Annotated in this window: 54 protein-coding genes and 3 pseudogenes (1 of these 57 running past the window's edge); 32 read left to right on the top strand and 25 right to left on the bottom strand. The window is 27.5% G+C overall.

The window, feature by feature from the left end; translation table 11 throughout:
- The 4 genes from L8X30_RS01615 to gltS all read left to right on the top strand — a co-directional run.
- Positions 1-243, top strand: partial view of an efflux RND transporter periplasmic adaptor subunit gene (locus tag L8X30_RS01615; protein ID WP_263678662.1) — the 3' portion only. 891 nt of this gene lie to the left of the window's left edge; the window shows 243 of its 1,134 coding nt (coding positions 892-1,134); the start codon falls outside the window, past its left edge; it ends in the stop codon at positions 241-243.
- On the top strand, positions 240-2,171 hold the full coding sequence (locus tag L8X30_RS01610) for an ABC transporter permease (RefSeq protein WP_263678661.1): 1,932 nt from the start codon (positions 240-242) through the stop codon (positions 2,169-2,171). Before L8X30_RS01615 ends, L8X30_RS01610 begins: the two co-directional genes overlap by 4 nt.
- A gap of 1 nt (position 2,172) precedes the next feature.
- The gene (locus L8X30_RS01605) at positions 2,173-3,513 is read left to right on the top strand and encodes a TolC family protein (protein WP_263678660.1); all 1,341 of its coding nucleotides are present in this window, start codon (positions 2,173-2,175) and stop codon (positions 3,511-3,513) included.
- A gap of 115 nt (positions 3,514-3,628) precedes the next feature.
- Positions 3,629-4,837, top strand: a complete 1,209-nt coding sequence (gene gltS / locus L8X30_RS01600) for a sodium/glutamate symporter (protein WP_263663209.1) — start codon at positions 3,629-3,631, stop codon at positions 4,835-4,837.
- 23 nt (positions 4,838-4,860) lie between these two features.
- Here gltS and nth read toward each other — a convergent pair whose 3' ends face one another.
- Positions 4,861-5,487 (bottom strand): endonuclease III, encoded by a 627-nt coding sequence (gene nth, locus L8X30_RS01595; protein WP_039618455.1) that lies wholly within the window; start codon positions 5,485-5,487, stop codon positions 4,861-4,863.
- A gap of 79 nt (positions 5,488-5,566) precedes the next feature.
- Here nth and L8X30_RS01590 point away from each other — a divergent pair, with 79 nt between their 5' ends.
- From L8X30_RS01590 to L8X30_RS01570, 5 genes are all read left to right on the top strand, one after another.
- On the top strand, positions 5,567-6,382 hold the full coding sequence (locus L8X30_RS01590) for a peptidylprolyl isomerase (protein WP_263663212.1): 816 nt from the start codon (positions 5,567-5,569) through the stop codon (positions 6,380-6,382).
- Positions 6,382-7,446, top strand: coding sequence for a class II fructose-bisphosphate aldolase (gene fbaA, locus L8X30_RS01585; RefSeq protein WP_257404066.1), 1,065 nt, complete (start codon positions 6,382-6,384; stop codon positions 7,444-7,446). Before L8X30_RS01590 ends, fbaA begins: the two co-directional genes overlap by 1 nt.
- A gap of 75 nt (positions 7,447-7,521) precedes the next feature.
- Positions 7,522-8,853: a MotA/TolQ/ExbB proton channel family protein gene (locus tag L8X30_RS01580; RefSeq protein WP_039626332.1), complete on the top strand. Its 1,332-nt coding sequence runs from the start codon at positions 7,522-7,524 to the stop codon at positions 8,851-8,853.
- Entirely contained in the window at positions 8,840-9,790 is a 951-nt protein-coding gene (locus L8X30_RS01575) for an OmpA family protein (RefSeq protein WP_263678659.1), read from the top strand. Before L8X30_RS01580 ends, L8X30_RS01575 begins: the two co-directional genes overlap by 14 nt.
- The gene (locus L8X30_RS01570; RefSeq protein WP_263678658.1) at positions 9,777-10,661 is read left to right on the top strand and encodes a 1-aminocyclopropane-1-carboxylate deaminase/D-cysteine desulfhydrase; all 885 of its coding nucleotides are present in this window, start codon (positions 9,777-9,779) and stop codon (positions 10,659-10,661) included. The genes L8X30_RS01575 and L8X30_RS01570 overlap by 14 nt, the downstream gene beginning before the upstream one ends.
- Here L8X30_RS01570 and L8X30_RS01565 read toward each other — a convergent pair.
- The gene (locus tag L8X30_RS01565) at positions 10,632-11,996 is read right to left on the bottom strand and encodes a sodium-dependent transporter (RefSeq protein ID WP_214126899.1); all 1,365 of its coding nucleotides are present in this window, start codon (positions 11,994-11,996) and stop codon (positions 10,632-10,634) included. The two genes, L8X30_RS01570 and L8X30_RS01565, sit on opposite strands and share 30 nt — an antisense overlap.
- Before the next feature lie 102 nt (positions 11,997-12,098).
- On the opposite strand from L8X30_RS01565, the gene L8X30_RS01560 reads away from it, so the two are divergent.
- Positions 12,099-13,274 (top strand): NAD(P)/FAD-dependent oxidoreductase, encoded by a 1,176-nt coding sequence (locus tag L8X30_RS01560; protein WP_263678656.1) that lies wholly within the window; start codon positions 12,099-12,101, stop codon positions 13,272-13,274.
- Here L8X30_RS01560 and L8X30_RS01555 read toward each other — a convergent pair.
- The gene (locus L8X30_RS01555) at positions 13,267-13,920 is read right to left on the bottom strand and encodes an MOSC domain-containing protein (RefSeq protein ID WP_263663220.1); all 654 of its coding nucleotides are present in this window, start codon (positions 13,918-13,920) and stop codon (positions 13,267-13,269) included. The genes L8X30_RS01560 and L8X30_RS01555 overlap by 8 nt on opposite strands.
- Positions 13,920-15,611, bottom strand: a complete 1,692-nt coding sequence (dsbD, locus tag L8X30_RS01550; protein WP_263678654.1) for a protein-disulfide reductase DsbD — start codon at positions 15,609-15,611, stop codon at positions 13,920-13,922. Before dsbD ends, L8X30_RS01555 begins: the two co-directional genes overlap by 1 nt.
- A gap of 248 nt (positions 15,612-15,859) precedes the next feature.
- Here dsbD and L8X30_RS01545 point away from each other — a divergent pair, with 248 nt between their 5' ends.
- Positions 15,860-16,576, top strand: coding sequence for an amino acid ABC transporter permease (locus L8X30_RS01545; RefSeq protein ID WP_263724880.1), 717 nt, complete (start codon positions 15,860-15,862; stop codon positions 16,574-16,576).
- On the opposite strand, the gene L8X30_RS01540 is transcribed toward L8X30_RS01545, so the two are convergent.
- Genes L8X30_RS01540 through L8X30_RS01520 form a run of 5 tightly spaced genes read right to left on the bottom strand, consistent with a single transcriptional unit; the run spans position 16,573 to position 21,105 of the window.
- Complete coding sequence (locus tag L8X30_RS01540) at positions 16,573-17,337, bottom strand: transporter substrate-binding domain-containing protein (RefSeq protein WP_263678651.1); 765 nt, start codon at positions 17,335-17,337, stop codon at positions 16,573-16,575. The genes L8X30_RS01545 and L8X30_RS01540 overlap by 4 nt on opposite strands.
- On the bottom strand, positions 17,334-18,059 hold the full coding sequence (kdsB, locus tag L8X30_RS01535) for a 3-deoxy-manno-octulosonate cytidylyltransferase (RefSeq protein ID WP_263678650.1): 726 nt from the start codon (positions 18,057-18,059) through the stop codon (positions 17,334-17,336). The genes L8X30_RS01540 and kdsB overlap by 4 nt, the downstream gene beginning before the upstream one ends.
- Positions 18,056-19,465 carry a threonine synthase gene (thrC, locus tag L8X30_RS01530; RefSeq protein ID WP_263678648.1) on the bottom strand — a complete coding sequence of 470 codons (1,410 nt, stop codon included), beginning with the start codon at positions 19,463-19,465 and terminating at the stop codon, positions 18,056-18,058. Before thrC ends, kdsB begins: the two co-directional genes overlap by 4 nt.
- Complete coding sequence (locus L8X30_RS01525) at positions 19,440-20,378, bottom strand: tetraacyldisaccharide 4'-kinase (RefSeq protein WP_263678646.1); 939 nt, start codon at positions 20,376-20,378, stop codon at positions 19,440-19,442. The genes thrC and L8X30_RS01525 overlap by 26 nt, the downstream gene beginning before the upstream one ends.
- Positions 20,365-21,105 (bottom strand): NAD+ synthase, encoded by a 741-nt coding sequence (locus tag L8X30_RS01520; protein ID WP_263678643.1) that lies wholly within the window; start codon positions 21,103-21,105, stop codon positions 20,365-20,367. The genes L8X30_RS01525 and L8X30_RS01520 overlap by 14 nt, the downstream gene beginning before the upstream one ends.
- Positions 21,106-21,166: 61 nt before the next feature.
- Here L8X30_RS01520 and L8X30_RS01515 point away from each other — a divergent pair, with 61 nt between their 5' ends.
- The 6 genes from L8X30_RS01515 to L8X30_RS01490 are packed head-to-tail and all read left to right on the top strand — an operon-like array spanning position 21,167 to position 25,411.
- The gene (locus L8X30_RS01515) at positions 21,167-21,766 is read left to right on the top strand and encodes an MBL fold metallo-hydrolase (RefSeq protein WP_263678642.1); all 600 of its coding nucleotides are present in this window, start codon (positions 21,167-21,169) and stop codon (positions 21,764-21,766) included.
- Positions 21,766-22,047 carry a hypothetical protein gene (locus tag L8X30_RS01510; RefSeq protein ID WP_263678641.1) on the top strand — a complete coding sequence of 94 codons (282 nt, stop codon included), beginning with the start codon at positions 21,766-21,768 and terminating at the stop codon, positions 22,045-22,047. The genes L8X30_RS01515 and L8X30_RS01510 overlap by 1 nt, the downstream gene beginning before the upstream one ends.
- A gap of 56 nt (positions 22,048-22,103) precedes the next feature.
- A complete protein-coding gene (locus L8X30_RS01505; RefSeq protein ID WP_263678639.1) occupies positions 22,104-23,081 on the top strand; it encodes an agmatine deiminase family protein in 978 nt (325 codons plus the stop codon).
- Complete coding sequence (locus L8X30_RS01500) at positions 23,078-23,992, top strand: cation diffusion facilitator family transporter (protein WP_263678637.1); 915 nt, start codon at positions 23,078-23,080, stop codon at positions 23,990-23,992. The genes L8X30_RS01505 and L8X30_RS01500 overlap by 4 nt, the downstream gene beginning before the upstream one ends.
- Positions 23,961-24,833 carry an N-carbamoylputrescine amidohydrolase gene (locus L8X30_RS01495; RefSeq protein WP_263678636.1) on the top strand — a complete coding sequence of 291 codons (873 nt, stop codon included), beginning with the start codon at positions 23,961-23,963 and terminating at the stop codon, positions 24,831-24,833. The genes L8X30_RS01500 and L8X30_RS01495 overlap by 32 nt, the downstream gene beginning before the upstream one ends.
- 11 nt (positions 24,834-24,844) lie before the next feature.
- Positions 24,845-25,411, top strand: coding sequence for a DJ-1 family glyoxalase III (locus tag L8X30_RS01490; RefSeq protein ID WP_263678634.1), 567 nt, complete (start codon positions 24,845-24,847; stop codon positions 25,409-25,411).
- Between the two features lie 23 nt (positions 25,412-25,434).
- On the opposite strand, the gene L8X30_RS01485 is transcribed toward L8X30_RS01490, so the two are convergent.
- Entirely contained in the window at positions 25,435-25,674 is a 240-nt protein-coding gene (locus L8X30_RS01485; RefSeq protein WP_257396702.1) for a SelT/SelW/SelH family (seleno)protein, read from the bottom strand.
- A gap of 103 nt (positions 25,675-25,777) precedes the next feature.
- On the opposite strand from L8X30_RS01485, the gene dnaE reads away from it, so the two are divergent.
- A complete protein-coding gene (gene dnaE, locus L8X30_RS01480; protein ID WP_263678632.1) occupies positions 25,778-29,371 on the top strand; it encodes a DNA polymerase III subunit alpha in 3,594 nt (1,197 codons plus the stop codon).
- A gap of 102 nt (positions 29,372-29,473) precedes the next feature.
- On the opposite strand, the gene L8X30_RS01475 is transcribed toward dnaE, so the two are convergent.
- From L8X30_RS01475 to L8X30_RS01460, 4 genes are all read right to left on the bottom strand, one after another.
- Positions 29,474-29,638 (bottom strand): HNH endonuclease family protein, encoded by a 165-nt coding sequence (locus L8X30_RS01475; RefSeq protein ID WP_263678631.1) that lies wholly within the window; start codon positions 29,636-29,638, stop codon positions 29,474-29,476.
- A 66-nt stretch (positions 29,639-29,704) separates the two neighbouring features.
- On the bottom strand, positions 29,705-29,860 hold the full coding sequence (locus tag L8X30_RS01470; protein ID WP_263659131.1) for a hypothetical protein: 156 nt from the start codon (positions 29,858-29,860) through the stop codon (positions 29,705-29,707).
- A gap of 83 nt (positions 29,861-29,943) precedes the next feature.
- Entirely contained in the window at positions 29,944-30,147 is a 204-nt protein-coding gene (locus tag L8X30_RS01465) for a hypothetical protein (RefSeq protein WP_263678630.1), read from the bottom strand.
- Positions 30,144-30,692, bottom strand: a complete 549-nt coding sequence (locus L8X30_RS01460) for a hypothetical protein (protein WP_263678629.1) — start codon at positions 30,690-30,692, stop codon at positions 30,144-30,146. Before L8X30_RS01460 ends, L8X30_RS01465 begins: the two co-directional genes overlap by 4 nt.
- 108 nt (positions 30,693-30,800) lie before the next feature.
- On the opposite strand from L8X30_RS01460, the pseudogene L8X30_RS01455 reads away from it, so the two are divergent.
- Positions 30,801-31,227 (top strand): annotated as a pseudogene (locus L8X30_RS01455) (PD-(D/E)XK nuclease family protein); the annotation flags it as partial.
- An 87-nt stretch (positions 31,228-31,314) separates the two neighbouring features.
- On the opposite strand, the gene L8X30_RS01450 reads toward L8X30_RS01455, so the two are convergent.
- Positions 31,315-32,235, bottom strand: a complete 921-nt coding sequence (locus L8X30_RS01450; RefSeq protein WP_263678626.1) for a helix-turn-helix transcriptional regulator — start codon at positions 32,233-32,235, stop codon at positions 31,315-31,317.
- Positions 32,236-32,775: 540 nt separating this feature from the next.
- Between L8X30_RS01450 and L8X30_RS01445 the strand changes: the two genes are divergently transcribed.
- The 3 genes and pseudogenes from L8X30_RS01445 (at position 32,776) to L8X30_RS01435 (ending at position 36,907) form a co-directional block, all read left to right on the top strand.
- A complete protein-coding gene (locus tag L8X30_RS01445) occupies positions 32,776-33,117 on the top strand; it encodes a hypothetical protein (RefSeq protein ID WP_263678624.1) in 342 nt (113 codons plus the stop codon).
- A 542-nt stretch (positions 33,118-33,659) separates the two neighbouring features.
- Positions 33,660-33,971: pseudogene (gene traN, locus L8X30_RS01440) on the top strand (conjugal transfer protein TraN); the annotation flags it as partial.
- Positions 33,972-34,246: 275 nt separating this feature from the next.
- Positions 34,247-36,907: a conjugal transfer protein TraG N-terminal domain-containing protein gene (locus tag L8X30_RS01435; protein WP_263678623.1), complete on the top strand. Its 2,661-nt coding sequence runs from the start codon at positions 34,247-34,249 to the stop codon at positions 36,905-36,907.
- Positions 36,908-36,933: 26 nt separating this feature from the next.
- On the opposite strand, the gene L8X30_RS01430 is transcribed toward L8X30_RS01435, so the two are convergent.
- From L8X30_RS01430 to L8X30_RS01420, 3 genes are all read right to left on the bottom strand, one after another.
- Positions 36,934-37,884 (bottom strand): hypothetical protein, encoded by a 951-nt coding sequence (locus L8X30_RS01430; protein ID WP_263678621.1) that lies wholly within the window; start codon positions 37,882-37,884, stop codon positions 36,934-36,936.
- A gap of 580 nt (positions 37,885-38,464) precedes the next feature.
- Positions 38,465-38,746, bottom strand: coding sequence for a type II toxin-antitoxin system YafQ family toxin (locus tag L8X30_RS01425; protein WP_263678619.1), 282 nt, complete (start codon positions 38,744-38,746; stop codon positions 38,465-38,467).
- On the bottom strand, positions 38,733-38,960 hold the full coding sequence (locus L8X30_RS01420) for a hypothetical protein (RefSeq protein ID WP_263678617.1): 228 nt from the start codon (positions 38,958-38,960) through the stop codon (positions 38,733-38,735). Before L8X30_RS01420 ends, L8X30_RS01425 begins: the two co-directional genes overlap by 14 nt.
- Positions 38,961-39,139: 179 nt before the next feature.
- Between L8X30_RS01420 and relB the strand changes: the two genes are divergently transcribed.
- Genes relB through L8X30_RS01405 form a run of 3 tightly spaced genes read left to right on the top strand, consistent with a single transcriptional unit; the run spans position 39,140 to position 40,014 of the window.
- Positions 39,140-39,358 (top strand): type II toxin-antitoxin system RelB family antitoxin, encoded by a 219-nt coding sequence (gene relB / locus L8X30_RS01415; protein WP_263678615.1) that lies wholly within the window; start codon positions 39,140-39,142, stop codon positions 39,356-39,358.
- Entirely contained in the window at positions 39,351-39,626 is a 276-nt protein-coding gene (locus tag L8X30_RS01410; protein WP_263678613.1) for a type II toxin-antitoxin system RelE family toxin, read from the top strand. Before relB ends, L8X30_RS01410 begins: the two co-directional genes overlap by 8 nt.
- Before the next feature lie 58 nt (positions 39,627-39,684).
- The gene (locus tag L8X30_RS01405) at positions 39,685-40,014 is read left to right on the top strand and encodes a hypothetical protein (protein ID WP_039628373.1); all 330 of its coding nucleotides are present in this window, start codon (positions 39,685-39,687) and stop codon (positions 40,012-40,014) included.
- Positions 40,015-40,467: 453 nt separating this feature from the next.
- Here L8X30_RS01405 and L8X30_RS01400 read toward each other — a convergent pair whose 3' ends face one another.
- The 3 genes from L8X30_RS01400 to L8X30_RS01390 all read right to left on the bottom strand — a co-directional run bounded on the left by L8X30_RS01400 (position 40,468) and on the right by L8X30_RS01390 (position 41,442).
- Entirely contained in the window at positions 40,468-40,968 is a 501-nt protein-coding gene (locus tag L8X30_RS01400) for a hypothetical protein (protein ID WP_263678612.1), read from the bottom strand.
- A 200-nt stretch (positions 40,969-41,168) separates the two neighbouring features.
- Positions 41,169-41,300, bottom strand: coding sequence for a hypothetical protein (locus tag L8X30_RS01395; protein ID WP_263678611.1), 132 nt, complete (start codon positions 41,298-41,300; stop codon positions 41,169-41,171).
- Positions 41,260-41,442: a recombinase RecT gene (locus tag L8X30_RS01390; protein ID WP_263678817.1), complete on the bottom strand. Its 183-nt coding sequence runs from the start codon at positions 41,440-41,442 to the stop codon at positions 41,260-41,262. The genes L8X30_RS01395 and L8X30_RS01390 overlap by 41 nt, the downstream gene beginning before the upstream one ends.
- 881 nt (positions 41,443-42,323) lie before the next feature.
- Here L8X30_RS01390 and L8X30_RS01385 point away from each other — a divergent pair.
- Positions 42,324-42,527, top strand: coding sequence for a hypothetical protein (locus tag L8X30_RS01385; protein WP_263678610.1), 204 nt, complete (start codon positions 42,324-42,326; stop codon positions 42,525-42,527).
- 83 nt (positions 42,528-42,610) lie between these two features.
- Here L8X30_RS01385 and L8X30_RS01380 read toward each other — a convergent pair whose 3' ends face one another.
- Together L8X30_RS01380 and L8X30_RS01375 are read right to left on the bottom strand one after the other, a co-directional pair.
- On the bottom strand, positions 42,611-43,210 hold the full coding sequence (locus tag L8X30_RS01380; protein ID WP_263664961.1) for an RloB domain-containing protein: 600 nt from the start codon (positions 43,208-43,210) through the stop codon (positions 42,611-42,613).
- The gene (locus L8X30_RS01375; RefSeq protein ID WP_263678608.1) at positions 43,203-44,345 is read right to left on the bottom strand and encodes an AAA family ATPase; all 1,143 of its coding nucleotides are present in this window, start codon (positions 44,343-44,345) and stop codon (positions 43,203-43,205) included. The genes L8X30_RS01380 and L8X30_RS01375 overlap by 8 nt, the downstream gene beginning before the upstream one ends.
- 556 nt (positions 44,346-44,901) lie before the next feature.
- Here L8X30_RS01375 and L8X30_RS01370 point away from each other — a divergent pair.
- The 5 genes and pseudogenes from L8X30_RS01370 (at position 44,902) to L8X30_RS01350 (ending at position 53,419) form a co-directional block, all read left to right on the top strand.
- Positions 44,902-49,675, top strand: a pseudogene (locus L8X30_RS01370) (type ISP restriction/modification enzyme).
- Between the two features lie 28 nt (positions 49,676-49,703).
- Positions 49,704-51,011: an antiviral reverse transcriptase Drt3a gene (gene drt3a / locus L8X30_RS01365; protein WP_263678607.1), complete on the top strand. Its 1,308-nt coding sequence runs from the start codon at positions 49,704-49,706 to the stop codon at positions 51,009-51,011.
- A 41-nt stretch (positions 51,012-51,052) separates the two neighbouring features.
- Positions 51,053-51,658: a hypothetical protein gene (locus tag L8X30_RS01360; RefSeq protein WP_263678606.1), complete on the top strand. Its 606-nt coding sequence runs from the start codon at positions 51,053-51,055 to the stop codon at positions 51,656-51,658.
- Positions 51,589-52,965 carry an RNA-directed DNA polymerase gene (locus L8X30_RS01355; protein ID WP_263678605.1) on the top strand — a complete coding sequence of 459 codons (1,377 nt, stop codon included), beginning with the start codon at positions 51,589-51,591 and terminating at the stop codon, positions 52,963-52,965. The genes L8X30_RS01360 and L8X30_RS01355 overlap by 70 nt, the downstream gene beginning before the upstream one ends.
- 115 nt (positions 52,966-53,080) lie before the next feature.
- Positions 53,081-53,419 (top strand): hypothetical protein, encoded by a 339-nt coding sequence (locus L8X30_RS01350; RefSeq protein ID WP_263678604.1) that lies wholly within the window; start codon positions 53,081-53,083, stop codon positions 53,417-53,419.
- 333 nt (positions 53,420-53,752) lie between these two features.
- Here L8X30_RS01350 and L8X30_RS01345 read toward each other — a convergent pair whose 3' ends face one another.
- Positions 53,753-54,244, bottom strand: a complete 492-nt coding sequence (locus L8X30_RS01345) for a hypothetical protein (RefSeq protein ID WP_263678603.1) — start codon at positions 54,242-54,244, stop codon at positions 53,753-53,755.
- A 1,587-nt stretch (positions 54,245-55,831) separates the two neighbouring features.
- Positions 55,832-56,053, bottom strand: a complete 222-nt coding sequence (locus tag L8X30_RS01340; RefSeq protein WP_167931678.1) for a helix-turn-helix domain-containing protein — start codon at positions 56,051-56,053, stop codon at positions 55,832-55,834.
- A gap of 780 nt (positions 56,054-56,833) precedes the next feature.
- Here L8X30_RS01340 and L8X30_RS01335 point away from each other — a divergent pair.
- On the top strand, positions 56,834-57,671 hold an 838-nt coding region (locus L8X30_RS01335; RefSeq protein WP_263678602.1), incomplete at its 3' end, for an inverse autotransporter beta domain-containing protein.

Raw genomic sequence — 57,671 nt, 5'->3', positions numbered from 1 at the left:
TTTTTACGCATAGGTATGAGTACAGAAAATGAAATAGCCATTAAAACAGAAAATAATACTTTAGTTATACCAACTTTGGCTATAAAAAGTGATGCAAGTGGTTATTATGTAGAAATTTTAAAAGCAAATAATATAAGCGTGAAGACACCTGTTAAATTAGGTATTAAAGATAGTTTAAATACTCAAATTTTAGATGGTATTAATGAGGGTGATTTAGTTATCATAGGTAAAAATAAAAAATGATACGCTTAGAAAATATACAAAAAAAGATTAATAATACAACTATTTTAGAAAATATTAATCTTTATATTCAAAAAGGGGAATTTGTAGCCATTATAGGACAATCAGGTAGTGGAAAAACCTCTCTTTTAAATATTATAGGCACACTTGATGAACCAAGTAGTGGAAAATATTTTTTAGATGCATATGAAGTTACAAATTTAAGCAAGGATGAAAAAGCAAGGATTAGACGTGAAAAAATAGGTTTTATTTTCCAAAGATATAATTTGCTTAGTCTTTTAAATGCTAAAGATAATGTAGCCTTACCTGCTGTTTATGCAGGAAAAAACAAACAAGAAAGATCGCAAAAGGCTAAGGAATTACTTTCTTTTTTAGAGCTTGATCATAAAGAATTATCAAAGCCAAATGAACTAAGTGGTGGGCAACAGCAAAGAGTTTCTATAGCAAGAGCTTTGATGAATGGTGGTGAGCTTATTTTAGCAGATGAGCCAACGGGTGCGCTTGATTCTAAAAGCGGTAAGATAGTTTTAGAAATTTTAAATAAACTAAATAAGCAAGGACACACCGTAGTTTTAGTCACTCATGATAGAGAAATAGCTGCTAGAGCAAAAAGAGTTATAGAAATTAAAGATGGTAAGATTATAAGTGATAATGGTACAAAAAAAGCAGACGAAATAAAAGCTAAGTTAATGCCAAAAGAGAAAAAAAGCTTTAATTTGCTTAAAAATCAGCTTTTTGAAAGTTTAAAAATGTCCATAACTTCCATTGTAGCACACAAGCTACGCTCTTTGCTTACTATGCTTGGTATTATCATAGGCATAGCTTCAGTAGTTTGCGTGGTTGCTTTAGGACTTGGAGCCCAACAAAATATACTTGCTTCTATTAGCTCTATTGGAACTAATACTATAGAAGTTGTTTCAGGACGAGGCTTGGGAGATATTCGATCAGGTAGAACAAGGCTAAATTTAAGTGATTTAAAAACCTTAAGTTCTTTGCCTTATTTAGAAGCAGTAGAAGCAGATGTGGGTAAAGTAGGGGTTGTAACTTATAAGAATAATTCTTTGCAAGCTAGAATTTATGGAGTAGGGCCAAATCATCTAAGGCTTAGAGGTTTTGTGATGGTAGATGGTAGGTTTATTAATAATGAAGATATAAAAGATAATACCAATATTTGCATTATAGATGAAAATGCTTTGAGAATTTTATTTGATAATATCAGCGCTAAAGATGTTTTAGGTAAAAGTGTGATTTTTAACAAACAGCCTTTAACTATAGTTGGTGTTTTAAAAAAAGAAAGAGACAATAAAGGCTTTAGAGCTGATGAAAATACCATTAAAATTTACACTCCTTATTCTACTTTGATGAATAAAATCACAGGGGATAAACAAATAAGAGCTATAGTAACTAAGGTAAAAGATGAGGTAAATCCTGCTTTAGCTGAAGAGGCTATGGTAAAAATTTTAGAGATTAAACGCGGAAAAAAAGATTTTTTCACTATAAATTCTGACGCGATTAAAAATGCTATTGAGGAAAATACTGCTACTTTGACTTTACTTATTTCTTCTATTGCGGTGGTATCTTTGATAGTAGGTGGTATTGGTGTGATGAATATCATGCTTGTTTCAGTAAGTGAGCGTACAAGGGAAATTGGAGTTAGAATGGCTATTGGAGCTAGAAAAGAAGATATTTTGATGCAGTTTTTAATTGAAGCTGTGTTGATTTGTTCTTTAGGAGCTATTTTTGGAGTAATGCTTTCTTTTATTATCATTGAAGTATTTAATTCTTTAAATTTTGGTTTTACGATGATACTTTCATTAAATTCAGTATTTTTAGGGCTTTTAAGTTCGGTTTTAATCGGAGTGGTTTTTGGATTTTTTCCGGCAAAAAATGCAGCAAATTTAAATCCTATTAGTGCTTTATCAAAGGAATGAGATGAGAATATTTTTATTATTTTTTATAGCCTTTTTTTTAAATGCTTGCGTAGGAGTAAAATTAGAACAAGTATCTCAAGAACAAATAAAAAAAGAATATTTTGAAGATTTTAATGCAAGCAAGGCTTGGTGGGAAAAATATAATAATCAAGATTTAAATAATATCTTAAAAGCTATTATTGACAATAACAAAGATCTAAATGTAGCAAGAGTTAATTTTTTAAGCACTTTAGCTAGATATAAGCTTTTAAATTTAGATCTTTATCCTACTTTGAGTGGAAATTTAGGTGCAAACATAAGAAAAAATTTAAACAATGGCGCAGAAATGCATAGTTTCTCAAATGGCATTATGTTAAATTATGAGCTTGATATATATGGAAAAATTTCAGATCAAGTTGCTAGTTCTGAATTTTTAGCAAAAGCAAGCGAATATGAGTTACGCTCTTTAGAACTTGATACGATTAATTTAGCGATTAATAGCATTTTTGAATTGATTTATTTTAATGATGTAGATCACTTGCTCAACAATCATTTAAAAAATCTTGAGCAAATGCTAGAAATTTATACTACTAAATTTGATTATGGTAAGGTTGAATATATTGATCTTTTAAATATCAAAAAGTCTTTATTAAACACTAAACAAAACATCATTACAAATTTGCAAAATAAAGACTTAACACTTAAAAATATAAAAGATTTGTTAGGTAAAGATGATGGATTTTTGATTAATAAAATACTAAATTATACTCTTGAAGATTTTTCTTTGCAAAAAATTAATTTTGATATAGAGTTAAAAATGCTTGCTTATAGACCACAAGTTCAAGCAAAACTAAATCAACTTATGGCTTCTTATAAGGATTATGCAAGTGTGCAAAAAAGTATTTTGCCTAGTATAAAAATATTGGGAAATTTAGATGGGAGTGATAAGAATATTGAAGAGAGTTTTAAATTTTTAATCTTAGGAGGAAATGTTGTTATTGACTTACCATTTTTGGACTTTTATAGAGTAAGACAAAATGTAAAAATTTCTGAATTTGCATACCAAGCACGCTTATATGAGTATAAAGATGTATTACAAAGAGCTATTCATGAGTTTAAACTTTGTTATGAAAACGATAAATACTACAATGATTTGTTAAATTTAGTAAAAGATATCAATGCCAATCAAGCAAAAATTACACAATTATATTTTGAAAAATATGAATTAGGGCGTAATGAGCTAAAAGATTATCTTGATGCGGATGCTTTGCTTATTAATTCACTTCAAGAGCTTAGTAGAGCGAAACTGTCTTTACTTAAAAATATTAATTTGTATCATAATATAGTATTGATTTCAGAGTAAAATAGACTTAAAAATGTTTCATTTTGTAATATCTTAGTAAAGAGTAGTGTTTATTTGCGTTGTTTTTAAAGTCATTTAGATTACAATTGATAAGTAAATCAAACAAAGGAGAGGTATGAAATTTGATTTTTATGCAACGCTAGTTACTATGGTTATAGTATTGCTTTTGGGCGTTTTTGTCATTAAAAGGGTAAAATTTCTTCGTGATTATAATATCCCTGAGCCAGTTGTTGGTGGTGGAATAGCTGCGATTATTCTTTTAATCTTACATAGTTCTTTTTCACTAGACATTAAATTTGATGAATCTATGAAAGATCCGTTAATGCTTGCATTCTTTTCAAGTATTGGTTTGTTAGCTGATTTTGCTTCATTAAAAAAAGGTGGTAGAAAATTAGCAGTTTTTTTAGTTGTAGTTGTAGCTTTACTATTTGCGCAAAATATAGTTGGTATAGGTGTAGCAACTGCCATGGGACAAAATCCACTTATGGGGCTTATAGCAGGTTCTGTTACAATGAGTGGTGGTCATGGTACAGGTGCAGCTTGGGCGGCTGAATTTATTAAAGAACCTTATTTGTATTCTAGTGCAACTACTGTTGCTATTGCTTGTGCGACTTTTGGACTTATTTCAGGTGGTATCATAGGTGGGCCTGTTGCGAGATATTTGGTTAATAAACACAAATTAGTAGTTCCAAAACAAAATGATGATAAAGATGCGATTTTAAATTTCCAATCTCCAGAAAAAGAAAGATTGATCACTCCATCTTCTTTTATAGAGTCTTTAGCATTGATTGCTTTATGTTTATTAATAGGTAATGCTTTATCTACTTATATCAAAGCAAATACAGGTTTTACTTTACCAACTTTTGTGTATTGTCTTTTTGTGGGTGTTGTTTTAAGAAATGTTTTATCAGCTACAAAAATTCACCATGTATTTGATAGAGAGGTATCAGTTTTAGGTAATGTAAGCTTGTCATTATTCTTAGCTTTAGCGTTAATGACTATTAATCTTTGGGATCTAGTAACCCTTGCACTACCGATGCTAGTAATTTTAGTAGTACAAGTTGCTATGATGGCTGCTTTTGCTATATTTGTAACCTTTAGAATATGTGGAAAAGACTATGATGCAGCAGTTTTAGCAGCAGGACATTGTGGTTTTGGTTTAGGTGCTACTCCAACAGCTATGGTAAATATGCAAACTGTAACAAATCACTATGGTATGAGCCATATGGCATTTATTATTGTGCCTTTAGTAGGTGCATTTTTCATAGATATAGTAAATGCTTTAGTGATTAATGCTTTCTTATATCTACCATTCTTTCATTAAAATCATCTAGCACTAATTTAGTGCTAGATTAACTTTTTATCTTTGCTCTTACATAAATGATTTAAAAAACACTCTTTACATAAGGGATTTTTGGCTTTACATGTATAACGTCCAAAAAGCACCATAGCTTGATGAAGATAGTTTAGATTATCTTTAAAAATTTTAGTTAAATCTTTTTCAGTTTCTTCAGGGGTTTTGGCTTTGCTAAGATTAAGTCTGTGTGAAACTCTAAATACATGAGTATCTACAGCCATGCAATTAGCCCCGCACCATTCTATCATTACTACATGTGCAGTTTTTTGTCCTACTCCTGCTAGAGTTTTTAAATCTTGCTCATTCATAGGAATTTCACCATTAAATTGCTCGCAAACTGCTTGAGCCATTTTGATTAAATTTTGTGCTTTATTATTATAAAATGAGCAAGAATTAATCAAAAGCTTCAAAGATGATAAGTTTGCCTTAGCTAAATCTTGTACGCTAGGATAAGCTTCAAATAAAGCCGGTGTGATGAGATTAACCCTTTTATCAGTACATTGAGCTGAAAGCATAACACAAACTATAAGTTCATAAGCATTACTAAAAACTAATTCTGTTTTTGCTTGGCCAAAATGCTCTAAAAATAATTTTTTAATTTCTAAATTTCTTTTCATAAACTTATTGTATGTTAATCGGCTTTAAATAAAGTTTAGATATAATAAAATCAACAAAACTATTTCAAAAGGAAAAACAATGAAAAAAATTTCTTTAGTTGCTGCGGCTTTGTTAACAGGCTTAAGTTTAAATGCTGCGGTGGTTGCAACCCTTGATGGAAACAATATCAGCGATACAGAAGTGAATGAATTTTTTGCTCCTATGCTAAGAGGTGCTAAAATCACTGATTTGCCAGCTGAACAAAAAAAAGCAATTATTGATCAATATATCGTTCAACAACTTGTATTAAAAGACGCTAAAGCTCAAAAAATAGAAAATGATCCTTCATATAAAGAAGAATTAGAGCGTGCTAAAGAAGCTATTTTAGTAAATATCTACCAAAAGAAAATTTTTGATTCAATTAAAAATAATGATGCTAAAGCTAAAAAATTCTATGAAGCAAATAAAGATAAATTCACTAAACCAGCTCAAGTGAAAGCTAAGCATATTTTGGTAACTAGTGAAAAAGAAGCTAAAGATATTATTGCCGAGCTTAGTAAGCTAAGTGGAAAAGCTTTAAATGATAAATTTGCTCAACTTGCAAAAGAAAAATCAATCGACAAAGGTTCTTCAGCTCAAGGTGGTGATCTTGGTTGGTTTGCTGAATCAACTATGGTAAAACCATTTGCTGATGCAGCTTTTTCTATGAAAAAAGGTACTATTTCTAAAACACCTGTAAAGAGTGATTTTGGATATCATGTTATCTTAAAAGAAGATGCTAGAGCAAAAAGTACTATGAGCTATAATGAAGTAAAAGCAGGTATTGAAAGCAATATCAAAATGGAAGAATTTAAAGAACTTATGAATAAAAAAGCTCAAGAACTTCTTCAAAAAGCAAAAGTGGAATACAAATAATGGGCGTATTAGATCTTGTTAAACCAGGTGTTTTAAGTGGTGATGATCTAAATATCGTATATAATCATGCAAAAAAAGAAGGATTTGCTATCCCTGCGGTAAATGTTGTGGGGACAAATTCTATCAATGCGGTTTTAGAAAGTGCTAAAAAAGTTAATTCGCCTGTGATTATTCAGTTTTCAAATGGAGGAGCTAAATTTGTAGCAGGGAAAGCTTGCCCAAAAGCTGATGTACTTGGTGCTATAAGTGGTGCCAGACATGTACATTTAATGGCAAAAGCTTATGGAGTTCCGGTGATTTTACACACAGATCATGCTGCTAGAAAATTACTTCCTTGGATCGATGCTTTGATTGAAGCAAATATTGAGTTTAAAAAAGAAACAGGCAAGCCTTTGTTTAGTTCCCATATGATTGATTTAAGTGAAGAGGATTTAGAAAGCAATCTAAACACTTGTGAAAATTATTTAAAACAAATGTCTGAACTTGGAATTTCTTTAGAGCTTGAGCTAGGATGTACGGGTGGTGAAGAAGATGGAGTGGATAATACTAATATCGATAATGCAAAATTATACACCCAGCCTGAAGATGTAGCACTAGCTTATGAGAGACTTTCTAAAATTAGTGATAGATTTTCAATTGCAGCTAGCTTTGGTAATGTACATGGAGTATATAAACCAGGAAATGTGATTTTAAGACCTGAAATTCTTAAAAATTCTCAAAATTATGTAAAAGAAAAATTCAATCTTGGTGAAGAAAAACCAATCAATTTTGTTTTCCATGGTGGCAGTGGTAGTGATATAGAAGATATCAAAGCTGCACTTAGCTATGGTGTGATTAAGATGAATATTGATACAGATACTCAATGGGCTTTTTGGGATGGTGTTAGAGAGTATGAACTTAAAAATAAAGCTTATTTGCAAGGACAAATTGGCAATCCAGATGGAGATGATAAGCCAAATAAAAAATACTATGATCCAAGAGTATGGCTTAGAGCGGGCGAAGAGAGCATGATCAAACGCTTAGAGTGTGCTTTTAGTGATTTAAATTGTATCGATAGAAACTAAGAGTTTTATAACTCTTAGTTGATTTTCCTGTGAAGATTTCAAATTTTTAGAGCAAAATTAACAAAGGTTTATAAAATGGAAGTTAAAACAACTGACGATTTTTCTGATCTTGTATTGCCTGAGGGAAAAGGCAGTACTGGAATTGTTGCTTATTTAAAGATTATATTTATCCCTGCTATATTGTATATTTTAGTACTTTTAGGATATTTTGGAAAGATTGATTTTAAAGTAGAATTACATAGTGTTGTAATGATAGGGATTATCTTTTTGGTAGCTTTGATCTTTGCTAGACATAGTGCTGATTATGCTTCAAGTATTTTTGAGCAACAAAAAGATGAATTTAAGCTTATATTAAAACGCTATATTATGAAGCATTTTTTAGTTATAGGTAAAGAAACAAAGTCAAACGCTAGTTTTGATGATTTTGCTTATGCTTATGTGAAAGATTTGAGAAATGAAAATTTTGCTTCTGTAGGTGCAGCTATTTTTCCTATGCTCGGTATTTTGGGGACTTTTATAAGTATAGCAATGTCTATGCCAAATTTTAATTCAAGTGACACAGCAGGTTTAGAACAAGAAATTTCAGTTTTATTAAATGGAGTAGGAACAGCCTTTTATGTATCAATTTATGGAATTTTCTTAGCACTTTGGTGGATATTTTTTGAAAAATACGGCAGCAGTAAATTTCAAAAACTTCTTAATCGTCAAAAAAATGCAACAAGCGATTTTTTCTGGTCTAAAGAAGAAATTGATAGAAAATATCTTCAAGAAAGTTTGCAACATTTTGAAAAAATAGGCACGATTTTTGAGCATGTGAGCAATGAGGAATTTTTTAAAGAATTAGATAATACAATAGATAGAAAATTTAAAGTTTTTCAAGAGCTTGTAAATGCTGAGGAAAAAGCTGTAAGATTAAGCAGTGAGCATGTAAAACAAACTATGAGTGATTTGTCTAAAACCCAAAGAGAACAAAAAGATATAGTTAAAACTTACAGCGAGATTGCAAATGCGGTAAATATGCTAAATTCAAACATAAAAGATTTAACTTTAAGAATTTCAGAGCAATACAACAGACTTTTGGATGTGAGTTCTGATAAGATTGTGCATTTGGATAAAAGCGTGAGTGCTTTAGATGAAAAGGTGAATAATTTTTCAAATAATATTGAAAAATATCAAAATCTTATGCTTGATAATCAAACTAAACTTTTCGAGGGCTTTAGGGCAAGTATTATAGAAGGTATGCACACTTTTAAAGAAGCTTATGAAGATGAAAAAAATATTGATGAAAAAATTTCACTAATGCAAGAATTTAAAGAAGAAAGCAAAGAATTAGATGAGCAAACCACACAAGTTATTGCAAAGCTTGAAAATCAAAAAGAAGATGAAAAAATAGATGATAAAAAATAATTCTAACAATGAAGAAAATAATTTTTGGATAGCTTATGCAGATTTAATGGCGGGCTTGCTTTTTATATTTATTTTGCTTATTGGAGCTATAGTTGTTAAGTATGTTTTAACTCAAAGTGATTTGCAAATCATAAAAGAAAATCTGCAAAAACAAGAAGAGCGCTTAAGAGAGAACAAAGAAGAATTAAACCAAAAAGAAGATATTTTAAAAAATCTTAGCCAAAAATTAAATAATACTTCAAGCACGCTTGATAATATCAACAAACAAAAACAGGCTTTAGAGGCTAATATTACTAAACTTAATCAAGATTTAAATTCGAGTTTAGATGAAAAAGATCAGCAAATTTTTGCTTTGCTTGAGAGATTAAACAAAAAAGATGAAGAAATCAAAGAATTAGAGCGTAATTTTGATGAGGCAAAAAGTAAAATCAAAGAACTAGGTTTAATCAAAGAAAATACCATTAAAAATCTTCAAGCAAAATTTGATACTAATATTACTTTAGATTCTAATACAGGGGCGATAGTTTTACCTTCTGAAGTGCTTTTTGATACAAATTCTTTTACGCTAAAAGCACATGCAAAAGAAAATTTGAAAGCGATTTTAACGCAGTATTTTGACAATATTTTAAAAGATGAAAATATCTTAAATAGCATAGAAAATATAGTCATAGAAGGTCATACAGACAGCGCAGGTTCTTATATATATAATCTTGATTTATCGCAAAAAAGAGCTTATGCTGTGATGAGTTTTATACACTCATTTTACAAAGATCCAAGATTGCAAAAACTTTTAATGGCAAGTGGTAGGTCTTATTCTGATGTAATTATGAAAGATGGTAAAGAAGATAAAGAAGCAAGCCGTAGAATAGAGATTAAGTTTAATATCAATACAAATAATGCTTTAGAAAAGGTTGAAAAATACCTTGAAAGCAAGTAGAATTGATGTTTTAAAATACAAAGATTTTGAATTTTTACTCAAAAGAGATGATTTATTAGGTTATATCAATGGAAATAAGGCTAGAAAACTAGCCTTTTTTGAAAAAAACAAACATTTATTTAAAAAAGGACAAAGATTTATTTCTTTTGGCTCCTCTCAAAGTAATGCTTTGGTTGCTTTAGCTAAGTTTTGTTACGAAAATGATTTTTTGCTCATTTTTGTTTGTGAAAAAATAAGTTCTTTTTTAAAAGAAAGTCCCCATGGAAATTTAGAATTTGCATTAAAACACAATGTGGAGTTGATAGAAAATACAAACTATCCTACAAGAAGATTACAAGCTTTAGCCTTAAAAAAAGATGATGATGTTTTTATAGAAGAGGGTGTGGCTATAAAAGAAGCTGAATTTGGATACCAACAACTGGCTTTAGAGCTTAGTGAACAGTTGAATGAAAATGTAAGTATTTTTCTACCTTCAGGTACAGGAACTTCTGCGGCTTTTTTGGCTAAGCATAGCAAATTTAAAGTTTTTACATGTGCTTGTGTAGGTGATAGTGCGTATTTAAAAGAGCAAATTTTAAGCTTAGAGCTAAATTATGATTTTAATAATTTAACCATACTAAATCCACCTAAAAAATATCATTTTGCTAAGCCTTATTTGGAATTTTATGATCTTTATCAAGATTTAAAAAAAGAATGTGGAGTGGAGTTTGATTTGCTTTATGATATGGTGGGTTTTAAAACTTTATTAACTCATAAAGAGCAATTTGGTGGAAAAATCTTATATATCCATCAAGGAGGCCTTGAAGGAAATATAAGCATGTTAAAGCGTTATGAGTATAAATTAAAAAATTCCAAAATAAAAAATCACTAAGATAATCAAAGGTATGATAAACTTAACATAGTAATACCATAGTTTAAAAATACTTCCTTTTAGGGTATTTTGATTAGAAAGTTCATAAATTGCATCTTTTTTAAGTACCCAACCTACATAAATACAACAAAAAAATGCAGTTAAAACAAAGAATATATTTCCACTAATAAAATCAAAGCTATCAAAAATATTTTTTCCTTTGATGATGGTAATATCTCTTAAAGGACCATAAGTAAGTATGCATGGTAAATTTCCCAAGACAAAAATGCTTCCAAGTGTTAGATTGATAGCAGTATTTTTAGCTAGTTTAAATTTTTCTTCCAAAACACTGATGATTACTTGATAAATTGGCAAGCTTGTAGTAAGTGCAGCGATGATTAAAAGTAAAAAGAAAAACACGCAAATTATACTTCCAAAAGGTATATGTGAAAACGCAACAGGTAAGGTTTTAAAAACTAAAGATGGCCCACTATCAGGGGTTAAACCTACACTAAATAAAGCAGGGAAAATCATAAAACCAGCAAGCACTGCTATGAGGGTATTTAAAATTCCTGTATAAACAGAAGTTTTGATTAAATTCTCATTTTTCTTAAGGTGAGATGATAAGGTTATCATTACGCCAAAACCCAAAGATAGGGCAAAAAATACTTGCCCTAAAACATCTATAAACAATTTAGGAGTGATTTTGGAAAGATCAGGAGTAAGGTAAAATTTCACACCCTCGCTTGCTCCTTCAAGAGTTAAATTGCGCGCAACAACAACCAAAAGACAGATAAATAAAAATGGCATAAGGTATTTTACTGACTTTTCTATACCATCAATCACACCTTTTTTTAAGATAATCCAGTTAATTATCACAAATATAGTAGTAAAAATTCCTATTAATAAAGGATTGTTTTCTATGGTAGAGCTATAAAATTCGCTTGTATATTGAGCATTAATGGGACTTGAAAGGTTAAAATCGCCTATGATGATTTTAAAAATATAAGCCAAAACCCATCCGCCTATTACCATATAATAAGCCATGATTCCAAAACTACCTAAAAGTCCCATGTAGCCAACACCTTGCCAAGAATTGGATATTTTAACCCCATCACTTGTTTTTCCGCCAAAAGCATCGACTGAATTTAGCATTCTACGTCTTCCTATAACATTTTCAACCAAAATCACAGGAATTCCTATAAAAATCATAGCTATACAAAAGGCTAAAACATAAGCACCGCCTCCATTTTCACCTACTAAGTATGGAAAACGCCAAGTGGCTCCAAAACCAATAGTCGCTCCTGCTACTGTAAGGATATAAGTTAGCGTATTACTCCAAGTTTGTCTTTGCATGCTTTTTCCTTGCTAAATTTAAATAAAAAATATTTTAAGATAAAAAATAATACCATTATGCCAAATTTTTATTTATTTTTTTATCAAATTAAAGGAAAATCCATGCAAAAAAAGAAAATTTTGTTTTTAGGTGCAGGATATGCTACTTTATCGGCTATAAAAGCCTTACCTGATGAGTTTTTTGAAAAAGTACAAGTGGGTTTGATTAATAACAATTCTTATCATTATCATACTATTTTACTACACAAAATAGCTTCAAATGAAGATATTTATAGTTCAAAATATGATCTTTTGCCTTTGTTAAATCCAAAAATTAACTTTATCCAAGATGAAGTTTTAAAAATTTCTAAAGACAAAGTTTATACTAAAAATAATGAATTTGACTTTGATATTTTAGTATGTGGGCTTGGTTTTGCTAAAGAAACTTTTGGTATTAAAGGTATGCAAGAATATGCTTTGAGTATAGATAATTATGAAAATGCTTTAAAAATTAATGAAATAATATATGAGAAAATAAAAAATTATAAAACCACTCAAAATGAAGATGATTTAAAAATCACAGTTTGTGGTGGGGGCTTAAGCGGGGTTGAATTTGTAGCTTCTTTAGCTAAAGAGCTTAAAATCTTTTGTCAAAAAGAGCAAATTGCTTATGAGAAATTAGAGCTTTCTATTATCGAAGCTATGGATCAAATTTTACCTATGTTTGATAAAAGTTTGGCTTTAAAAGCAAGGCAAAGGTTAGAGACACTTGGTGTGAAAGTATATGAAAAATCTAAAATCATAGAATGTGAAAAAAATGGCATAAGACTTGATGGGGGAGAATTTGTTAAAGCTAATACTATCATTTGGACTGCAGGGGTTAGGGGTAATAGCGTTATAGAAAATAGCTCAGATTTTCCAAGTGCAAGATCGCGTATAGAAGTAGATGCTTTTATGCATCCTTTAAATGTTGAAAATGCGTCAAGATACTTTTTTATAGGCGATAATAGTTTATTTAAAAATCCTAAAACTAATATCCCCTATCCTCCAACAGCCCAGCTTGCATTAAGAGAAGGAGCTTATGTAGCCAAAGCTTTAATGGCTATGATTGATGAGAAAGAATTTAAGCAAGAATTTTCTTTTATAAGTGGGAATACCGTTTGTTCAATCGGAAATGATTATGCAGTTGGCACAGTTTTGCATAAGCCAATTAGTGGTCTTTTGGCAATAAAACTTAAAATTTTTATAGAAAAACTATGGCAATATCAGCTTATAGGGATAAAAGGATTTTTTAAATAAACATATAAGAATCATCATAAGTATGATTTAATCTAGCCTGAATACTCTCTTTCCATCCTTTTGCTAGGGTGGAAATTTTTTCTAATTTTTCTAAAGAATTTGAATTTTTAAAAGGATTAAAAAATAATTGATTTAACTCCATAATGCTTAAATTAGTTTCATCTTTTTGTAAGATTTTGATTTTGTCATTTTTGTTTATTATGCCTTCTTTTAAGACTCTATAATACCATCCAGTTCTTCCACTTTTGAAAATTTCTTGAGTGAAATTTAAATGATTGTGTATGCTAGAAATTTTAAAACAAGGCTTGCGCGGTTGACTTACTTGCAAAATACAAGTACCTATCTCATGTATATCTCCACAACAAACATTATATTCGTTTAAACCATCAATACTTAAATTCTCTCCCATTTCTCCAAAATTTAAGTATTTATTTAAATAATTATTCCATAAAGTATAGTTTTGCACACTATTTGCAAAAACAACTTTTTCTAAATTTCCATGATGAATTTTATCAGCTATTTCATTATCAAGAATATAATCTGTATAAATTTGCAAAGAATTTAAATAAATATCCTTGATAAATGCTGAGTGAAATTTATTATAGTTTTTGATTTTGCCAATTTGCAAAGATTTAATAGAACTCATCAAGGAACTTTACTTAAAAAATCATTTGCATCTACATAGCCTATAATGCGTCCTTTTTCCTCGCCTTTGTTAAAAAATATCATCACAGGAGGTCCAAAAACTCCAAATTCTTTCATAAGAGCTAAATCTTCTTGACTATTATGTGTTACATCTGCTTTTAAAAGTGTGTAATTAGCAAGCAAATTTTGTACTTTCGTATCTGTAAAAGTATATTCTTCTAAAAGTTTGCAGTTTTCACACCAAGTAGCTGTAAATTCAAGCATAATGGGTTTGGTAGAATTTTGTAATTCTTGCTTAAGTTCTTTTAAGTTTTTAATGGTTTTAAAACTTAAACTAGAGCTATTTTCTTTTGAAGCAAGGTTAAACTCAAGAGGTTTTAGTAAGCTTTTTGAACCCATTGAGCCGCCTAAAATTAGACTTAAACTATAAGCTAAAATTAAAATCATATTTGCTTTTTTAAATTTATCAAAATTAGTTTTTGCTTCATCAAATAGCCCCATAAAGCTAGCAAAAAATACCCCTATAATCCCATAAAGCATTAAAATGATATTTGCACTAAGTATTCTTTCTAGCATCCAAACCGCCATGATGAGCATGATAAAACCAAAGAAAATCTTTATCTTAAGCATCCAAGCTCCGCTTTTTAAAAAACTTCCTCCAAGTCCTATTAAAAGTAAAGGCATGCCCATACCAAAACTCATCACAAATAAAGAAAGTCCTCCTAAAAATACATCGCCACTATTAGTAATGTAAAGCAAAGCCCCTGCTAAAGGTGCAGCCACGCAAGGTCCTACAATAAGAGCTGATAAAAAGCCCATGATAGCTATACCAAAAACCCCGTTTTTGCCTTCTATTTTTTTATTAATAAAATTTTGAAATTTAAGTGGTAGTTGTAATTCATAAAGGCCAAACATGGAAAGTGAGAGCAATACAAAAATGCCAGCAAAAGTAATGATAATCCAAGGTTGTTGCAATAAACCTTGTACATTAGCTCCTGCAAGGCTTACTAAAGCACCTGCTATAGCATAAGCTAAAGACATAAAAAAGACATAGATAAAAGATAAATAAAAGCTATATTTTTTAGATGGTTTATCTTTGAGCTTCATTGCGATTAATGATGAAAGAATAGGTATCATTGGTAAAATACAAGGAGTAAGTGCTAATAATAAGCCATAACCAAAAAAAGTTAAAAGCGTGATAAATATATTTTGCGTGCTTAAATCATTAGCAATTTGCTCATCTTCATTTTGCTTTTTAAATTGATCTTTAATGGATTTTATAGCATAAATTCCATTTTGTTTATTAAGATCATAATGTACATATACAGGACGATAGCATAAACCTTCTTCTGAGCAACCCTGATAAGCTAAGGAAAGTTTTGCTTTGTTATTTTTAACAAAATCATCTAATAATAATTGAGGTATAAAAAGTTCAAGTTGGCTAAAGATTACCTCTTTGTTTTCTCTGGTTTGAGTTTGTGGGAAATTTAATAAAGAAGTAATGTCATTTGAATCTAATTCTACTTTGATTTGATCTTTGTAAAGATAAATTCTATCTGCAAGATTGATTTTTAAAAAAATTCCTTGATTGTTGCTATGGGTATTGAGTTTAAAAGCTTCATTGAGTGATAATACTCCATTATTAGCAAAAGCTAAATTGAAAAAAATAAAAAACACTGCTAAAAAACGCATTTTTCTCCTTGAAACTATAAGTTAAATTTGTTTTATTTTACTTATTTGTGGTAAATTTAAGTTAATAATTATCCTAAATTAAGGAGTTTGTTATAAACTAAAATTCCAATTTTTAACAATCTTAATATTTAGTGAAATTTAGCTGCTATTTGCTATATTTGAAATCATAATAAAGGAAATTTTTGAATAATATTTTTTTAGTACACAATAAATTTAACGAGCATAAAAAAATTACTTTAAAAGTATATATGGTTAATGCTTTTTTGTTGGTTTTTTTATTGTTTTTATTTTTTTATTTATCTTTTTTAAGCGCTAGTTATAATTTTGATTTTGGGGCAATTTATGAATATAAAGACAAAATGATACAGGGTTTTTTTACGAGTTTTTTTATTAGTGTTTTGTCTTTGATTGTAGGTGTGATTTTTGCTTTGATTTTATGCTATATGAGTCTTTGTAAAATCGTGCTTTTTAATATGTTTGCAAGAGTTTTTATAGAGCTTATTAGAGGTACACCTTTGCTAGTACAAATTTTATTGATTTATTATATTTTTGCGGATAATTTGGGGCTTGATAATCGTTATGTTTGTGGAGTTTTGATTTTAGCTTTGTTTGCTAGTGCTTATATTTGTGAGATATTTAGAGCAGGGATTTTAAGTGTTGATAAAATGCAATATGAAAGTGCTAAAGCTTTGGGTTTGAGTGAGTTTGAAATTTATAAAAGCGTGATTTTTCCTCAAGCTTTAAAAAATATCTTAGCACCACTAAGTGGACAACTTAGTAATTTGATCAAAGATAGCTCTCTTTTAAGCGTTATAGCTATTTCAGAATTAACTCAAAATGCTCAAGAAATTAATGCTTTTACTTTTTCAACTTTAGAAATTTACATTCCTTTAGCACTTTGTTATTTGGTTTTAACTTTACCTATTTCTATGTTTTCAAGAAAGCTTGAAAAGAGTTTTTCTTAAAAGAAAAACTCAAGCTTTTGTTCTTTGAAAATTTCTTGCATATCTTTGAGGTATTTTTGACTTAGTTTATCAAAAAGACCATTTTCTTTAGATTTTAAAATAAACTCATTGAGTTCTTCTTTTAATTTGGTATTATTTTTATTTAAAGCTATGGCCCATTGCTCAGGTGTTTTTTCAAAAGGGGTAAAAATAGCTTTTGTTTGCTCAGGATGTTTTTTCCATGCTTTATAAATGCTCATTTGATCATAAATAAAAGCATCAGCTTTTGCTTGAATGACTTCTAAAATAGCTGCATTTTCTTTATCAAATACTAAGATTTTTGCATTTTTAAGATTTTTTTGAGCATATAAATGCGCACTTGAACCTCTTTTTAAAGCAAGGATTTTTCTTTTTTGATTTAAATCTTCTATGGAGTTAATATTTGATTTTTTAGTGCTTAATATCGCTAAATTTGCCTTAGCATAAGGCAAGGTAAAATCTATTACTTTTTTTCTTTGCTCACTTATGCTCATAGAAGACATGATTAGATCTATTTTTTGAGTTCTTAAAGCAGGTATAAGTCCATCCCAAGCTATGTTTTGAATTTTTAAATCATAGTTTTTTTCTTTGGCAAAGGCTTGTAAAAACTCTACACTAATACCACTTGGATTACCTTTGGTATCACTCATTTCAAAAGGAGGGTAGGCTAGTTCCATACCTACGATTAATTCTTTTGCATGAAGTGTAAAAAACAAGCTTAGTAAAAAAAGTATTTTTTTCATTTTTTAACTCCAAATTTAGCTAAGGCTCTTTCATAATCTTCTTTTGTATCTATACCTATGCTTTGACTTTGTATTTTTAGCATTTTGATTTTTTTGCCATTTTCTAAGGCTCTTAATTGTTCTAATTTTTCACATTCTTCCAAAGCTGAGTTTTTCAAAGTGCAAAATTCTTGTAAATTTTTAACCCTATATGCATAAATTCCAAGATGGGCTTTAAAATTTTGTTTATAATTTACCCTTTCATAAGGAATTTTAGATCTTGAAAAATACAAAGCATAATCATTACTATCAGTAACTACTTTAACCAAATTAGGATCATCGCAAGCTTTTGCATCTACTTCTTTATAGCAACTACTCATAAAGCAAAGCTCATCTTCAAAAGCTTTTTGACTAAATTCTTTAAAATCTTTAATATTTTGTGTTTCTATAAAAGGTTCATCAGCTTGGACATTGATGATTAGCTCGTTGTTATTTAGTTTTAAAATTTGACAAGCTTCGTTGATCCTATCAGTGCCACTTTCGTGATTTTTACTTGTTAAAACTGCTTTTATATTGTGTTTTTGTGCTATTTTTAAAACCTCTTCATCATCAAGTGCCACACACACTTCATCAACTTCTTGCATTTTTTTAGCTGTATAAATAAACATAGGTAAATTATCAATCTCGCATAAAATTTTATTTTCAAAACGACTTGATTTTAATCTTGCGGGTATGATTATCATTGTTTTATCCATTCTATAATAGTTTGTTTTAGATTTTTGAGTTTGCAAACTTGATTCTGCTTTTGTGTGCTTGTAAATAAGCTTGCGATATTTGGATGAATTTCTTGTTTAAATTCTTTTGCAAGTTCTTGCATGCAAGCTTGTTCATCTTGGCATTCTTTATTATAAATTGCTTGATACATACTTGGGGTAAATTTACTCCATTGTGCTGTGGAAGTAATAAGCGTAGTGGTGTTAGAATCAAGCATTTTAAAGCAAGTGCAAGTATGGGGGTCTAAAAGTCCTAAGTGGCTGTATTGTTTGATATATTGCATACACTCATCATCATTGCAAAAATCAGCTTCAAAGTCTTCTTGTAAAAGCTCTAGCTCTTTTTGGCTAAGCTCATAATATTTTTCATTCTTTAAAGCCTGCATTAACTCTTTGGTGCGTTCATCTTTAAATTTATCAAAAAGCAATCTTTCTATATTTGATGATATGAGTATATCCATAGCAGGAGAAATAGTCTTTTGTAAGCTTTTATTTCTTAAATCATATTTGCCTGTATTAAAAAACTCACTTAAGATATTGTTTGAATTGGAAGCAATTTTAATTTTACCTATATTTGCTCCCATTTTTTTAGCATAATAAGCTCCCAAGGCATCGCCAAAATTTCCACTTGGAATGATGATATCTATTGTTCTATCGATTTTTAAACTAGCATAGTAATGATAGATGATTTGAAAAAGTATTCTTCCAAAATTGACTGAATTTGCAGCACTTAGACTTAACTTTTCTTCTTTTAAAGTATTTTTAAAATCCTCATCATTTAAAAGCGCTTTTAGAGCATTTTGCGCATCATCAAAATTACCTTCAATGGCTATGGATTTTAAATTGCTTGCATTTGAATGTGTCATTTGTAAAGTTTGAGTTTTACTTGTACCTTCATTTGGGTAAATACAAACTACTTTTATGCCTTTTTTATTTTCAAAGCTTTTTAGCGTAGCAGGCCCTGTATCACCACTTGTAGCGCACATGATTAAAAAATCATCATCTTTTTTTAAGTGTTCTAAAAGCACACCAAAAGGTTGCAAAGCCATATCCTTAAAAGCTCTTGTTGGCCCATGGAATAATTCATTAATATAAAGCTTATCATTAATTTTTCTTAAATGAATAGGGCAGGTTTTATCATCAAAATCCTCATAAGTTTTCAAAGCTTTTTCAAAAACTTCAAGATCTAAATCAAAATCAAAAGCTGCGATGATTTTTAAGGCTAATTCTTTGTAGTTTAAATTTTTCAAAGCTTCATTGTCAAGCTTTGGTAGATTTAGTGGTGCATATAAAGCATTATTAGGTGCACTAGGGCTAAGTAAGGCTTTTGAAAAGCTTACTTGGTGATTTTTATCTTGGGTTGAGTGTAGTAACATTTTCTTCCTTTTTGTTAAATTTATAAATATAATCTTGCAAAACTTGCTTAAAACTATCTTTTAAAACAATATCAAGATGGATAAGTTCAGTTTTAAAGCCAAAATCTTTTACTTTCACATAGTCTTTAAAGGTTAGCATTAAAGTGTCGCAATTGTGTTTTTTTAAAAGTTTTTCTAATTCTTCTTTTTTGAAAGTATAATGATCGGCAAAAAAATAACAAGCCCTAGCTTTGATAAAATGCTCATATAATCTAAAAGGCTTTGCAATAGAGCTTATTAAAACGGCTTTTTGATTTTCTTTCACATGAGAATAACGCACAAAATCTTCGTTTTCTTTAGCTATAAAATCAGCCCTTTTAGCAAAAGATTTTGGCAAACGATAAGCCCCACTAGGTAGGGTAAAACCAAAAAATGGCTCATCTTTACTTTGTAATAAAATATTAAGTTTTTTAATGTGAAATTTAGAAAAAGCATCGTCTAAAAGTATGATTTTTGCTCCAAGCTCGATAGCTTTTTGTATGCCTTTAGCCCTATCTTCGCTTACTATCACTCCATTAATGTGCTTTGTAAGTGCATATTCCATAGCTTCATCGCCACTTTCTTTAATATCGCATAAAATTTCATCTTTATGCTTAACGATGATTAAGCCTTTACTTTGTCTTTTATAGCCTCTTAAGATGATAAAACAATTTTCAAACTCAGCTGCTATGGCTTTACAAATGGGAGTTTTTCCATTGCCTCCTAGGGTTAGATTGCCTATGCTTATAATGGGTAAATTAAAATCAAGTTCTTTTTTAAATTTAGTATTTAAAATCGCTATGATCATATATAAAAAGCTAAAAGGCAAAAGCAAAAAAGCTAGAGTTTTTTGCAAAAAATTAGGTTTAAAAAAATAGCGATCAAGCCAAGTCATATGCATTCTTTAATGTTGTTGGAAGTTTTCTTTTAAAGGCATTATTTTGCACACGCTCTAAGACTAAATTTTTTAAATTCTCATCAAAATTTTCCAAGCTTTGATTGTTTTCTAAAGCTTTTAAAACTTCATCTAAAACTTCATATTTATAGCCAAGATCTTTTTCATCGCTTTGATTTGGCCAAAGATCAGCGCTAGGAGCTTTTTGTATGAAATTTTCATGTACACCTATAAATTTAGCAAGCTCAAAAACTTCACTTTTATAAAGTGTAGCCAAAGGATTAAAAGCACAAGCTAAATCCCCATAAATAGTCCCATAACCAAGCATAAGTTCGCTTTTGTTAGAAGTACCTACTACCAATGCATTGTGTAAAGCCGAATAATCATAAAGCAAACTCATACGCACTCTTGCAGCTAAATTTCCAAAGCGTAAAGGGTTTAAGTCTTGACAAATTTTTTCATAAGCACAAAGTACTTCATCAATATAAATAATCTTATGATGAATTTGCAAATCTTTACAAAGCATTAATGCATCATCTAAATTTTCTTTTTTAGAATGTTTTGTAGGCATTAAAAGCACAAAAAGTTTTTCACCTATTGCTTTTTTGCAAAGATGAGCTACTAAAGCTGAATCTATCCCACCACTTAAACCTAAGATGAGATTTTTATCCCCTGCTTGTTCTTTTATAAAATTGATCAATAATTCTTGTAATTTTGTATAATTCATAAAAAATCTTTAAATATTAATTTTTTAAAATTATATTTGATTTAGTTAAAAGGAAGTTTATATGCGTATTTTAAAACAACCATGCGGAATGTATGAAACAAATTGTTATATTATAGATCATAATAACAAGCAAATTATCATTGATCCAGGTGAAAATGCTTATGAGTTTATCAAAGAAAACGCAAGCAAACCTTTAGCTATTTTAAATACCCATGGTCATTATGATCATGTTTATGATAATGCTAAAGTTAAAAAGGTTTATGAAATTCCACTTTTTATCCATAAAGATGATGCTTTTATGCTAAAAGATCCTTTTAATTATGGTTTTGAGCATTCAGATGCTGATATGTTGATAGAAAATGAAAATGAATTTAGTATAGATGAGTTTAAGTTTAAATTTCATCATTTTCCAGGACATACTCCAGGGTGTTGTATGATAGAACTTGTGGGTGAAGATATGCTTTTTAGTGGAGATTTTTTATTTTACCGTAGTATTGGTAGATGGGATTTTCCTTACTCAGATGCAGCCAAGATGAAAGAGAGTTTATTAAAAGTTTTATCTTATGAAAAAGATTTTAGATTGCTTCCAGGGCATGGAGAAGAAAGCACTTTAAAAGAAGAACAAAAAGCAATTCCTGCTTGGTTAAGGTATTTTCACTAATGGATAAGGTTTTATATTTTTTAAGTTTTTTGCTGATTTTAAGTGCGGTTTTGAGTTTTTTTAAACCTAAAGAAACAAAAAAGAAATTTTTTCACAAATGCCCATGTTTTAGAGCGGTGGAAAATGGTTTAATGAGTAGAATTTGCATTTATGCGGGAAGTTTTGGTTTTATGTATTCTGTGCTTTATATTGGTTTTGGAGTGTATGATAAAAAGCTTTTTGTGATTTTGCTTTTATCTTTTGCGATATGGTATTTTGCTTGGGTTTTAAAAAAAGAGTAAAAAACTATCATTAAAAATGTTAAAATACTTTTTTAATTATCAAAAAGGGTATCAAAATGAGAAAAAGCATAGCAGAATGGCAAAAACAAGAGCTACTTTTACTTTCTTTGCCTCATGAAAATAGCGATTGGAGGCCTTATTTAGAAGAGATTTTGCAAAGCTATGAAGAATTTGTTAAAGCTGTGGCAAATTTTCAAAAAGTTTTACTTATAGCGCCAAGTGAAAAAGATTTTCAAAGATTTAAGCATATAAAAAACGTTGATTTTTTTAAGTGTGATACTAATGATACTTGGATTAGAGATTTTGGTGCAATTGATGTGCTTGGAGATGATAAACTCATAGGGCTTGATTTTATTTTTAATGCTTGGGGCGATAAATTTCAAAGCACTTTAGATAATGCGGTAAATTCAAAACTTTTTGCGCAAAAATTATCTGGAAAATTAGAAAAAATTGATTTTATTTTAGAAGGTGGGAGTATTGATTTTAATGGGCAAGGAGTAATGCTTACAACGAGTGCTTGTTTGTTAAATGAAAATAGAAATTCACATTTAAATAAAGAGCAAATTGAAGCTAAGTTAAAAGAAATTTTTGGCTTAAAACAAATTGTATGGTTAAATCATGGTTATATAAAAGGTGATGATACTGATCATCATATAGATACTCTAGCAAGATTTATCAATGAAAAAACCATTGCTTATTGTGTGTGTAAAGATGAAAATGATGAGCATTATAAGCCCTTAAAAGCTATGGAGGGAGAACTTAAAAAAACAGGGTTTGATTTATTAGAACTTCCTTTGCCTAAGCCTTTGTATTTTGAAGGTAAAAGGCTTGGTGCTACTTATGCAAATTTTGTTTTTGTTAATGGTGGCTTGATAGTGCCAACTTATAATGATGAAAACGATGCTTTGGTATTAGAAAATTTACAAAAAGCATGCAAAGATAGAAAAGTAGTAGGGGTTGATGCAAGAGTGTTTTTAAGACAAAATGGTTCTTTGCATTGTTCTTGTCAAAACCGCTATGAAGGTCAAAGATGAATTTGCAAAAAAGCGCAACTATCATCGCAAGTGTATGTGCTATTTTTTTAGCTATTGTTAAATTTATAGTAGGTTTAGCTTCAGGTTCTGTTGCGGTGCTTTCTAGTGCGATTGATTCTTTACTTGATTGTGTGATTTCGGGTTTAAATTTTTTAGCTTTGAAAAAAAGCTCTCAAGGATCTAGTAAAGAATATAATTTTGGCCTTAGTAAAATTGAAGCATTAATGGGGCTTTTTGAAGGTCTTGTTATTAGCGGGATTGGGGTTTATATTTTTTATGAGAGTGTTTTGAAAATTCACAATCAAGAAAGTGTAGAAAAACTTGATCTTGGAATTTTTATCATGGCTTTTGCTATGGCTGTAACTTTGTGTTTGGTGGTTTTTTTAAATTATGTTGCTAAAAAAACAAAAAGCTTGATTATAAAAGCTGATAGCTTGCACTATAAAATAGACTTTTTAACTAATGCTCTAACGCTTTTAGCACTTGTGATTATAGCTTTTACAAATTATCATTTTATTGATGGATTATTTGGTATAGCTATAAGTTTATATACGATTTTTTCAGCTTTTAAAATCATCAAAGAAAGTTCTAAAATTTTATTAGATGTGGCAATTGATAAAGAACAAGTTGAAGTGATTAAACAAATTATAAGTGCAAATAAAGAAGTCAAAAGCTTTCATCATTTAAAAACTAGAAAAAGTCCTGATATACTTTATGTTAGTGTGCATTTAGTTTTTGAACCTACAATATCACTTTTAAAAGCTCATAAAATCGGTGATGAGATTGAAGATAGTATAAGGGAGCATTTTAAAGATGATTTTTGGAATATCTATGTACACTTAGACCCTTATGATGATTCAGAAGAAGAAAGGAGTAAAAATGAAATTAGCACTCATACAGCAAGAATTTAAACAAAATAAAGAAAAAACTATAAAAAAAACATGCGAACTTATCAAACAAGCAGCAAAGGAAAAGGCTGAACTTGTATGCTTACAAGAACTTCATCAAACGCAGTATTTTTGTCAAAGTGAAAATACAGACTTTTTTGATTTAGCCAATGACTATGAAGAAGATGTTAAGTTTTGGTCTAATGTAGCTAAAGAAAATAAAGTTGTTTTGGTAACTTCTTTATTTGAAAAAAGAAGCGCAGGGCTTTATCATAATACTAGCGTGGTATTTGAAAAAGATGGTTCCATAGTAGGTAAATACCGCAAAATGCATATTCCTGATGATCCTTGTTTTTATGAAAAATTTTATTTTACTCCAGGTGATTTGGGTTTTGAACCTATACAAACAAGTGTTGGAAAGCTTGGAGTTTTAATATGCTGGGATCAATGGTATCCTGAAGCTGCTAGGTTAATGGCTTTAAAAGGAGCTCAAATTTTGATTTATCCTACTGCTATAGGTTGGTTTGATAAGGATGAAAAAGAAGAAAAACAAAGACAACTTGAAGCTTGGATAGGTGTGCAAAGAGGTCATGCTATAGCTAATGGCTTGCCTGTAGTAGCTATAAATAGAGTGGGTTTTGAAAAAGATGAAAGCGGTGTCGAAGATGGCATAAGATTTTGGGGGAATTCTTTTGTCTTTGGGGCTCAAGGTGAAGAGCTTTTTAGAGCTGATGATAAACAAGAGCTTTATAAAATCATTGAAATTGATATGCAAAGATGTGAAAATGTGCGTAGATGGTGGCCGTTTTTACGCGATAGACGCATAGAGTATTTTCATGAATTAAATAAAAGATTTATTGACTAAAAGGAGGAAAAATGAAAAAAGTTTTAGTGCCTTTGGCAAAAGGTTTTGAAGAAGCTGAATTTATAGGTATAGCTGATGTTTTAAAAAGAGCAGGGGAGGCTAGTGGGAATTTAGAAGTAATTATTGCTTCGCTTGATGATGAGCTTTTGGTACAAGGTGCTAATGGAATTTGCATAAGGGCTGATGTGAGTTTATCTAGTGTTGATCAAGAAAATTTAGATGCAATTGCTTTAGCAGGTGGATTTGAAGGTATGATGAATTTAAAAAACAATCAAGCTATCATAAAAATCATACAAGATTTACATGCTAAGAAAAAAATCGTAGCAGCTATTTGTGCTTCACCTATGGTGTTAGCTAAAGCAGGGGTGATAAATGGGGAGTTTTCTTGCTATCCTGGTTGTGAAGTAGGTATTGAAGGTGTAAGAGTAAATAAAGCGGTTGTGGTAAATGAAAATGTCATCACAGCAGCTGGGCCTGCTACGGCTATTTTGTTTGGTTTGGAGCTTGCTAAGCATTTATGCTCAGAAGAAATTTATCAAAAACTTTATGAAGGTATGCTTGTTCCTTTAACAAAATAAACCCTCGTTAGTGAGGGTTTAGCTTACATTTGTTTCATAAGCTTAGTGATTTCACCCTCATGAGGAAATCTATCTACTTCGCAGTTAAACAAGTCTTTTTTAGAGTAAATGATTTTGCCATCTACTTCTACTATAAAATGACCACCACCTTTTTCTATGGTAGAAATTTGCGCATCTTTGAATTCGTTTTGTATTTCTTCTGCAACCCTTGCAGCTTGTGGTTTGTAATTTCAAAGATTACAATAATAAATTTTTACTTCCATTTTTTACTCCTTTTTTGAAAGTAAGCTATTATACATTTTTTATGCTTGTAAGTTTTAAATTTAAGGTTTTTTTTTATAATAATAAAAAAATACAAGGGAAAATATGAGCCAATTTACACATTTACATTTGCACACAGAATATTCTTTACTTGATGGAGCAAATAAACTCAAAGAGCTTGCTAAAACGCTAAAAGCTCAAGGTGCAACAAGTGTTGCTATGACTGATCATGGAAATATGTTTGGAGCTATTGATTTTTATAAAACAATGAGAGCTGAGGGAATTAAACCTATCATAGGGCTTGAAGCGTATTTGCATAATCATGATGATTTAAGTGATAAAAGCTCAAGACAACGCTTTCATATTTGTTTGTTTGCTAAAAATGAAATTGGTTATAAAAATTTGATGTATTTAAGCTCACAAAGCTATATACATGGTTTGTATTATTACCCAAGGATTAATAAAAAGCTTTTAGAAGCTCATAGTGAGGGTTTGATTTGCTCTTCGGCGTGTTTGCAAGGTGAGGTTAATTGGCATTTAAATACCAAAAATGAAAGAAATTTAAAATTTGGCGCAAAAGGTTATGAAGGTGCAAAAGAAGCTGCGCTTTGGTATAAAAAGGTTTTTGGAGATGATTTTTATCTTGAGATTATGCGTCATGGTATTGATGATCAAAAATTTATCGATGATTCTATCATCAAACTTGCTAAAGAGCTTGATATAAAAATTATTGCAACTAATGATACGCATTATACTTTTAAAGAAAGAGCAGCTGCGCATGAAGTATTTATGTGTATAGCTATGGGTGTTAAGCTTGATGATCCAGGGCGTTTAAGACATGAAGTGCATGAGTTTTATGTAAAAACACCAGAGCAAATGAGTGAGCTTTTTGCTGATATTCCTGAAGCCATTGAAAACACTCAAGAAATAGCTAATAAATGTAATTTAGAATTAAAACTAGGTGATCCAACACCACCAAATTTTAAATTTACCCGTGAATATGCGAAAAAATATGGCTTAAGTTTAAGTCAAGAAGATCAAGAATTTAGCTTTGATAATGATGATATGGTTTTTGAATATCTTTGCAAAAAGGGTTTAGAAGAAAGACTTCAATTTATCGATGAGAGTAAGCACCAAGAGTATAAAGATAGGCTTGATTTAGAAATTAGTATTATTAAAAATATGAAATTTTCAGGTTATATGCTAATCGTTCATGATTTTATCGCCGCAGCTAAGGAAAAAGATATACCAGTTGGCCCAGGGCGTGGGAGTGCTGCTGGGAGTTTGGTTTCGTATTGTTTGAAAATTACAGATTTAGATCCTATACCTTATAATCTTCTTTTTGAGAGATTTTTAAATCCTGAGCGTGTATCAATGCCCGATATTGACGTGGATTTTTGTCAAGATAGAAGAGGGGAGGTGATTGATTATGTTATTGATAAATACGGAGCTGAAAAGGTTGCACAAGTCATTACCTTTGGTAAGCTTTTAGCAAAGGGAGTAATCCGTGATGTGGCTAGGGTTTGTGATATGAGCATACCTGATGCAGATGCTTTGGCAAAATTAGTTCCTGAAGAGCTAAAAATCACTTTAGAAAAAGCCTATGAGCAAGAACCAAAAATAGCTGAATTTGTAAATTCTCATCCAAAAGGGCGTCAAGTTTGGGATTTTGCTAAAGCACTAGAGGGTTTAAATAGAAATGCAGGTATGCACGCAGCAGGGGTTGTGATATCTAATGAAGCTTTGTGGAATAAAGCTCCACTTTTTAGACAAAGCAAAAACGATGAGCGTCATTTAGTTACGCAGTATTCTAAAGAATATCTTGAAGATGTAGATTTAATCAAATTTGACTTTTTGGGTTTAAAAACTCTTACAGTAATTGATAATGCGATTAAGCTAGTAAAAAAGCGCTATGGTAAAGATGTAATTTGGGAAAAGATTGATATGAATGATCCTAAGGTTTATAAAACCATACAAAGTGGTAATACCTTGGGCATTTTCCAAATAGAATCAGGCGGTATGCAAAGTTTAAATGCTAGGTTAAAGCCTGAAAGATTTGAAGATTTAATCGCGGTTTTAGCTTTATATAGACCAGGGCCACTTGATAGTGGGATGGTGGATGATTTTATCGATATCAAGCATGGTAGAAAGGCTGCAACATATGCATTTGAAGATTTAAAACCTATACTTGAAAATACTTATGGGGTTATAGTTTATCAAGAACAAGTTATGCAAATAGTGCAAAAAATCGGTGGTTTTTCTTTGGGTGGGGCTGATAATGTGCGCCGTGCTATGGGTAAGAAAAAAAGAGAAATTTTGGATAATCTTAAAGCAGAGTATCTAGAAGGAGCTAAAAAACAAGGTTATGATGAGAAAAAGGCTGACGATTTGTTTGAACTTATTTTGAAATTTGCTGAATATGGTTTTAACAAATCTCACTCAGCTGCTTACGCACTTATAACCTTTCAAACAGCGTATTTAAAGACTTATTATCCAAGTGAGTTTATGGCTGCGCTTTTAACAAGTGAAGAAAGCAATGTAGATAAGGTCGCAAAATACATTGAAGAGATGAAAAGAATGAACATCAAACTTTTGCCACCAAGTATTAACAAAGCCCAAAGAGAATTTAGCGCAACTAAGCTTGAAGATGGTTCTGAAGCTATTATTTATGGGCTTGGAGCGATTAAGAGTGTGGGAATTCCTGCGATAGAAAATATCATGGCTATTCGCAAGGAAGAGGGCTTTAGTGATTTTGATGATTTTATAAGCTCGATTGACCCAACTAAGATTAATAAAAAAACTATTGAGAACCTAGCTAAATCAGGTGCTTTCGATGAGTTTGGCTATACTAGAAAATGTTTGGTGGATAATCTTGAGCTTATTTCAGAAACAAGTAGAAAAATCGCTGAAGTTAAAAGAAACTCCACTGCTTCGCTTTTTGGAGAAGAAGAAATAGCCGCAGATATCAAAGTAGGGCTTCATGATAGCAAAGTAGAATTTGAACTAATGGAAAAACTAGGCTATGAAAAAGAAATTTTAGGAATTTATGTATCAGGCCATCCATTAGATAAATTTGCAAGTCAAATAGAAGGCATAGAGTATTTTAAAAGTATGGACTTTGAAACACTCAAAGGCGAGGGTGAGCTTTTGGTTGTAGGGAAGATTGAAGATTTTAAATCGATGATGAGTAAAAGCGGTAAAAGGTATGCTAAGGCTGTGGTTTTAGACTTTTATTCTACTTTTGATATGATCATCTTTGAAGCCCAAGTAGAAAAAGTTGAAGCGCTTTTTAAAGAAAATAAAGATGAAGCCTTTGCTTTTTTACTAAGATATAAAAACAACGACAATGACTTAAGCTTTAGTTTAAATGAAATTTACACCCTAGAAGAAGCAAGGGAAAATGAGTTAAAATCTTTTAGTAAGAAAAAAAGCTTTGTAAAAAAAGAAAATAAAGAAGAATTTACCCAAGAGCCTATGAAATTTGAAGAAAATATCATAGAACTTGATATTAACAAGCTTAGTAAAGATATGGTGTATGAAATTTATGATCTAGCTAATACAAGACACAATCCAAAAGATACTAATAACAAAAAGCTTGTGCTAAAAGTGCTTGATATGGGTAGTTGCTTGCTTTATCATACAAATTTTGTTCTCTCGCAAGAAGCTATGGATGTGATAGCTCAAAAATGTAAAGGTTAAATATCAATTTAAGCTATGATTATCATAGCTTAAATTGATAATATATTTGAAATTTTTTCTATTAAATCTTTCTCTCTTTTTTCAAGAGACTTTACATTCCACTCAGCATAATTGTATATTATATCTTGAGTTATTATATAGCAAGTTAAAATCTCTTTGTTTGTATAAATTTCTTTTTTTAGCAAAATCATAATTTAACGCTTGAACATTTTTTCTCATAGATATTAATGTTAAATTTGCTAAAGAAGTAGAAGTATTTGATTGCATTATAAACCTTTAAACTAAGATATATAATGCAATTATAAACAAAATAACTAGACTTTTATTATCTAGTTATGAAAAATTATTAATATCATCACTATGTGTGTATCTATCATAAGCTAGTCTTGGTAAAAAGACTATGTGTTTTAAATTTAGACTTTGTTTTAAAGTATGGATAATTCTTTCCTTGCTAAGTGTTGGATTTTGGCTAAAAATTTTCTCACACATAAAAGCAACATCATGTTTTCTTATGAAATTACCTCCATCAAGGATTAAATTTAAGTGATTTTTTAGAGGTTTTATAGTGGTTTTTAAATGCGGATAATTTCTAAATAATCAGGATCATAAATATAGCTTGTCACTGTATTTTCATACACTAAAGGCATGAAATCTCTTAACCATATATCATTACTTAGTATTTTTTTAAAAGAGATGTTAAATTTAGTAAAATTTCGCACAAGATTTTGATAAATTCTTTTATGTTTTGATGATAAAAGTGTAGAAATGGCTATCATTCATCGCTCTTTAGCATGCTTAAAACTAATAACTCATCATCATAAATAATGTCATATTGTAAGATATCTCCCCAAAGCTTTAATTTGCCTTGTGAATTTTCATAATGCTTTATAGCAAGTTCTTTGAGCTTTTGCATGATTTGTGTTTTATCAAGATAGAGCATATCATTGCTAATAGGAAATTTAAGCACGCGTAAATGAGATAAAAACATCAAAGCATGCAAAGGCTCGCTTTTGCGTTTAAAATTTGTTTTTATGATGGCTTTTGCTTCTTGTAATTTTGTGTATTTATCTTTTAATAAAATACTTTGTTCTAAAATTGAATTCAAAATTTCTTTATCTAAAATAAAATCAAATTTTTGCATAAATTCTAAAGAGGAATTTACCATATCATAATGTCCTTTTAAAAGCCATTCTTGTATGCTTTCGCATTCTAAAAACAAAGTTTTTGTTTTAGTAAATTTTTCTACATTGTTATAACCAAATTTCTTTGCAAGTAAAGTCTCATCGGTGTGAGTTAGGATGTGTTTCATGGTTTGAAGCATTTTTATCCTTTTTTTGAATGATTTGAAAAATCATAGCTAAAAAAAGCAGACAATGGTAGTCTATATTTTTGTAGTATAATTGTGAAAATTATTTTAAAGGCATTGTGAATGAAAAATTTTATTGAAGAATTATTAAGGGTTAATGATAAATTTGAAGAAAATACCAAAAAAAGGCATGAGTGATATAAATATTTTTGAATCTTTGGGCGTACAAGAAATGGAAATTTATCATTCTAAATTTATAGCTTATTTGATAGATCCACATGATGATCATTATCAAGAGCTTTTTGCAAATGAGTTTTTAAAAAAGCTTGGAAGATACACAAAGGCTAAGAAATTTAAAAATCTTACAGCCCATGATATAGAAAGCGTAGAAACAGAAGCTTGTACAAAAGATAATAGAAGGATTGATATACTCATAAGTTTAAAAGATAAAAGATATATCATCATATAAAATAAACTTTATACAAAAGATCAACCAAATCAACTCAAAGACTACATAAAACACATAAAAGAAAAAGTTAAAAACAATGAAATTGATAAAAAATTTTATAGAAAATGACACGATTGAAAAAGCTTTAAATGTAGCTAAGAAAGTATTAAAATCCTGACAAATAAGCAATCATTTGCTTATTTGATCAAGGTATTCTCCAACTACTTCTTTGACTTTATTTGCTATAAAATCAGGTTCTAAAACCTTTACATAAGGTATGTAATAATACACTAAAGGTAAAATTTCCATTTCATGAGTTATCTCAAGCTCTATTTCTATGGAGCCATCTTTGTCTTTACCGGTGATGATTTGTGAATTTAGAGGCTTTCTTTCAAAGTATTTTCGTATTGGTTCTTCTACTAAAAGCCTTACTGTAAAAGGTTTATCAAGACTAAACCATATAGAATTTACTCTTTGAAGTTTTACTTCTAAACTCTCATCGGTTTGAAAATGCTCTTGGGTTAGGGTGATGTTTTGGATATTTTTTAAATAAAATTTTTTGAAAATATCACGTTTTTTCATATCAAAAGCAAGCAAATACCAAAATCCATTAAAAAAAGCTAGTTTTAAAGGTTTTACTTGGAAAAGTTTATTTTCATATTTAAAGACAATTTGTGTTTTGGTGTTGATGGCTTGTTCAAGAATTTGAAAATTGCTTAAATCTTTTTCTTCCAGCTTTTCTGCATCTAGGCTAGTATGGATGGGGTTAGAGATATTTTGAGAAAGTTTAGAAAGTAGGGGATGAGCCTTAGCATAAAAGCTATTTCCGGCACTTTTTGCCATGGTATCAAGCACTTCAAGGATTATTTTTTCATCATCTTGCTCTTGAATGTCTTTGCTTGTATCGATACGCCATTTTCTTCCATTTTTAATAAGCCCCATAGGCTCAAAAACCCCTTGCATGTCTCTTTTTATGGTTTTAGCGCTTACATTGAGTTCTTGGGCTAGTTCTTTTATAGTTATGCCATTTTCAGACTTTACTAATTTTTCATATAAAACTTCAAGGCGTGTTAGTTTGGAATTTGCAATGTATTTTTTAAGATCTTTCATGATTTTTCTCTAAATTTTTTTAAAAATATTAACAACAATTGCTTTATAAACAAATAAAGTCTAGTTTATAAACGCTACAAAACTTGTAGTTTGGAAATGAAAGTTTATTTAGAAAACAATGTTTGAGAGTAAAAGATGATAAATATATAATTATTAGAATACAGAAGATTGTATTTTACTAGGTTTAACTAAGAGTGATGAAAGTGTCGGTCAAAGCAGACAAGCTTGTAAAAAATTATATGATTTGCTATATCAGCAAGATTTATCAAATATAAAATTAGAAATCACAAACGAATTTTAGAAAGGAGATAAAAGTTTAAGTAGGCCAAAGGCGGTATTCTAGCTCCCCTTTTTAAAGGGGAAATCAAAGCTAATAAGCCTTGACTATAATTATACAAAGTAGTATAATTATTACTAGAATTTTATGGTTCAATTTAATCACCACCTAACTGAGTGTTGATTAACACCAAAGGCGGCCACCTTTGGTGTTCCACCCTTTGAAATTATACTCAAATCTTACTTAAACTTATAAAATAAGAAATGATAAATCTTTTATTTAAAAACACAAAGCTTTATATCGCTTTAGCATTAATGCTTATACTTAATGTATTTTTATATCTTAAGCTAGATAGCACAAACGCAAAATTAGAAAAAAGTCAAAGTGATTTAAATTTAGCTTTGGGTGTAAATAATGAACTCGCAAAAATTACTCAGGAGCTTAAAATAAGACACGAACAAGAGTTAAAAGCACTCTTTCATGCAAATACTCAAAAAAATCAAATCAAAACAAGGGTTGATGATGTTAAAAACTATATATCCAAAAGCAATGAAACTAACACTACTAAGCTTTTTAATACTATGCTTGATAGGCTGTGGGAGTAAAACACAAGTATTAACCAAAATACAAATTCAAAAAGTGTAAATACTAATTGAAGTATAAAAAATGAAGTTGAAAATTTTTTAAATAGTGTTATGTTGCATTATAATATACTACTTTCTTTTGGATTTTTAGTATATGTTGTGACAATATATCATTTATTGAAATTATCACTCTAAAAACTTAGAGATGATCTAGCGATAGATTCTAACAATGATGGTTTTAACGGATAATAAGTATCAATGCGCTCCATTTCCTTGTATAGAGGGTACTAGCAATATCAAAATGATGATGCTCAAGTTGGTATTAATGATGAAAATAATAATGGTTGGGAAGATGATGGTTCTTATAGAGGACAAATTTTTATCTTTAATAAAAAAGATAATAGATGTCGCTCTAAAGACAAATTTTTTGGTTTAACTGGTGGTGGTTGCTGTGATAAAGATAAAGTATTTATAGGGCTTGTACCTTGTAAAGAAGATGAAAAAAGCTAGCAAAACTCAATAAGCAAAATAGATGTGTAGAAGTTGGTGAATATTGCTCTAAAAAAATTAAATTCATAGGTTGCATTCAACATAAAAAAACACATTGTTGTTTTAATTCAAAATTAGCAAGAATATTTAATGAACAAGGATGCCCACAAATTGGAAGAGGTTGGGGTTCTCCAAAGAGTCCTGATTGTAGAGGATTTACTCCAGAAGAATTTCAAAAGTTAGATTTTAGTGAAATAGATTTAAGTGATTTTATTGCTGATATTGTTGGAAGTATTGATGTAGATAAAATACAAGCTGATTCTATAAAAATACAAGAAAAGGTTGAAAGCAATCTTGAGAATTTAACAAGAAAACCTACTAATTAAAAAGAAAAATAAAATTATAGAAAGGAGATAGAGTTTAGTTAAAAGTTTGTTTGGTAAGCCAAAGGGATTATCCTAAACCCTGCAAAAGCAGGGGGTACTCAATGAGCCTTGACATAGCAAAGTGTTAAGAGTATAATTATAAGGATAATTTTTGTTAGCATTATGCTCACCTCCCTTCTGGGCGGTAAATTAACGCTAAAGGGTTGCGCCCCTTTGGCGTTGCACCCTTGATATAATTATATCAAACAAACTCTTTAACTTCTTTAATACAATTGATGAAAAGATTTTACATTTTATTCCTTAGTGCTTTAATTTTTGCACCTTCTTTATTATTTGGTGCTACAAATATAGATGATAATCATATTATCTTTACTTGGGGCTATGGTGAAGTAGCAAATGATATTTTACAAGCCATAAAAGGTATAACAAGTGGTGCTGATTATATGGTTAAGATTGTTATGGCTATTGCCTTTTTTACTTTTGCTATTAAAAAAGTAATGGACGAAAGAACTAGCCCTATATTTGAATTTGGTAAAATGATTTTTATCATGGTTATTATTTGGCAGTGTTTTTTAAGAGCGCCAAATGACGCTCAGCATAGATATATGATACATGATAATGTAACAGGTAAAGACTATATAGTTTCTCAAGTTCCACTTGGTATTGGTTTGACTTTTTCTTTCATGTCAAGAATGGAAGATTCCATTACTAAAGCTATGGAAAAATTTTATTCTACTCCACAATCTACTAATTTTTCTAATGCTGGATTTGGTTTTACTTTAAGATCTACTATGGATTTACCAGATTTAGAATTAAGTCAATTTAGTCCTAGAACACAAAAAAATCTTGATTTATTTTTTAGAAACTGTGTTATTTATGGAATGGACTTAAATAAAGGTAGAATGGATACTAATTTTAGACATAGTGATAATTTATATGAGGATTTATTTGAAATAGGACAGGGTAGTCAATTAACTTTATATTTTTGGGAAAAAGATAAAGGTAGTATTAGATCTTGTACTCAAGCAGGTGCTTTAATTAAGCAAGATTTAGGTTCTTTAGCTCCAAAAATAGAAACTATCCATGCGCGTATTTTAGGTAGTAAAGATGAAAACGCTTATAGAGCTTCAATGCAGGGTGTTTGGGAAATTTTCTCAGGACAAGCTACACAAGCAAGATCTCAATTAATGCAAGCTATGTTAATTAATGCTTCAAGAGATTCTTTAATTAATACTGCAAAAATGGTAGGACTTGATCCAAATGCAGTAGCTACAAATACAGCAGTAGCTGAGCAAAACTTCATGTCAAGTATGCTAACTCAAGGTATGATGGCTCAAACTTATTTACCACTAGCTAAAGCTTATTTAACAGTTTTAATTATAGGTTTATCATGGATTATGGCTTTACTCTCTATTATGTTTGGTGATTTTAGACATATAAAAATGTTTTTTACCTTATGTATATGGATAGTTTTATGGACTCCTATATTAAGTATTATTAATTATTTCAATGATTTAAATCTATCAAAAAGTGTTCAAGTGTTATTAGATGGCTCATTAAGTTTTTCTATGAGTAATAGTTTATCTTTCTTTAAACAAATATCTGAGCAAACCAATTTCATTAATTATCTTGTAATGCTTACTCCATTATTAGCTTTTGCAGTAGCTAAAGCTAGCGAGCAAGGTTTTGTGTCAGTGGCTTCATCTTTATCACAAACCCTACAAGGTGCTTCAAGAAGTGCAGGAAGTTTTACAAATCAGCAAGCTTTATCTACTGAAACCAAAATAGCTTCTCCTTTAGGTGAAGAAGTTATTGCTAAGTCTGCTGGTATAAATTCTGTTTCAAGTGCTTTGAATGTAAATGGTTCTATGTTTAGTAATGTTCAAGATCAAAGCGGTGCTACTAAAATACAAGATTATGCCACTGGCTCGTCTGCAACAGTTGGTGGCAATGGTAATGTAATGACAGCTGATATTAAAGGTATTAATGCTGGCATAACCGCTTCAAATCTTCAAACAAGACAAGAAAATCTAAGCAATGCTATTTCTAATTCAAATTTATCTTCGAAAGCATTAGAAGTTGCTAGCGGTCAATCAAATCAATATGGGCTTTCTGAGACTGATACTAATGCTATTGCTTCTGCTTCAAACAAAGCATTAGCTGAAGCTTATTCTAAGGCTACTGGAGTAGGTGTTGATCAAGCATATAGTGATGTTATGAGTGGTAAAATTGGTGGTAGTATTAACTTGAAAGTTGGAGATATGGTTAATATCGGCGCAGGAGGAGAATTATCAACACAATCAAAAGAATCTGAATCATGGTATCAAAAAATGAGTAAGGATCAACAAGAAACTTTCCAAAAAACATATAATGAAAGTCTTACAAATCAAATTACTAAGTCAAGTTCTAATATGTCTGCATTTAGCAATTTAGTTAAATCATCAGACACTACAAATTCAGCAGAAGTTCTTAGTTCTATGGATAGTTATACTAATGCCAAATCTATTAATGCTTCTGTTGGTTATGATGGTGGAGTTTCAATGATTAATAATTATATTGATCAAAACTATAGAGGTATCCATAATAAAGAAAATGTTGCTAGCGCAATGAAAGAATTGGAAACTTTGGCTGCTAATGGTAATCTAAATGAATTGGCAAAATATTCTGGAGTAAATTCAGATGTTACAAATAGTGGTTTAAATACACAAACTGCTCAAAATCACTATAATCCTCTTTCAGCAAAACAAGATTTTAATTCCACAACAGATCAAATTAATGCTAGCGAAAACGGCAGAATTGCTATGAGAAATACACCTAAAGACATTGTCGGTAGTGGTTCAGGTGTTGCAGGGGAAGCACAAAAGGCAGCAAATGCAGCAGAGCATAAAGCAAGTTCTGCTATTAAAGAAAGAGATGAAAAAATTAAAAAAATATAATGTATTAGAATATCTATATGGATATTCTAATATTTATTGTCATCGTAATGAACATTTTGTGGTAGATAAGAATAAGCTGGATTAGTATATTCATCATGCGAATTATCATTATCAGATTTAACTAAAAATTCTTTATTCAAAAAATGATTTGGATTTTTGAATATATTAATTTTGTATCTACCATTAGCTACTAAGACAATAATTTTTCTTTCAAGTATCTTTTTCAAGATTAACGAAGTTAAAGTTACAGAAATAGCAATAGATAAAGATAATACAGCAATATAAGATAAATTAAAATTAACAAAAAAAGAATAATATTGGGAATGAGCTACTAAGGCAGGAGCAATAGAGCAAACAACATTACAAAATAAGATAAGCGGTAGAAAACCTTTACCTTTTTCAAATAGTATTATTTTTACAATATAAAACGAATATGTAAAGCTCAAAAATGATAAACTATATGTAATAAAATTTAAATCTTTTGTTATTTGACTCAACAACAAAGACAAAGCTAAAACAATAGCAACTAATAATGCTGTAATTATCTTTGCATTTAAACTCAAACCTTTTTTCCTTACCACATTTTCCATAATCTCAACCTCTTGTTTTTGATTTTCTAATTTTCCCATATATATATTTATACTTCTTTTAACTCTAAATAAATCATACTTAATTACATTAGCAACAGCGCTTAATCTAATTTCCTCATTATCGTGAGCTGCGAAATTTCTAGTATCATTTATTCTTTTTAAATCTTTTTTGTCAAATAAAGATAAGATTTCATCATCAGCACTTTCTTTGATTTTTTTAAAGCTTTCACTGATTTTAATTAGAGAAACAAAAATAAATCTTTGTGCATTTTCATCGTGCAATGTTTTTAATACATTCTCATCTTTGATTTGCTGATAAATTAAATTAATCTCATTTGCAATTTTTTGTAATCTTTTTATGTTCTCTAATCTTATTTCATTTGACATTTAAATTCCTTTACATTTAATATTAAAATTATACCAAAATTTACAATAAAAATCAAGTTTTTTAGTGCTTTTAAATGCCTATTTTATAGTATTTTGCAAGGGTTTTTTATATTTTACATTTTTGTCCTTTATAAAGTTTATTTTAAGTGCTTTTTAAGCGTATTTTTTACACATAAAAGTCCTTTATATATCCCCTAAATGTCCTTTATAAAGTCCATTTTTTCTTTTTTTATTATTTTTTGCTTAAAATCTACCAAAAAAGTGCTTTATTTCGCCCCTAAAGGTGCTTTATATATCCCACAAAACTCCTTTATAAAGTCTTTTTTTAAGCATTAAATATTGATATATTAGTATTTATTCTGTTTTATAATTTAACTTATTAATTTTAACTTTAAAATTAATATTGGTAAGATAAAAAATATTTTTTGTAAGATAAAATAGGTATCATTAATTAATTTTTAAGAATTTAGCGTTAAAATACTAATACAAAAAATAAAGTAGAGTGTTGACCGAACACATTGCGTTACACGCAAGGCGATAACAGACAAGGCAATGACTCTACTTCTTTTTTACTTTCTTTTCAGTATTTTTTAAATAATTTACTATGACTGCCTAGTTTTAAAATATTTAACTCCAGTTCTTCATCATGTTTTTGATAAATCAATAATAAATTAGACTTTACATGACACTCTCTAAAATCTTTTAATGCACCTTTTAATTGATGATCTTTATATTTTGGTTCTAAAATTTCATCGTTAGAAAGCTTTATAATAACTTTATCTGTTATTTTACGCTCTTCGTTACTTATTTTTTTATAGGCTTTTATAAAATCTTTATGATAATAAATTTTATATTTTGCCATCTTGATAAGCTTTCACAAAATCTTGATGTGAATTAAAGCTTAATACAGTGTTATCTTTTTTTTCCTTACTAAGCTCTTTGCTTGCATTTAATATCTTATTTTCAAAATTACTTAGTTTAGGTTTAGAAACTTTACATTTAGCATTTATACTTTTAGCTAAACCTTTAAATGCAGGCAAAAAATCTTCACTGACATTTTCAATAATAAGAGTCATGAAATTCCTTTCTCAAAATCATATAATATAATTATATTGTATTTTAATCAATTTAAATTAATTTCTTATACTTATTTTATTGTTTCAATGTGAAGATTAAAAGCACTAAGATAAAATATTATTTTGTGATGATTATAAAATGTGTTATAATGTATTACAAATAATACAAAGGTAAAATCATGAGAACAATATCGTTAAGAATTAGTGATCAAGAAGATATTCTACTAAAAGAATATCTAGCAATTAATAATTTACAACTATCAAAATTTATAAGAGATACTATTTTAGAAAAAATAGAAGATGAGTTAAATTTAGATGAAAATAAAATTTTAATTTCACTCAAAGAAGCTAAAAAAGATAATATTTATAGCATTGAAGAAGTGTTTAAAAATGTATGAGATAAAATTCTCAAGTAGTGCCAAAAAATCAATTGAAAAACTTGATCAGCAAGTAGCAAGAATTATTAAGAGCTGGATTATTAAAAATTTAATAGAATCAGATAATCCAAAAAAATTAGCAAAAGAACTTAAGGGTAATTTAAAAGGTATTTATAGATTTAGAGTGGGTAATTATAGAATGCTTGCTGAAATTAATGATAATGAATTGTTTATTTTTATATTCGAAATAGGACATCGAAGAGAAATATATAAGAAATTTAAAAAATAAATTTCTCAACTATACATTAAATTATTTATATCATAATAGAAAGAAAAAAGGAAGTAAAATGGAAAAACTATCCCAAGAAGAAATACAAAAAGCTATGAGAGAATGTGTAGTAAGTTCTTATACTTATGATCCAGCCAATCCTAATGGCTATTCTCAAGATTTATTTGATGTAGAAAATGAAGTTTTTGCTAAAGATTATGAGTTTATAGAAAAGTGTGGTTTAGATGATATGGTAAAACACAAAGAAAGTGGTTGTGTTTTTAAAGTTTTTTACAAACAAGATCACAAAGTTAGACTTCTTAGAGTTAGCAATATGCAAGCAATGAATAGTTTTGAAAGCTATAGGGGTATAATGGCAAAAATAATAGGTTTTAAGCCAGAAGATTAAGAGTGATAAAAGCAAACGGTTTTTAAGAAGTTTAGTGAATTTTTAGAAGAACATCATATTTTTCCTATAAATTCTAATATAGGAAAAGAGATATCTAAAAATTTATCTCATCTAATGATAATATAATTAATAATATAGCAAATATAGCACTTATTACAAAAGAATCTAATAATAAAATCAATAATAAAAATCCAAGCACATGTATAAAAGAGTTGCTAAATAAAAAAATACAAGATAATCAATAAGAACAATTTTTTAAAGATTTAGAAACACATTTTATAACAAAAGATATGGTTGAATATTTTTAAATGATGATTTTGAGAATTTTATTATTAGTCGAACAGCTTTAATTTATGATTATATGAAAAACATTACTTAAATTCATAGGATAACTATGTTATCCTAACTATAAAATATATATCAACAAGATATAGTAAAAACTTTAAATAATTTTTATTTTAAGCTTTCTAGCATAAAATTCATCATAGTCCAAACGCTTGAAAGTATAGTTACTGTAGTTGCTACTGCAGTACCTAAAAGCCAATAAAGTGCTTTTTGCTTAGCGCTAGAAATTTGTTCTGAGAATTCAGTTTTAATTTCAGCTATTTCAGTTTTAATTTCAGCTATTTCAGTTTTAATTTCAGCTATTTCAGTTTTAATTTCAGCTATTTTGGTGTTAATAATTCCTTCTAGTCTTGCAACTTCAGAATAAATTAAATTTTCCAATCTTTTAATCTCTGATTGAAATAAATCTTTACTTACAAGCTCTTGTCTTATTTCTTCTATAGTTTGATTTTTAAGATTTTCAAAATTCAATCTTTGAGTAGTTGCTCTACCATTAACAAGTTCTTCAAAAGCTTTAATTAATTTTTGTGATTGTTCAGGATTAGAAAAAATACTTTCTAATAAAGCTTTAAAACTTTCATTAAGTATATACTCTTTTTCCTGAGCCATAATATTTCCTTGCATATTTAATCTTTTGTCATTATAACACAATTTGTTATAGGTTATTTATTTTATATATCAAGCTTTTGTATTTAACTTATATTAAGCTGTTTTATACTAGATTGTAGGCATTTTCAATGTTTTTTGCGCATATTCACTATATGCAACTTCAACTATAAAAGGTTTGTTTTGTATCAGTTTTATAAACCTCACAAATTGCAACTAAATCTTGAGTGTATTGCCATTTGATTATTCACTAATTTTGGATAGTTTTTAATCTCACTATAAGAACGAATACCACTAAATTTTCCGCTTTTGTGAGCAATAGCTAAAAAGCTCATCTCTACTCACTAAAGGTTCTATTTTTTCAACCCACACATCTTTACCATTTTTTGTAACTTTTGCCCTACGAGGAACAAAAAATACTTGGCGTAAGAAAGGATCTAGACCATATTTAGTTGCAACACTAAGGTAATATTTTATTTCTGTTTTATTACTCCCAACTTATAGAGTGTGTTAAGAGCTAAAAGCTAAAGACTAACTTTTTCTTTCATTAGTATATTTATCGTTAAAATAATGAGCTACTAAAACCAATGTGCCAAAAATAAGAGTGATAGCCCCAATTAAAATAGCTATATTATAACCATCCATTCTCTCTTATTTTCTTTTAAAAAAAGATCAATCTTTAAGAAAGATCGATGATAGTGCAACTATCGCCCATTTGCAAACCATAAAGACTATTTACAAATAATCCTACGCCAATAGATTCTATGAATCTTAAGATTGTTTCGCAGGTATTTTTATAAATAATACTTTTTAAAATTTTTATTTTATATATTATCTAGCAATAAAAAATAAAAGCTAAAAGATATAAACATGCTTCTATTATAAAATATCAAAATCAATTATTTTTTATTATTATCGGTTTTTTTATCTTTATCAAAGTCATAAAATGTCACAAATATAGCAACTGTTATTGCAAAGGCTAATACAATATATTGTCCCATTTTATTTCCTTTTTTTGTTATAAAAATTATTAAATTAATATATTATCTAATCAATTTTAAAAATACAATATTATTTTTTAATTATAATATTTCCAAAGATCTAGCTTTTATCAACTTTGTATTATATCCATAGTTACTTTGTTGATATTTTTGATATTTGCGAAATCTACAAATTTCTACTAAGAATAGTTTAAATAATATATTTACAGAAAAATGTTTATAAGTTATAAAGTCTATTTTTGATATATTCTTTATATTATTAGCTTAGGATTTTTAATGGGTGCAAGCGAAACTATTTTTGAAATTATCTTGGAAAAATTAAAATAGGCAAATAAATAATAAAACAAAAGGATAGATATGTTTAAAAACGAAGAATATATAAAGCAGAGAAAAGCATTATGGATAAAAAGTTTTGAAGCTTTTAAAGATGATGAAGAATTTCACAAAGAACAATTAGAACTTGCTGAGGCAGGAATAAATGATGGATTTGAGGAAGATCAATTACATAAATTAAACCAAAATTGTAAAAAAAGACAAAAAAACTTACTCATAAATATTTAAATTGTTTTAGCTAAAAAACCAATTTCAGATATTATTGATTAATCTGTATATAATCACAATATAAAAAAAGAAGCAGAGTTTTTTTAAATACCATTATATTGTTCTAATAATTTTCTAAAATAATATAGATTACTTTGAGTTAGATTATTTAGTGAATTTTTATCAATCTCACGCTGATCATTGCAAAAAACAGCGATATTACAAAAATACTTTTCAGCATTTTCTATACATCCATCTTTATTTAATATTTGAGAATATAAATCGTTAGTAGATGATTTAAAATTCTTACTATCGCTATATCCTAATTTTTTATAAAAATTTGTTTTGTTATTTTTACTATTATCTACAAAATGAAATCTAAGCCAATCTTCAAAATCATCAAGAGTAAGAAATAAATGTATATCTTTTGACTTTTTTATATGTTTTATAAGTTTTTCTAAAATTTTTAACTCATTAGTATCACTTTTTGCTCTATCTAGATCCATTACAATAATAAGTTTATCAATATAAGGTGCTTTTTCTATTTTATAAAGAATGTTTTTATATGAATTATTATTTTTTAAATTTTTTACATCTATTTTAACATTATCATAATTTAGATATTTAAAAAGGGAATTAAAATAATCTTCTTCTGTTTTACCTTCACACCAAATCTGTATACTGGGTTTTGTTTTTTTATTCATCATAAAGCCCTTTTAAATAATCAATATATGCTTTTTTATTTTCGCTTCTAATATCATAATCGTAGTAAGTTCTTATCTTACTCTCTAGGTATTGATCTTTTTGAATTAAAAATATTTGTTGTGAATTTAAAAAACTAACATCAAATAATAAAACATTATGAGATGAAACAATTAATTGTCCATTATGGTTTTCCTCTGTATTAATAAGATTGTTAAATATAAGTATTAGCGCCAAAGTGCTTATTGAAGAATCTAATTCATCAATAAAAACAATTTTTCCTTCCTTGATAATTTGGGTTATTTTATCTGCAAAATATACTATTTTTTTAATACCTTCTGATTCTATTTGATAATTAAATTTCTTTCCATTGCGAACAAAAAAGATTTCGTATATATTCTTTCCATCTTTTTCATACTTTTTAAACTCAAAATCTTTTATAGTTTTATCTAGCAATTGAAAAATTTCCAAAATACTTTCTTTGTGTTCTAAAAAATATTTCTTTTTATTTTCTTCAAATTCAAAATTATATTTTTTTGAATAATTACTATTCATATAAACTTCAATATTGTTTATAAGATTTACAAATATTTCTTTTTGCTCTATTTCAAAATCTTTTAATAAGTAAAATATATTTTCACTAAGATTTCTTGAAAAAAATGACTCTAATAGCTTATTATCTTCTTTACTGTAAATATTAAAAATAGCCTTATCATTCTCAAATTCATATATAATTTTATTATTTTTCAAAAAAGATTCTTTTAGGATATATTTTTTATCAAACTCTATCGAATATGTAAAAATATCTTTATTGTTATTAGATAACTCAATACTTAATTTTATAGAATTTGAATTTTCATTAAAGGCATTGTCTGTTAAATGCTCTCTTAGGGTATGAGAAAAGCCATATTTAATTATATTTAGTAAAATTTTTACGCCTATAAAAAAGTTAGTTTTTCCGCTAGTATTCTTTCCAAAAAAAACTGCTGATTTCATAGGTTTCCCAGCTTGTGATAAATTAAAATTATACTCATATTTTGTATTTTTCAACTTACTTTTTGGCTTTGCTGTAAAATCAACAATTTGTGTTTCTATTCCAAAAGAATATAGACCAGATATTTCTATTTTTCTTAACATAATATTTTCCTTTTGCGTTATTATAAAGCATTGATAGTTAATATAAACATAAAATATGTTTATGTTTAAAAATATATAGTTTTAAAGTCTGTTTTGATATTTTTATAATATTCACTAAAGAATTAAAGCTATAAAAATGAATTAATAAAAATACATTCTTAATCAAGGTAAAAAATAAACAACTTAGCAAATTTCAATATTGCACTCCATAGGCATATAAAATATTCGTATAAAACTAAATCCACAAAAATATATTTGCTCTTAATGATTTAAATGAAATATTCAATAAATATATTTTTAAATATTGTTAAGAATAAAATAAGTTATTATAAAGCCCTTTGAAATTAATATAATAATTATGGCTTCAAAGAAAACTAAAGCATAAAACTGTATAAGAAGATATCTCTATAAAGAAAACACTACTGATCTAATAAGCTTTCTAGTAGGTATAATATCCATTTATAATTACACAAAATAAAAATACAAAACTTTTATATTTATAAGTTACAAAGTTAATTTTTGATATATTCTTTATATTATTAGCTTAGGAGTTTTAATGAGTGCAAACGAAACTACTTTTGAAATCATCTTAGAAAAATTAAAAAAAGCAAATTTAAACACTAGATCGAAGGGATCTATGTTTGAAAAACTTTCAAAACATCTTTTAAAAGAAAAAGATACAGCAAATATTTATAAAAATATTTATCTTTGGGATGAATGGGATAAAAAAGATGGGCAAGATTGTGGTATTGATCTAATCATTCAAACAAAAGATGATGATTATATTGCAGTTCAATGTAAATTTTATGAAAATTCAAAAGTAGATTTTAAAGATTTAAGTACTTATTTTAGCAAGTTGCAAAGTGGAATAGGGGAGATTAAATTTAGTAAAGGCATTATTATAAGTACTAGCGATCTTACTCAAAACGCTAAAAAAGAGATGGAGCAAATTTTAAAAAACACACCTATAGAATTGATCACTTTAGAAGATTTTTTAAATTCAAACATAAGTTGGGATAAATTTGATCCAAATAATTCTTTAGAGCTGCCAATTACTGCAAAGAAAAAACCAAGAGAACATCAAATACAAGCCATAAATAACATAAAAGAATATTTTGCAAACAAAAATAATACAAGAGGCAAGCTTATCATGGCTTGTGGTACTGGGAAAACTTTTACTTCTTTAAAAATTATAGAAGAAATTACTCCTAAAAATTCCATTGTTTTATTTTTAGCTCCTAGTATAGCTTTAGTAGGGCAAACATTTAGAGAATATTGCAAAGAGAAAACTGATGATTTTGTTGCTTCTATTGTATGCTCAGATAGTAAATCAGGTAAAAGCATTGAAGATGATATAGATATTTTAGAATTGCCCATTCCTGCTTCTACTGATACACAAAGCATTAAAAAAGCTTACGATATAGCTAAAAAAGACAACAAAAGATTTATCATCTTTTCTACTTATCAAAGTGTTGAAAAAAATCATGCAAGCTCAAAAACAAAACGATCTAGATGAGATTGATCTAATCATTTGCGATGAAGCTCACAGAAGTGTAGGAAATTTATATTCAGGTAAGGAAAAAGATAAACTAAATACTTTTACTCTATGCCATAGTGATGAAAACATCAAAGCCAAAAAAAGAATTTACATGAGTGCTACTCCAAAGATTTATTCTAGTTCTCAAAAAAGCAAAGCTTTGGAAAGTGATAATGAAGTATTTTCTATGGATGATGAAGAAATTTTTGGAGATGAAATTTATAGTATTAATTTTAGAGAAGCAGTTGAAAAAGGCTTACTTACCGATTATAAAGTTATTATTTTAGCTATTAAACAAGAAGGTATTGCAAACATAGCAAATACAGCCATAGCAAAATTAAAAGATGAAAAAAATGTAGATGAAAAATATGTAGATATAGACTTTGTATCTAAAATCATAGGTACGCATAAAGGTTTAGCAAGAAATGATTTAGTTGCTCTTGATGAAAATAACCAAATAGATAATGACTTTTTAGAAGAAATGGATAGTAATATTTCAAGAAGAGTTATAAATTTTTGCAAAAGCATAAGAGATTCTAAAAATATAACCAATTCTTTTAAAATTATTATGCAATGCTATGATGAAGCATTAAAAAAAGATTCTTTTAAAAATCTTGATATAAACATAGATCATGTTGATGGAACTATGAACTCCAATATAAGATTAAACAAACTAAATAATCTCAATTCCCCAAAAGAAAATACTTGTAATATACTAAGCAATGCAAGATGTTTAAGTGAAGGTGTGGATGTACCTGCTTTAGATAGTGTAGTATTTTTTGATGGAAGAAATTCTATGGTAGATATAATCCAATCAGTAGGTAGAGTAATGAGAAAAGCTCCAAATAAAAAAACAGGTTATATCATACTGCCTTTAGCATTAAGCGAGAATGAGCTTTCAAATTTAGATGAGGCTATAAAAAATACCAATTTTTTAAATATATGGAATATCTTAAAAGCCCTAAGAAGTCACGATGATACCTTAGTAGATGAGGCTGTATTTAAAGAAAAGATCAAAATAGCTGTGGCTGATTATGTGGCAGATGAAAGCTCAAATAATACAGATAAAAACTACGAGCCAAGCTTGTTTGATAGCTTCACCTTAAGCGAACTTGCAAACACGATGTATAATGCCATACCAACTAAACTTGGTGATAAAGGTTATTGGCAAAGCTTTAGTGCAAAAACAGCTAAAATAGTAGAAAAATTAAACATTAGATTAAATGCTATTTTTAAAGATCATCCTGAAATTTTAGAAGAATTTTTAACTTCCTTAAAAGAAAACATTCACCCAAATATCAAAGAAGATGAAGCCATAGATATGATATGCTCTCACATTATAACTAAACCTATATTTGATGTTTTATTTGATAAGAATATGGATGATAATCCTATAGGAAAAGCTCTTGATGAAGTAAATAAAAAGTTAAATACCTTTGGTTTAGATGATGAAGAAACAAGATCTTTAAAAGCCTTTTATAAAAACGTAGAAGAAAATGTAAAATTGGCAAAAAGTCAAAAAAGCAAACAAGAACTCATTAAAAACTTATACGATACTTTCTTTAGATCAGCTTTTAAAAAACAAGCTGAAAAATTAGGTATAGTTTATACTCCTATACAAGTGGTTGATTTTATACTTCATTCTGTTAATGAGCTTTTAAAAAGACATTTTAATACAGATTTTAACGATGAAAATGTAAAAATCTTTGATCCATTCACTGGAACTGGAAGTTTTATCACAAGATTATTAAGTAAAGAAAATGACTTAATTAGCGATGAAAATTTCAAAAACAAATACGAAAAAGCAATTTTTGCTCAGGATATTATTTTACTTGCTTATTATATAGCGCTTATTAATATCACTCAAACGGGTAATGAAAGGATGAACTCTTTAGATAAATTTAAAAATATAGCCTTAGCTGATAGTCTTGATTATCTAGATAAAAAAACACAAGATAATGGCTTATTTGCTTTAGAATTTAAAGATTTAGAAGAAAATAAAAAGATCAAAGACTTAATAGCCAATGAAAAAATCAAAGTCATCATAGGCAATCCTCCTTATTCAACTGGAGCAAGTAGTGCAAATGATAATAATGCAAACATTTCTCATCCAAATTTAGAAAAACGCGTTAAAGAGACTTATGGCAATGAATCAAATGGTAAATTTGGTAATTCAACAAGGGATACGCTAATTCAAGCTATACGTATGGCAAGCGATAAAATACAAGATAACGGCATTATAGGTTTTGTGGTAAATGGAGGCTTTATAGATGCAACAAGTGCTGATGGCTTTAGAAAATGCGTAGCTAAAGAATTTAGCGATATTTATATTTTAAATTTAAGAGGAAATACAAGAACTTTTGGAGAAAAAGCTAAACAAGAAGGCGGACAGATATTTAGTTCTGGATCACGTGCAACAGTGGCTATAGTATTTTTCATAAAAGATACAAATGCTAAAACAAATAAAATTCATTATTATGATATAGGAGATTATCTAGATAGACAAACTAAGCTTGATAAATTAGATAATTTTAAAAGTATAATAAATGTGCCTTTTATAAATATAATCCCAAATGAAAAAGGCGATTGGATCAATCAAAGAAGAGATGATTTTGATAAATTAATGCCTTTAAAAAGCGATAAAAATGAATATGGAATTTTTGCTATAAATGCCACAGGCATAGTAACAAATCGTGATAGCTGGGCTTATAATTTTTCTAAAGAAAAGCTTGCAAATTCTATGCAAAAATGCATAGCTACTTATAATGAAGACTTAGCTAAATTTGATCACAAAGCATTTTTAGATAAAAATAAAAATATTAAAAAATCTGAACTTTATAAAGAGCTAAGCGATAATGATATAACCATAGATAATACTAAAATAGCTTGGACTAGAGCTTTAAAAAAAGATTTAATAAATAATGAAAAAATCAAAGATTTTAATCAAGAAAATATAAGAGAAATTTCTCATCGTCCCTTTACTAAAGAATATCTTTACTGGGATAAAACTTGGAATGAAGAACAATCTCAATTTTCAAAATTATTTCCTAAAAATACAGATGAGAATTTATTGATTTTAACAAGTTTAATGGCGACTAAAGAATTTTCATCTTTTATAGTAAATTCTATAACCGACTATCAAACTTTAGCCAACACTCAAGCTTTTCCGCTTTATTTTTATCAAGAAAATGGAAGTAAAGAATACGCTATAAGTGATTTTGCTTTAGATGAATTTAAAAAACAATTAAAAGATGAAACTATAAACAAAGAAGATATATTTTATTATATATATGCTATTTTAAATCACAAAGGCTATTTAGAAAAATACAAATTTGAACTTTCAAAAGAAGCTCCAAGAGTGCCTATAAGTAAAGATTTTAAAAACTTAAGCATTTTGGGTAAAAAGCTAGCCACTTTACATTTAAACTATGAAAATAATGAAATGTTTAAAGAAGTAGAATTTAAAGATGGAGTTTTGGCTGATACAGACAATGATGAGTTTTATAAAGTCACTAAGATGAAAAAACTAGGAAATGATATTTTTTATAATCAAAATATCACTATAAAAAATATACCAAATATTGCTTATGAATATAAAATCAATGGCAAAAGTGCGATTGATTGGATTATCGATCGCTATCAAATAAGCATAGATAAAAAAAGTTTAATAGAAAATAATCCAAATGATTATCAAGGTAGTAAATATATCTATGAACTTCTTTTAAAAATCATTGATTTATCTATAAAAAGCGTTGATTTGATAGATGAGATTAGTAAAATGAAGTGGGAGTGAAAATGCAAATAAATACAGGTTCTTCATTATGATTTTAGAAAATGAAATTTTTTCACACATGAAGATTTTCTTTAAAATATATTTTGAAGAAAATAAAAAAGGAAATTATCTTCCTGACAAGTTTAAATGTTTTGAAGAAGTTAAAAATATCGATGAGAAAATTTCAAATCTAAAAAAAGGATTAAAAAATAATAAAGACAAAAAAGTCAAAAAAGAAATAAGTAATTGTTATAGAAAAAAAATAGAAATTTTAAATAAATTATTTTGTGAAATACAAAATAAAATAGACAATGAAAAACTAAATATCCATATAGATGTTAAGAGTATAAAAGATAAAGATACTTATATTATAGATACTAAAAATGAAGCTTTATTTTTTGCGTTGAAATTTGCACAAAAAGATATACAAAGATCTTTTAAGGTTAAACAATCTGATAGAAATGCAATAATCGAACAAATTAAGTGTTTAATAGATGATGAAATTCCTAAATTTATTATAAGACTTGATATAAAAAATTTTTATGAAACTATACCGCATGATAAATTAAAAAAAATAATTAAAGAAAATTATATTTTAGAACCAACATCAAAAAAAATCATTTTTACTATATTAAAAGAATATAGTAAATTATCTAACAATCAAAATATCGGAATCCCTAGAGGAATAGGGATTAGTGCTTATTTATCTGAGCTTTATATGAGAAATTTTGATAAAAAAGTTAATAATTTAAAAGAAGTTGTATATTATGCAAGATATGTAGATGATATCATAATAATCAGCACTTCAAACATAGGAAACAAAATTAAAAAATTATTAAAAAATGAGACAGGATTATCTTTTCATGATAGCACAAGCCAAAAAAGAAAAATCATTGATACTTCAAAAAATAAACAGTTGCATTTTGATTTTCTCGGATATGCTTTTAAAAAAGAAAAAGAAAAATTATCAATTAGTTTAAGTAAAAATAAAATAAAAAAATATAAAAACAAAATAACTAAGACTATAGAATGTTACAACAAACAAAGTAAGCATGATGATACAAATGCTAGAAGAATGTTAAGAAAAAGATTAAAATATTTAACTGGTAATATAGCTTTAAAAGGCGTTAAGAAACATATATATACGGGCGTATTTTACTCAAATAGGCATATTAACAATATTAGTTGTTTTCAAAAATTAGATAATTTTTTAAAAAATGAATTAAAAAAAATAAAACCATATGAAAAACTAAATATTGATTTAAAAAATTTACAAAAGTTAAAAAATGAAATTAAAGAAAAATATTCTTTTGTAAAAAATTTTGAAAACAAAAAAAATTTTTCGTTTAAAAAGTAACAATGATTTAAAAAATATATCTTTGGCATGGAAAAATTAATATGAAATACAAAAAATACAAAATAAGATACAGAAAAGAAAGAGTTGTTTTATCAGAAATTTTACCTTATGAAGTTCCTATAATTTTCTCAAACAAAAATTTCTATAATTTTTTATTAAAAAATAAAACAAAAATTAATAATTATTTTGATAATTCCACAAATATTAAAAAGAATTTTAAAAAAATGTTAAACTTACTTTTTATAGATAGAGAATTTGATTATTATACCATACCTTTTCACTTTAAAATTCCACACAAAACAAATGAATATAGAAAATTATCAATCATACATCCGGCACATCAAATCAAAGTTATGAATTTTTATGATACTTATAAACAAGCTATTTTGTATTTTTCAAGTAAAAGTGAATTTTCCATCAGAAAACCCTATAAAGTTGCTAATTTATTTTATAATAAAAATGATTTTACGAATACAAAAAACATAGATGACGAATTAAATAACAGTATAGAAATAAAACATCATAAAGAAAAATATTTTAAAAGTTTTTTTGCTTATAAAAATATAGTCGTATATACATGTTTTACGAATCATATGAGTATCAAAAAAACGAGAAATTATTTAAAAAATTATATAAATTTGATATAAGCAAGTGTTTTGATAGCATATATACACACTCTATCGCTTGGGTTGTTTATGATAAAAAAATAATAAAGGATAATTTAGGTAGTAAAACCAAAAACACATTTGTTGATAAATTTGATAGATTAATGCAAAATATGAATTACAAAGAAACAAATGGTATTTTAATAGGATCTGAATTTTCTCGTATCTTTGCAGAATTAATTTTACAAAAAATAGATAAAGCAGTTTTAAATAAATTAACTGAAAATAAAATATTACATAAAAAAGATTATGCAATATTTAGATACGTAGATGATTATTTTCTTTTTTATAATGAAGATGATGTAAAAAATTTGATAATCCAAACTTTTAATAATGAGTTGCAAAAATATAAGTTTTATCTAAATGAATCTAAAATGGAAGAATTTACTAAACCTTTTGTTACTAATATAACAATAGCTAAGAAAAAAATAAAAGATTTATTAAAAGAATTTGATTTCGATAGCAACAATAAATACACAATAGATTCAAAAGATATAATTGTTAATTTTAAAGCAATTTTAAAAGAAAATGAAATTAAATATAATGATATTTTAAATTACACTTTAGCAATAATTGATAAAAAAATAGATTTTATCAATAAAGATATAAATAAATATATAATTATTGAAAATATTATAAATAATCTTAACGAAATTAAAGCCGAATTAATTTTAGTAAAATTGAAAAAAAATTTAAATAATATTAAGAAAAATAAAATAAAAAACATACAAAAAGATATTGAAAATATAATGCAAACTATTGATATTCATATACAAAATTTAAAAATAAAAAAAGAGCTTAAATTTGATAAAGAAGACCTTGCTAAAAATATTAACAATTATAAAAAAACTATCAAAGATTTAAAAGATAGTATTTATGAAGACAAAGAAATCACTAAATACATTAATAATAGCTTAGATGAACTTAGTGCGTTAAAAGATTTTTTTGAAATGTATATAGATATGAAAGATAGTTTTAAAAAAACGATTAATGAAGTTGATGAACTTTTTTCTTTTAATGAAAATGGTGAATTTGATAATATAAAATCTATAATTAAAAATAACTGCTTGAAAATAAAAGATAAACTTTTTATTCATTTGAAAGAAATGTTAAAATTTGTTTTTTTTATATATTCAGAATCAGACAAAACTTCTGCTACGGTTAAATTATCTTTAATTCTTGCTAAATTAATTAACTTTATGAATCATAATTATTTTGATAAATATTTAAAAAACAAACTTTATAAACTTATTTTTGATGAAATTCATCATTTGCTAAAAAAGAAATAAAAGTAGAAAATATTCACACAATCAAAATTTATATTTATTAATTAACTTAAAAGAGATAAAAAACTATAAAAAACTTAATTTTAATATTTTAGAAACAATTTTCTTAAGTGAAGAAATGAATTATTTTGATATTGTAGTATTATTATACTATATAGAGAATGATCCTGAATTTAAAGAGATAAAAAAACAAATCAAAGACAAAATTATTGATAAATATAAAGATTTTAATAACAAAAATACAGAATTAACATTATTAAGTATGGATATTCTTGCTTGTCCTTTTCTTGATAAAGATTTTAAAGTAAAAATTTTAGAAAATTATAAAATTAATGAAGAGAATATACAAAATTATATTATAAATTTTTCCATGGAACAAAAATTTTGGTTTGTAAAATGGAAAAATGTTAATATATTAAAGGAGCTCGAAGAAAAGAAATCTTACGAAGTTTACTAATCTTATAGTATAATTTAACATATGCATTCACAGATAAATTTTAACACACACATATGCGAAATAAACTATCTGTGGTTTATTTTATAAGCCTAAGAGATTTTACTTTTCTTAGGTTTATTTTGTGATTGATTTAATAAATAATTATTTTTGTAAATTATTGCTATAATATACAACCGTCACGGCAAGTAAGATCCGTTCGAGCTTGCCAAAATTACACAAATAATAACTAAACACCACTTCCTTAACATAACCCAACAAAACAAGCTCATAAATCGATTTTAATTATTCAATGCTAGATTGATATTGCTTTATAGTAGATTTTTGATTTTAAGCTTATTTTTGTTTATATTTGGCGGTATTTAATTGCAATAAAATCTTTATAATATTTTCAAAGTCTTTAACATCTTCATTTAATAAAGCACATTTATTGCTTAATATGGCATATTTATAAGCATTGATAATATCTAAATCAGGATATTTTTCTTGTAAGCTTTTTATTTTGCTTGATTGTTTTACTCTAGCGAGTTTTGATTTATAGAGATTTTTATATTTATCATAAAGTGAAGAGCTAATGCCAATTAAAGCACCTTCATTTTTAGTTTCTTTAAAGACTCTTAAGACGAATTTGATACAGCCATTTTTTCTGTTAATGCGTCTTGTATCATAAGGATTTTTTAAAGAATATTTAGTGCAATTTACTACCCAAGTGTGAATTATTTTTTCTAATCTATCACTTTTGTTTTGCGTAGGAGCTTCATCTAGTTTTATCTCATCTTTAGAATTATCAGCAGATACAGTTTTTTTGAAAAATATATTTTTAAACACAGAATAACTTGCCTTTTTTAACAAAAATTTATAATATTTTATCATACAAAAATTACAAAATCATAACATTTTCATTTTTTAAAAAAACACAGCAAATCTCAAAAAAATCTCAAAAAAATACTAAAGGTAACGAAAACATATAATATATACTTACGAAGTAATGTATAGGTGTACGATTATTTTTTACAAAAATGACAAATTTTATAAAAATCTATAAAAAATACTCTAAAAATTTATCAAAATATACGAAATATATACTTTTTAAGCTAAAGGTAACGAAAATGATATATCTACATAAGTACGGAGTAGTGAATTATTTTTATATTGCGGAAAAATATACGAAATATATACTTTTTTATATTAAAGGTAACGAAAATGATATATCTACATAAGTATGGAGTAGTGATTATCTTAAAATGGGCTATTTTTTATAAATTTTATCTATAAAACTCCAAAAATAAAGCTTTAAAATACAGCTTAAAATTTCCATTTTACTAAACTTTTTATCAAAACAAAAAAAAGGTAAGATTTTTTGAAAAAATTAACTTGTATTTTTTGGAGATTTGTTTCATAACTCTTTAAAAAAATGAAGATATATTTTAAGAAAAAATGAGAGTATTTTTAAGCTAGCGATCCAACTAAAATAAATTTTATTTTTATAAAAAATAAAAAAGATAAAATCAGATTAATTTTTATTTTAATATCAATCATGATCACCTCCTTATAAATTAATAAAATATAAAAAAGATCATAGCTTAAGCTAATCGCTAGCTTAAAAATACTAAGTGATATAATTTTATAATAATTTTAAATTAAAATATTTTTTATATTTTTGATAAAAAGATTAAGATGTATATAAAATAATATTTGCTTAATCCTAAAAGCAAAAAACCGAAAAAGCCGAGAAACCATTATTTTACCAATACTAATAATTATAAAATTTCATATGTTTTAATGGTTTAACTAATTTTAAAGCCTTATGAATAAAATAAATAAATTATAATGTATTTAGTTTATACTGTCTTCTTTTAATAAAAAAAGAAATAGAGAATGAATTAGCAATTGAATATAAAAAAGTAAAATGTATTTTTTATTTTATTCTTTTTTTAAATATTTTTATAAAAGTCAATTTCTTTTTTAGATTATAATGATAAATTATATTATTTTAATATGGAGTGTTAAGAATTAATTTTTGAGAAAAAAACCGCTACCAAAACCGCTCCCTGAGTTTTTTAAAAAAATTAAAAAACACTTTGAAAAGTAATGGTGCCCGAGGTCGCCATGTAATTTACCAACCAAATCCCTAAATATCCATACTTTAATGAAATATTTTTCATTTGCACATACTTTTGCACATACTTTGTATTTTATTGTAAAAATGTGTAAAAAAGTGATATTGTTTTGCTAAATAGGTGATATATTAAAATTTTTAGAGTGTGAATTTCAAGGAAAGAATATTGTGGATTTAAATTCTAACAAAGAAAAATACTGCCTGACTAATGAAGAGTAAGTGTTTAAATATATTCAAGAAACAATTTCAAAAATAGAATATTTGCTATTATATGAATTGCTAAAGTAGGTTAAATCTTATTTTAAAGATTTAACTCCTGATATAATTTTAGCTATTTCCTCAATAGAGAATAATACATAACGAGATATACCCATAGATTGTATTTTACCTTTTCTTCTTAGATTATCAATAGTTCCTGAAGAAACACCTAATACTTCAGCAAATTCTTTTTTACTTAAAGTCATTTTTTTATACTTCTCAAACAAAAATTCTTTTGTTTCTAAATAGTTTTCATTCATGCTGATTCTCCTTTTTTTGACAATCAATCATGTGTTTATTATAACACTATTTTTATGCTAGTAAGAATTATTCTATAACTTAATACTCTTATATGCTTTTAAAATCAAATTTATAAAATATACTTAATATAAATAAGTCTAAAACTAAACTTTGTTTTTTACAGTATATATACTTAATTTAAATCTTAGCCACCCTTCATCTTCCATTAAACATTCCATATATTATTTTACCTATTACCTAATTTATAAAAACACATAAACTATAATTAAATATATTTTTTTAATAAGTTATTTTAAGATTATAACAACTATTATCAAATTTATATAAAAACACTATATTATAATTATTTAAATAGTATAATAAGATATTTATACTCTTTATTTATTACTATATATAAGCTTAGTATTTATACTTTATATACCAAATATAATAAATACAATTTATATTCTTATATAAATACTATTTTTTCATATCTACACATATATTAAACAATATAATAAAGTATAAATATAAAAGATATAAAAGTCTATTTATCCATTGTCTTAAAAAAGTAAATAAAAGTAATTTTTTGTTTTATGTAAATAATAATAAATCTATATGTATTTTTTTAATAAAAAATAAAAGTAATTTTGATTATAGTTTATAAATAATTATTATATTTGATAGTTTTTTGGCTATTTTTCAATATTTTTATAACTTTTTTATCACTTTTGTATTTTTTGTGTTATCATATTCTCATCACAGATAAAAATTAAATGTAGGTTATGGGGGGGGGGGATATGAAAAAAACATTTTTACTTGTTTTACTCATTCACACTTTTCTTTTTTCTCAAATAATGATTTTAAAAAATCAAGATAAAATCATTATAGACAACAATCAAACTCTTGCGGTTAATAGCTTAAGTCAGGCTAAAGATCATAACAATATTGATCTAAAAGTTAAAAAGCTATTAGAAGAAAAACCAAAGAAAGATTCTAATCTTAGTAAAGAAGATGAAGAATTATCTAATAAGGTTATTAATGTTATTCAAACTATTGGTGATGCTTATAATGCAGAAGATAGTAAAGAAAGAGAGGAAATCGTTAGAGATTTAGCAGGTAATTATTTAAGCTTGCAAGCTAATACTTTAATTCAAGAATATTTACATGCTCTTAATCACTCCATTAATAGTGAGTTTAGCTTAAACTACAAAAATACACTAGATGGAAAAGCTAGAGTGCTTATACCTTTTACAGATAAAGATAACCCAAAAATATCTTATTTTTTACAAAGCGGTATAGGTGGATATGATAATAATAGAATCATAGGTCATTTTGGTGGTGGTATAAGATATTATCCTAATGCATTAGCATTAAATAATTCAGGAAATATCATGCTAGGATTAAACTTAGTTTATGATCATGATTTTAGTAGAGAGCATAAAAGAATGTCTTTGGGCTTTGAAAGTATGATTGATACATTAGCTTTTCATGCTAATATTTATCAAAGACTAAGTGATTGGATTAATAGTTATGATTTTAAAAATACTAATAATGAGCTAACTTTCTTAGAACGCCCTGCTAATGGTTGGGATATGGGTATTAAATATGCTTTTCCTTCTATGAGCAATGTAGCTA

It is taken from the genome of Campylobacter sp. CNRCH_2015_0338h, from assembly GCF_025772785.1.
In the GTDB taxonomy this organism is placed as follows: Bacteria; Campylobacterota; Campylobacteria; order Campylobacterales; family Campylobacteraceae; genus Campylobacter_D.
This window is presented reverse-complemented; position numbering and strand designations above follow the sequence as displayed.

Coding starts and splice junctions, on each gene's coding strand:
- L8X30_RS01610 (WP_263678661.1), top strand. CDS start 240: ATGATACGCTTAGAAAATATACAAAAAAAGATTAATAATACAACTATT.
- L8X30_RS01605 (WP_263678660.1), top strand. CDS start 2,173: ATGAGAATATTTTTATTATTTTTTATAGCCTTTTTTTTAAATGCTTGC.
- gltS (WP_263663209.1), top strand. CDS start 3,629: ATGAAATTTGATTTTTATGCAACGCTAGTTACTATGGTTATAGTATTG.
- nth (WP_039618455.1), bottom strand. CDS start 5,487: ATGAAAAGAAATTTAGAAATTAAAAAATTATTTTTAGAGCATTTTGGC.
- L8X30_RS01590 (WP_263663212.1), top strand. CDS start 5,567: ATGAAAAAAATTTCTTTAGTTGCTGCGGCTTTGTTAACAGGCTTAAGT.
- fbaA (WP_257404066.1), top strand. CDS start 6,382: ATGGGCGTATTAGATCTTGTTAAACCAGGTGTTTTAAGTGGTGATGAT.
- L8X30_RS01580 (WP_039626332.1), top strand. CDS start 7,522: ATGGAAGTTAAAACAACTGACGATTTTTCTGATCTTGTATTGCCTGAG.
- L8X30_RS01575 (WP_263678659.1), top strand. CDS start 8,840: ATGATAAAAAATAATTCTAACAATGAAGAAAATAATTTTTGGATAGCT.
- L8X30_RS01565 (WP_214126899.1), bottom strand. CDS start 11,996: ATGCAAAGACAAACTTGGAGTAATACGCTAACTTATATCCTTACAGTA.
- L8X30_RS01560 (WP_263678656.1), top strand. CDS start 12,099: ATGCAAAAAAAGAAAATTTTGTTTTTAGGTGCAGGATATGCTACTTTA.
- L8X30_RS01555 (WP_263663220.1), bottom strand. CDS start 13,920: ATGAGTTCTATTAAATCTTTGCAAATTGGCAAAATCAAAAACTATAAT.
- dsbD (WP_263678654.1), bottom strand. CDS start 15,611: ATGCGTTTTTTAGCAGTGTTTTTTATTTTTTTCAATTTAGCTTTTGCT.
- L8X30_RS01545 (WP_263724880.1), top strand. CDS start 15,860: ATGGTTAATGCTTTTTTGTTGGTTTTTTTATTGTTTTTATTTTTTTAT.
- L8X30_RS01540 (WP_263678651.1), bottom strand. CDS start 17,337: ATGAAAAAAATACTTTTTTTACTAAGCTTGTTTTTTACACTTCATGCA.
- kdsB (WP_263678650.1), bottom strand. CDS start 18,059: ATGATAATCATACCCGCAAGATTAAAATCAAGTCGTTTTGAAAATAAA.
- thrC (WP_263678648.1), bottom strand. CDS start 19,465: ATGTTACTACACTCAACCCAAGATAAAAATCACCAAGTAAGCTTTTCA.
- L8X30_RS01525 (WP_263678646.1), bottom strand. CDS start 20,378: ATGACTTGGCTTGATCGCTATTTTTTTAAACCTAATTTTTTGCAAAAA.
- L8X30_RS01520 (WP_263678643.1), bottom strand. CDS start 21,105: ATGAATTATACAAAATTACAAGAATTATTGATCAATTTTATAAAAGAA.
- L8X30_RS01515 (WP_263678642.1), top strand. CDS start 21,167: ATGCGTATTTTAAAACAACCATGCGGAATGTATGAAACAAATTGTTAT.
- L8X30_RS01510 (WP_263678641.1), top strand. CDS start 21,766: ATGGATAAGGTTTTATATTTTTTAAGTTTTTTGCTGATTTTAAGTGCG.
- L8X30_RS01505 (WP_263678639.1), top strand. CDS start 22,104: ATGAGAAAAAGCATAGCAGAATGGCAAAAACAAGAGCTACTTTTACTT.
- L8X30_RS01500 (WP_263678637.1), top strand. CDS start 23,078: ATGAATTTGCAAAAAAGCGCAACTATCATCGCAAGTGTATGTGCTATT.
- L8X30_RS01495 (WP_263678636.1), top strand. CDS start 23,961: ATGAAATTAGCACTCATACAGCAAGAATTTAAACAAAATAAAGAAAAA.
- L8X30_RS01490 (WP_263678634.1), top strand. CDS start 24,845: ATGAAAAAAGTTTTAGTGCCTTTGGCAAAAGGTTTTGAAGAAGCTGAA.
- dnaE (WP_263678632.1), top strand. CDS start 25,778: ATGAGCCAATTTACACATTTACATTTGCACACAGAATATTCTTTACTT.
- L8X30_RS01475 (WP_263678631.1), bottom strand. CDS start 29,638: ATGCAATCAAATACTTCTACTTCTTTAGCAAATTTAACATTAATATCT.
- L8X30_RS01470 (WP_263659131.1), bottom strand. CDS start 29,860: ATGTGTGAGAAAATTTTTAGCCAAAATCCAACACTTAGCAAGGAAAGA.
- L8X30_RS01465 (WP_263678630.1), bottom strand. CDS start 30,147: ATGATAGCCATTTCTACACTTTTATCATCAAAACATAAAAGAATTTAT.
- L8X30_RS01460 (WP_263678629.1), bottom strand. CDS start 30,692: ATGCTTCAAACCATGAAACACATCCTAACTCACACCGATGAGACTTTA.
- L8X30_RS01450 (WP_263678626.1), bottom strand. CDS start 32,235: ATGAAAGATCTTAAAAAATACATTGCAAATTCCAAACTAACACGCCTT.
- L8X30_RS01445 (WP_263678624.1), top strand. CDS start 32,776: ATGATAAATCTTTTATTTAAAAACACAAAGCTTTATATCGCTTTAGCA.
- L8X30_RS01435 (WP_263678623.1), top strand. CDS start 34,247: ATGAAAAGATTTTACATTTTATTCCTTAGTGCTTTAATTTTTGCACCT.
- L8X30_RS01430 (WP_263678621.1), bottom strand. CDS start 37,884: ATGTCAAATGAAATAAGATTAGAGAACATAAAAAGATTACAAAAAATT.
- L8X30_RS01425 (WP_263678619.1), bottom strand. CDS start 38,746: ATGGCAAAATATAAAATTTATTATCATAAAGATTTTATAAAAGCCTAT.
- L8X30_RS01420 (WP_263678617.1), bottom strand. CDS start 38,960: ATGACTCTTATTATTGAAAATGTCAGTGAAGATTTTTTGCCTGCATTT.
- relB (WP_263678615.1), top strand. CDS start 39,140: ATGAGAACAATATCGTTAAGAATTAGTGATCAAGAAGATATTCTACTA.
- L8X30_RS01410 (WP_263678613.1), top strand. CDS start 39,351: ATGTATGAGATAAAATTCTCAAGTAGTGCCAAAAAATCAATTGAAAAA.
- L8X30_RS01405 (WP_039628373.1), top strand. CDS start 39,685: ATGGAAAAACTATCCCAAGAAGAAATACAAAAAGCTATGAGAGAATGT.
- L8X30_RS01400 (WP_263678612.1), bottom strand. CDS start 40,968: ATGGCTCAGGAAAAAGAGTATATACTTAATGAAAGTTTTAAAGCTTTA.
- L8X30_RS01395 (WP_263678611.1), bottom strand. CDS start 41,300: ATGAGCTTTTTAGCTATTGCTCACAAAAGCGGAAAATTTAGTGGTATT.
- L8X30_RS01385 (WP_263678610.1), top strand. CDS start 42,324: ATGTTTAAAAACGAAGAATATATAAAGCAGAGAAAAGCATTATGGATA.
- L8X30_RS01380 (WP_263664961.1), bottom strand. CDS start 43,210: ATGAATAAAAAAACAAAACCCAGTATACAGATTTGGTGTGAAGGTAAA.
- L8X30_RS01375 (WP_263678608.1), bottom strand. CDS start 44,345: ATGTTAAGAAAAATAGAAATATCTGGTCTATATTCTTTTGGAATAGAA.
- drt3a (WP_263678607.1), top strand. CDS start 49,704: ATGATTTTAGAAAATGAAATTTTTTCACACATGAAGATTTTCTTTAAA.
- L8X30_RS01360 (WP_263678606.1), top strand. CDS start 51,053: ATGAAATACAAAAAATACAAAATAAGATACAGAAAAGAAAGAGTTGTT.
- L8X30_RS01355 (WP_263678605.1), top strand. CDS start 51,589: ATGTTTTACGAATCATATGAGTATCAAAAAAACGAGAAATTATTTAAA.
- L8X30_RS01350 (WP_263678604.1), top strand. CDS start 53,081: ATGAATTATTTTGATATTGTAGTATTATTATACTATATAGAGAATGAT.
- L8X30_RS01340 (WP_167931678.1), bottom strand. CDS start 56,053: ATGAATGAAAACTATTTAGAAACAAAAGAATTTTTGTTTGAGAAGTAT.